The organism is Vibrio sp. 970 (assembly GCF_033339075.1).
In genome coordinates, this window is record NZ_JAWOTW010000010.1 from 1 (window position 1) to 57,671 (window position 57,671).

Sequence of the window (57,671 nt, forward strand, 5' to 3'; positions counted from 1 at the left end):
CTACAATCAAAAATTGCAACGCAGTTATCGAGTATTTTAACAAGCTAGAATGACCAGTTATTTACTACGATTGGTATAACCTATACTCAATCTCACTAAAGCAACCAACCCCATGTGAAACTCCACAAACAAAAGGCTGAGGAGCAGATCTTTACCCTACAAACAATGTACTAGCTATTTTGATTTTGTTAGTTCGTATGGCCTTAATATGAATGTTCAATATAAATAGGAAAACACTTGAGGACTTACTAGAAAAAGTGGGCTCGCAAAATTACCAAACGGACTCAATTAGTGATGTTTGCATAAAAACACGTACAAGAAATATAAATGATAGATACAAAAAATCCCGCAGGGGATGCGGGATTTTTACTAGTGACTAAATTGGTTTAAAGGTGACTAGCCTTGAATACCAACGATTAACCATGGCGCATTAGGCGCAGTCAAGTCACGCTCTAGGTGCCAGATATCTTCGATTTCTTCTTCAACACCTTCTACTGTGTCACGGTAACGACCGCTAAACTGCAGACTAAGCTGTGCTTTATTTGCATCGTAATCAGCACGGACGATCTCCGCATCAACGTACATTACGTCAGTATGCTGCTCACCGTCGAGCTTCGCGCGCTCTGCTTTTAGGTCTTCAAACAAGCTTGGAGAAACATATTCTTCAATAGTTTCTAGCTGGTTGTGATTCCACGCACCTTGCAGGATTCGATAGTGTTCACGAGAACCATTAATGAACGCTGCTTGGTCAAAACCCGGTGGGTAGTTATGTGGTACGTCTGTTTGAGCGCCAAAACCACCAAAGCCACCATTATTTGTGTTTGGTTGTTGCTCAAAGTTTTGCATGTTTGGTTGCTCAAACTTAGATGCGTTGCCACCAAATGCAGGCTGTTGACGATGCTGGTTCATACTGCCCTGCTTCGCACCTAGCATACCGCGCATTAGTTTAAAGATGACAAAGGCAATCAAACCAATAATTAGGATATCCATAAACTGGATACCTTCAAAAGCACCGCCAAAGAATGCAGCAAGTAGACCACCAGCAAGAAGTCCGCCTAGCAGCCCCCCCATAAGGCCTTTCTTACTTGAAGACTTTGTCGTCTGATCTTTGCCGACCGTATTGGTGTTTTGTTGCTGTTGTTTCGGTGCTGGTGCAGTTTTGTAGCTCTTACCGAAAGACTTACTGCCACCAAACTTCTTCGCTTCCGCGATAGGCGTTACAGCAACAGTAAACATCAATAAAGCAACAATAGAAAATAAACGTTTCATCGTTATCCTTAAAGTTAGCTATCTAAGATAGTGCCCCATTTTCAAGACGAAACAATCGTTGTTTCAAACAGTAGCACGCCAAAGATGATTTTTAAGTCATCATACTCTGTATACCGATTGATGAAAATAGCTTATAGAAGCTGACATGTATCAGAATATTGCCAAAAATGCAGACTGCTCACACTGCTTACAATTCAGCTGAAGGCGCTTGATCAATGTAAAAAAAGTATGGAATAAGTTCACTAATACTCCAGATTGTTTTACTTGAATTAGAATCAGTGACACAGCTCAGAATCCTACACCTTGAGGGCACTTGGACACATTGCCTTGTTGACGGTTAATAGGTAGCTGACTATCATATTGAACGATGTTCAATAAAGTAGTTTGAGAGTATGGCGCGCAGAAACGATCACACCCGAGAAGAGTTAGTGAATTTGACCTTAACAACGGTCAAAAACTTTTTAGATGAGAATTCTTACCACGAACTCAGTCTTCGTAAAATCGCTAACATGATTGGTTACGTGCCAAGCACATTGGTAAATGTTTTTGGTAATTATAATTTGTTGTTGCTTCATGTTGTCGCTCAAACTTTAGATGAGTTATCTCAAGAAGCACGCAAAGCGACTAATGACAGCAAAGACTCCCATCAAGCGCTTTTTGAACTCGCTTATTGCTACCACGATTTTGCTCAAAAACACCCATACCGTTGGCAGTTAGTGTTCGAACACAACATGAATGGAGCAGAACTTCCGGAATGGCATGCCAAACGTATCGATGGTATGACGGGAATGCTAGAGTCACTATTGGCTCAAATCGCACCACATCGTACTGAATCCGAAGTGATTCAAGCGAGTCGAGTCCTTTGGTCTGGCGTACATGGCATTACTTTACTCAGTGTTGATGATAAGTTTTTCTCTAGTGAACCGATTGATGGCAAAGAATTGATCAGTAATCTTCTTTCTAACTACCTCACGAACTGGTAACAAAGGATTATCCATGTCATCCGACAGACAGCCGTCCTTACTTACGCAGAGAAAGTTCCTGCCCTATTTCATTACTCAGTTTTTTGGCGCTTTCAACGACAATATTTTTAAAAACGTTTTGCTGTTGTTTGTCGCATTCGCTGGCTCCAGTGCACTACCTATTTCGAGCAATTTGTTCATCAACCTTGCGGCAGGCTTGTTCATTCTACCGTTCTTTCTGTTCTCTGCTTCCGCTGGCGTATTAGCCGACAAATATGAAAAGTCATGGTTTATTCGTAAGGTCAAACTATTTGAAATAGCCATCATGCTCTTGGGTGCCATCGGATTCATAACCGAAAGTTATGGTGTGCTTTTATTGCTACTGTTTTTAATGGGCACACAGTCAGCATTTTTTGGCCCAGTTAAATATGCCCTTTTGCCTCAAAAGTTAAATGCTAAAGAGTTAGTGCCCGGCAACGCTCTTGTTGAAGCTGGTACCTTTATCGCCATCCTTATTGGCACCTTAGGCGCTGGGATTATAGCCTCTGCAGACAACGCAAAATACCTCGCCGCATTTTGTGTCGTGATCTTCGCATTGTTAGGCTACTTGTCGAGCCGCTCAATCCCCTTTGCTGCAGCCAGCGCACCCAATCTCTCTTTTCGTTGGCAACCATACAAGCAAACCAAACACACGCTCTCTATCGCCAAATCCGATCGAGTTGTTTTTCAATGCATAATGGCAATAAGCTGGTTTTGGTTTTTAGGCGCCGCATATCTAACACAATTCCCGAATTTCACTAAGATTTACCTAAATGGCACCGAGAGTGCGGTGTCTTTCTTGCTCGCTCTATTTTCCATTGGTATCGCGCTAGGGTCGCTACTTTGCAATTGGATCTCAAACCATCGTATAGAAGTCGGTGTTGTGCCAATTGGTGCCTTTGGCATTACGGTATTTGGGTACCTAATGGCCACTTCCATTCCCAATGATCTACCTACTTTCCATAACTTTGTAGACTTCTTTAGATATGAGCCTTTTTGGCCATTATTTTTCTACCTATTGATGATTGGTGCTTCGGGCGGTTTGTTTATCGTGCCTCTTTACGCATTAATGCAGCATCGAGCAAAGGAAACCGAACGTGCTCAAGTCATCGCAGGGCTCAACATCTTTAACTCTCTGTTTATGGTCGGCAGCGCTGTCTTAGGTATTGTGTGCCTAAGTGTAATCAAGATGACAATTCCTCAACTGTTTGCATTGTTAGCCATTTTAAATTTCTTAGTCGCCGCTTACATCTTTTTGCAAATTCCTATTTTTGTAGTTCGCTTTGTCATGTGGATGCTTACGCACACCATCTATCGAGTTAAGCATAAGAATCTACACAACCTACCCGAGCATGGTGGGGCATTGATTGTATGTAATCATGTAAGCTACATGGATGCATTGCTACTTAGTGCCGTATGCCCAAGGTTGATTCGTTTTGTGATGGAGGAAGATTACGCCAACCTACCTCCATTAAGGCGCTTTTTACGTCGAACTGGGGTAATTCCAATTTCAGCGAGTAACAGAAGCTCTATCAGACGTGCATTTAACGATGTGGAAGCTGCGCTAAGCGAAGGTCATATCGTCTGTATTTTCCCTGAAGGAAGATTAACTTCAGATGGTGAAATGAATGAATTCATGCGCGGTATTGATATAATCCTACGTCGTAGTCCAGTACCTGTCATACCTGTTGCACTTAAAGGCTTATGGGGAAGCTATTTCAGCCGCGCAAAAGGTCGCGCATGCTGTGGCTTACCGACTCGATTTTGGTCAAAGCTAGAAATAGAGGCAGGACAACCGGTGCCACCAAACGAGGCAACGGCAAAAACAATGTTCGATAAAGTGCATCAACTTAGAGGCGACTGGCGATAAATACACTTGAACACATGTTTAGGATAACTGAACATGTGTTCAAATCATTAAGACAAACTGACCACACCCAGTGCGATATACTCTCCCTTTCATTCACAACAGCGAATAAAAACCTTGAATAGAAACTACCTCCTGTTTGGATTGGCGTTACTTTTTTGTCTAACCCCTCTTGCCTCCTCTCCCATTGCTCTAGTTATCGGTTTTCTACTCGCAAGTTTTGGTTTTGTGCCTTCCGAGCTGCCCATCGCTTCTTTTACTAAAAAGCTGCTGTCTTACTCGATTATTGGCTTAGGCTTTGGCATCAACTTCGAGCAAGCGCTTACAGTCACATCGGATGGTATCGGCCTGATCATCGCCACTATTACAGGCACACTGATCATGGGCACTCTCATTGCCAGGGTGCTTAAATTGGAGCGAGTAACCGCTTACTTAATCTCATCAGGTACTGCAATTTGTGGTGGTAGCGCAATTGCTGCTGTGGCACCGGCGATTAAAGCGAAAGACGAGCAGATTGGATTAGCACTGGCAACGGTATTTGTCCTGAACTCCATTGCACTCTTTGTGTTTCCTGTGATTGGACATGCTTTAGGGCTAGATCAACACACGTTTGGCACATGGGCTGCAATTGCCATTCATGACACATCTTCTGTTGTCGGGGCTGCCTCGGCCTATGGGGAAGAAGCGCTAACTACGGCAACAACATTGAAACTCGCGCGCGCTTTATGGATCATTCCTGTTGCTTTGATCAGTGCCGTCATCTTTTCAAGAGGCCAAAAAGAGTATGGAAAGAAAAAACTAGCTATCCCTTATTTCATTTTTTGGTACTGTGCAGCTATCGCGTTTAGCGACTTCTTTCCTCAATTTGAAATGGTCTATCACGGCATTTTCATTGGAGCAAAGCAAGCGTTGGTTGTATGTCTGTTCTTGATAGGTTGTAGCATTTCAATTTCAAAACTAAAGTCTGCTGGAGCTAAGCCACTGTTGTTTGGTGTGACTCTGTGGGTGTTAATTTCGACCACTTCTCTAAGTTGGTTACTGTTTTAGATATTGGTGGTCTGCTTATCGCGTTGAGGGGACGGTATTTCCCGTTTGCTATTTTTGTATATAACGACCAACGCAATAGCGATCAAAAATGCCGTTAGCTCTGCAAGAGAGCGGGCTAGCCCTTCACTACTTATCGCGATACCAATTTGTAGTGCTACTGCCGCAATTAAAACTAGCTTTGCCATCCTGAACCTTATGCATTTTCTCTCCACGAAGAAGCATAATTATGATTCAGAGTTATAAGGATACGAAATTCTCTTTATGACTAATACATAGCAAAATTGACTAATGCTGAAGTGATGACAGTAGCCACTCTTTCACGGCCTTACGTGAAATTTTGATCCCACCTTCTAGTAGAGTTAGTGGCATTACATGGTATTCCACTGGCCATTTAAACTTCTCTAACTTTGATTGCAAGTGCTGGTCATACTCCGACTTGCTGCGCAATCCATTGGTCTGAATCACAGCTACTGGTCTATGACCAAACTCCGCGTCTTCGACTGGAACCACTATACTCTGCACTACACCATCAATTTGGTTCAAAGCGGCTTCAATCTCTTCACAATGGATATTCTCACCACCAGAGATAAACTGATTGTCGGCACGGCCGATTATCTTTAATTCATCACCTTGCCACTCGCCAAGATCTTTGCTGTCAAACCAGCCTTTCTCATCCAGAAATGGGGTAACATGTCCTTGATGGAAATACCCTGCCGCTAATGTCTTACCGCCAACAAAAATGCGTTGGTCAACTAATTTTATCTTACGGTGCTTCAATACATGTCCAGCATTACTGGTGCTGTCAATTCTCTTTGCGGTAACGGTAGAGGCCGCCTCCGTCATCCCATAACCTAACCATGTCTCAATGCCTTTCCCTGTTGCTCGTAGTGCCAACTCGTGATCAATGTGGCTGCCGCCCAGTAGCACATGTGTCAATGACAAATGTGCATCATCATCCAATAACCGTTTGAGCTGAGTCGCAACCAAAGAAGCGTGTGATACGCCCTGAACATCATCAACAAGTTTCCCTGAACCGACTTTTAGTGTTGCTCCGACATATAGCCAACGATAGACAATCGCTAATCCAGAGACGTGATACAGCGGAAGCGATAATAGCCAAGCATCTTGCTGAGTGAAAATGAACTCCTGCAACAAGCCCTCTGCAGACGCAAGATGCTGTCGATGTGTATGAACCACAGCTTTAGGCTCCCCTGTAGAGCCAGAAGTAAATACTACTGAAGCGAGCCGGTCATGATGATAGCTATCTTCAGTCAACGAATCACTCTCTTGCTGTGATACTACAGGCGGTGAAAGCAATGTTGCCTTGAGTTTTTGTATATCATGTTCAGAAAAGGTCGAAGCGCACTCCTGAGAAAACCAGATAAACCGAGTTTGATCAGGCCTGTAAAGTGTAGCAAGCTTACCCTGCAACTTATCTAGTGGTTGTTCCATGGTCAGCGCAGCGAGCGCACCTAACTGTTTGGAGGCAAGATAAAACAACAGTGTTTCTACTTGGTTCTTGCCAACCAAAGTCAGCACATCCCCCCGAGTTACACCCAAGTCATTCAAATAGTGAGTGTATTGGTCAATACGCTTCGAGAGTTGTTGCCAGTTTAATACTTCTGTTGATGTCTTGAGTGCAATAGAAAAAGGGCTCGTTTGAGCCCAATATTTCCATGGCGCCTTCGCAATATTGTCTACGCAGAATGCCACACAATCTCCTGGTCTTTTAGAGGAAGAACGGGAAGTTCACACTTAGGCCAGCCCTGCTCTAGCTGAGCTTTGAATAAGCCAATCGTATCCAAGCCTGGAACTTCATCAGGCAGCTGCCATTGGGCAAAGCGCGCTAATTGAGTTAAACCGAGACTGGATTCAATGCTCGAGCTAATCACTGCTTTCATCCCCAGTGACTTCGCTTTCTCTATCAGTGTAATACAAAAATCCACCGAACCAATGAGTGTGGGTTTGATGATGATCGTTTTCACACCAGTTAGATCTTCAAGACGGAAATCTTCACGACGAACCGCATCTTGCAATGTTTCATCCCAAGCGATAGCAATACCAGTATTAATCGCAAAAGAGAGACTATCGCCAGGAGAGCGGCACGGCTCTTCTAGAAACGTGATTCGTTGACGCAGAGACGGGGCAATGTACTTAGCGAATTGCTGCGCTTTTTCTGGTGTCCAAGCGCGATTGGCATCAAGACGAAGCGTCAGCTGTGGAATCGATTCAAGGAACAAGTTCACTAGCATGCCGTCACGAATAGGTTCGTACAAACCCACTTTTACTTTCGCGACTTTTTCGCCTTCCATTTCGTTCAGTTTCGGGATCAGATCATCCGGATCACCGTTACACAGAGGGGCGACTTGGTACTTACCTTGTGCAGGTAAACCGCCTTCAAGTTCCAGCTCAGCCATAGACAGACCAAATGCAACCGATGGGTACATGTGGTTGTAATCTAAAGGCAAGTTTGCCACCCAGCGCTCTGCTTGTGCTTGCAGCTGAATGCCCGCTTCTTCAGTGCTTTCTAGGCTGAAGCCAACCAAAGGGGCAACTTCACCGCGACCAACCTTGTCACCGTCCGTTAATTCAAGGATATAACCTTTACGTTCCGTCAGCTTGTTATCACGTAGTATTACACCACTGTCCATTGGTAGACAGTAACGGTAAATCTTCGCTTTACGCATAATTCGAATCCTATGTAATGCCGTATATTCTGAGCTTTTTAACGAGAGAAATCGCTAGTCTCCCAGAGGGCGAGACGCTCAGGACGAAAAACGAAACAGAGGAGCACAAAGGCTCCTCTTCTATACGGATTATGGGTTACGAGGGAACTTGTCGAAGTCTGGGCGACGTTTCTCGTTGAATGCGTTACGACCTTCTTGGCCTTCATCTGTCATGTAGAACATCATCGTTGCGTTACCCGCTAGCTCTTGCAGACCCGCTTGACCATCACAATCTGCGTTTAATGCAGCTTTCAGGCAGCGCAATGCCATTGGGCTGTGCTGTAGTACTTCACGACACCAACGAACGGTTTCTTTCTCTAGATCCGCTAGTGGTACAACTGTGTTTACTAGGCCCATGTCTACCGCTTCTTGAGCATTGTAGAAACGACATAGGAACCAAATTTCGCGAGCTTTCTTTTGGCCTACGATACGAGCCATATAAGATGCGCCCCAACCGCCGTCAAATGAACCCACTTTAGGGCCTGTTTGACCAAATTGAGCGTTGTCAGCTGCAATTGTTAGATCACACATCATATGCAGTACATGACCACCGCCAACAGCCCAACCAGCTACCGATGCGATCACTGGTTTTGGACAAGTACGAATATCGCGTTGGAAGTCCAATACGTTTAGGTGGTGTGTACCTTGGTCGTCTTTATAGCCGCCGTAGTCGCCACGGATCTTCTGGTCGCCACCAGAACAGAATGCGTCTTCACCTAGACCTGTCAGAATGATCACGCCAACACCAGAGTCGTAACGCGCATCTGCCAACGCATCAATCATCTCTTTTACCGTTTGAGGACGAAACGCGTTACGCACTTGAGGACGCGCAATGGTGATTTTCGCGATACCATCTTCAGACTTATGGTAATGAATGTCCTCGTATTTCTCGCCGCAATCTTTCCATTGAACCGGAGCGTAAAGTTCTTCTTCAGAAATGCCTACTGTTTTAGCCATGGTGATTCCCATTGTTCTCGTTACTCTCACCAAAGTGAGACTGAATTATTTGCTTGGTATGTATCGCAAACTGTTTGGGCTGCTCTTGATGGACGTTATGACCAGCGCCTTCAACTTGTCGATACGCCAACCCGCTACGTTGTGCCAGTTGGCTAAATTTTTGGTCTTTCTCACCGCACAAGTAATACACTGGTATGTTCTGCTTTTGCAGTGAGGGCAACAAATATGCCTGTTTGGCTAACGATGTCGCCATCAACATATTCGCCACCGCTGAGCCAAGATTATCACTTCGCTTCGCAATGAATGTTTGTCTTTGCTCATGGTTTAGTGAAGAAAACACCGCTTGTTGGTACCAATCGTTCAAAACACGTTCAAGTGGTTCAGTTTTGAAACGCATTGCCCAGCGAGCATCATTCTCTAATCTCACCTGTTTCTCTGACTCAGTTTGAAGCCCGAAGTTTCCCCCTTCAACAATCGCGCCCGCAATATTGAGATCTGGAAAGCATTGATGGGCAATACCATGCATCGTAATGCGGCCGCCCATAGAGTAACCAATCAAAATAAGTGGTTGTTGTGAGGGAAATAATAAAGATAGTGTGGAATTGAGTAATTTGCAGCAATCATTCAGATCGCAGCAAGAAATAGATTGGCTATGCCCATGACCAGGGAGGTCAACCGTAACACGTTCATACTCGGGTAACGCGTTAATACACGATTGCCAATCTTCACCGCTACCAAGTAAACCATGCAAAAACACCAGAGTAGGCAAAGTAATACTTTGGTGCTTTTCTAATACAGGGAAACGTTCAAAGTAAAGCATTCAGACTCTTATTAAATGCCTTGAGTGTCTCAGCAGCTTGATTAGGTGGGGTTTGAACCTCGACCAGCAACGTTCCTTGGCGGTGACATAAATGCTCTTTTACAGATGATTGGAATTGCTCCAGTGTAGAAACATGCAAATACGCCAAACCAAACTGCTTTGCCGCGTGTTCAAACTGATAACCATGAGGCATTTGATAATATGTCGTCCTGCGCTCTGGTGGTACTGGCAACATATCAAAAATCGCACCGCCGTCATTATTAGTAACAACAAGTACCGCCGGCAGTTTATTGTGAGAAAATAGCGCCAGAGAATTGAGATCATAAAGTGCTGCTGTGTCACCGATATACATTAGTAACGGATTACCTCTTGCCCGTTGCACGCCTGATGCCGCAGCAAACAAACCGTCAATCCCTGATGCGCCTCGATTAGTGAAAACCTCTACACCATCCAATTTTCCGTACATATCAACAAGCCGAACAAACAAGCTATTACCCAAGAAAACATCTACGTTCTTTGTGCGCTCGTTGATGTCTGCTGCCAACGCAATTTCGTCAATGGCAGACGCTGAATCAGATAGGAAGGCTTCTTCGATACGTTGATGAACTCGCTTAACGTCATTCGCTAACCTATCAGCCCACCCAGCAAATATTGACTTCTCAAAACTAATGCGAGAAACCCACGTTTTAGGAGGCTCAACCCAGTGCATTTGCGCCAGATGACTTTGGTTATTCCGGTCCATACAAGGTGAGACATACCAATACTGAACGTCTTTACTTTGTTGATTTTTCGATACTTGTTTATCAATCCATTGGTTCAAACGTTTGGAGATGATTCGGCTACCAAATTGGATAATAAGTTCACAAGATTCAAGCTCGTTTGCGAACTCGGGAAGTTGAAGCCATACATCGTAATACGCCCAATCCGAACTGAGACCACTTTGCGGGTCTGCAAGTACCGGCCATCCCATCTTTTGTGCAAATGCCTGCGCCGACTTCGCTTGTTCAAGCGGTAAGCTGCCAATCACAACCAAGCCTTTTTTGTCCGAAAAAGGCGGGATGTTCGCCTGTGACAAATGGCTAAAACGCTGAGTATAAGTGCCGCTTCCTTTTCGCCATCCGGCGACCGAATCTAAGTAGGTTTGATAATCCGATTTTGCGCCGTTGGAATACAAAGGCTCTGGAAATGCACAATTAATATGAACAGCGCTACCCTGCAATTGCTGAGTAAACATCACTTCGTCAACAGAGGTCAGCAACCAGTTAAGCGACGTTGCTAAATTTGGGCTTGGTAAATTCAAACTGGCCGAAACATGATGTGAAAAAATACCCAATTGATTTATCGCTTGGTTTGCACCACAGCCGACAAGTTCTACTGGACGATCTGCTGTCAGCAGCACCAGTTTTTCACCAGTAAGTTTGGCTTCGGCAACCGACGGTAATAGGTTCGCCACTGCCGTACCAGAGGTAACGATAATTGCCACTGGCTCCTGAGTAGCTTTCGCTAAACCAAGAGCCATAAAGCCCAGTCCACGCTCATCAAAATGAGTATGAATGGAAAAGTCGGACTGTTCTGCCGCTTCTAAAGTTAAAGGAGTAGAACGAGATCCGGGAGCGATACAAACATGCTTAACGCCAAATCGCTGAAGCTCAATCAATATGGTTTCTGACCAAACTCGATTGAGCACCGCTTGGTCATGACTCATGATGCGACTCCCAATGGCGGATGATCAGAAATCAGCGTAAGTAACGTCGACATTTTCTTATCAAGTTCTGCCCACTCATGTTCTGCCACAGAACCAGGCACAATACCTGCACCCGCAAACAGTTGTACTTGATCACCGAGCACAAGCGCGCTTCTGATTGCGACACAAAACTCTGCTCGTTCATGGCTTATATAACCCATTGACCCCGCGTACCAGCCGCGTGCAAAGGGCTCATTATCAAGAATAAACTGCATGGACTCTTGTCGGGGTAAGCCAGCAACCGCCGCTGTTGGCTGAAGCGCCGATAACAACTGAACACCATTTATCCCCGCTCTTAGACTAGCGTGAATATTTCGCTTAAGGTGCTGCACTTTTCGTAGTCTGACCAAACTCGGTTCAGCTTCCACTTCAACCATTTCAGAATGCGGTAATAGACGATCAATGATATCGTCCACCACATACTGGTTTTCGTTGAGGTTCTTTTGGTCTTGGGATAACCAATTCGCCAACTCCATATCTTGAGTGGCATTGTCTCCCCGACCAATCGTACCTGCTAACGCTTCGGTATGTAGCTCATGCCCTACGCGAGAATACAAACGTTCTGGCGTAGACCCCATAAAACTGTGCTTACTGTCTAAGCTCAGCATGAAATGGAAGCTATGATGGTTATTTAAGTAACTTGCTTTAAGTAGCTGTGCAGCACTTAATGTGTTATCAAGCTGCACGGTAGAGCGACGCGCTAAAACCACTTTCTTAAAATCATCATTCTCTATACCAGTCAGAACCTTATGAACTAACTCATTCCATTGAGGCTGACTTGGCGTATGAACAATAGAGCGGATGTGAGACGAAATTGGAGCTAAGGTTGCGACCTCACAAACCAGTTTATTCAACCCAGCTAGAGTTCGCGCTTTGTCTTCTGAAATATTAACTGCGAGAGACCACTGTTGGTCAAAACGAATTAACTCAATTTGAGGCAAAAAGAAAAAAGAAGGCATACAGCGGCGATTCTTCTCATGCTGCCCATCAAAAGAGCGCCCGCCCCAAACTCTTTGCCCTTCACCTAGAATGGTATAAGCAGGACCTGGCTCAACAAAAGCGTGCAATTGCCCTAGTGCAACGACCTCTTCACGTGTATCGCGGGACTGCCAATAAAACTTAGGGAAAAGTGGTTGTGCATCAAGCCAATCAATAAATGAGAAATTGGGTTTCTCGCTAAGGGGCTCGACCAGACGTGTTTGATTGCCTTCCGATTGCTGAACTCGCTCGATAATTCTCTTTACGGCTTGATGGAACTGTGACAAATCAACCTCGTTGTATGTGAGGATAAATGGTAACTGACGGCTACTCTAAGTTTAGACCCAAAGCAAATCAAGGTCGTATGCGATCTTTTGCAAAATCCTGTGATAGCAAGCGAGCAAAACTTAACCAGCAGACAGATTATTTACAGATATATATTCTAATAAAAAACAAATTATTGTATTTTAATAAAGAAATTAACGAATTTTTAGGAATTAAACAATGCAAAATATCGGGATGTCGTCAAAACTCGACAATGTCTGCTACGACATTAGGGGTCCTGTACTCAAACATGCTAAGCGCATGGAGGAAGAAGGGCATAAAATCCTAAAGCTAAACATTGGTAACCCTGCCCCATTTGGTTTTGACGCCCCTGATGAGATTTTAGTCGACGTGATTCGTAATCTGCCGACTTCTCAAGGCTATTGTGATTCCAAAGGTATTTACTCTGCTCGTAAAGCAGTGGTCCAACACTATCAGCGTAAAGGTATACGCTCGCTAGATGTCGAAGATGTGTATGTAGGTAACGGCGTGTCTGAGTTGATCGTAATGGCCATGCAAGCGCTATTAAACAATGGCGACGAAATGCTGATCCCAGCACCAGACTATCCGTTATGGACAGCTTCAGTTGCACTATCTGGTGGTAAGCCGGTTCATTATCTATGTGATGAAGAGGCTGACTGGTACCCAGACCTTGAAGACATCAAAAAGAAAATCACACCAAAGACACGTGGCATTGTTCTGATCAACCCGAACAACCCGACAGGTGCGGTATACAGCCGTGACTTCCTACTTGAAGTCATTGAGATAGCACGCCAGCACAAACTGATCATTTTCGCAGATGAGATCTACGACAAAGTGTTGTACGACGGTGCAACACATACCTCAGTCGCCACACTCACTGAAGACGTGCTAGTCATGACATTCAATGGCCTTTCAAAAGCCTACCGTGTTTGTGGTTTCCGTGGTGGCTGGATGTTCCTAACGGGGCCTAAACATCTGGCTCAAGGGTACGTGAATGGCTTGGAGCTGCTTTCATCGATGCGTTTATGTGCAAACGTACCAATGCAACATGCCATTCAAACCGCGTTAGGTGGGTACCAGAGTATCAATGAACTGATTTTACCTGGCGGACGCTTATTAGAGCAGCGCAACCGAGCGTATGAACTGATCAATCAAATTCCTGGTGTTTCTTGTGTCAAACCTAAGGGTGCGATGTACCTCTTCCCGAAAATCGACACTAAAATGTACAACATCAAGAACGATCAGCAGATGGTTTTAGATTTCTTAAAACAAGAGAAGGTCTTACTGGTGCAAGGTTCTGGTTTTAACTGGCCAAAACCAGACCACTTCCGCATCGTGACACTACCGCACGTTGAAGATCTAGAAATCGCCATTGGACGTTTTGAAAGATTCCTATCAACCTACAGCCAGTAATGAATCACTGGTAGTAATTAGTGCTGATCTCTCATATGCTTAGAGGAACTCCTAGTGAGTTCCTTTTTTACACCAGAAACGGAGAAAGCCATGAAAGAAAGCCATTTTTTCGCCCACCTGGCTCGAATGAAGCTGATCCAACGCTGGCCTTTAATGCGGTCCGTCTCACCAGAAAACGTTTCAGAGCATAGCTTACAAGTTGCTTTTGTCGCTCATGCCCTTGCCCTCATTAAAAACAAAAAGTTCGGCGGCAACCTTAATCCAGAACGCATCGCTATTCTTGCCATGTACCATGACTCCAGCGAAGTATTAACGGGTGATCTTCCAACTCCAGTGAAGTATTACAATCCTGAAATTGCCAAAGAATATAAGAAGATAGAATCGGCAGCGGAACAAAAATTACTCTCCATGTTACCGGAAGAGTTCCAAGATGATTTTGCCCCCTATCTTCTTTCTCACTCTGCACACGAAGAGGACGCAAAAATCGTTAAGCAAGCCGATTCCATCTGTGCCTATTTAAAATGTCTTGAAGAACTAAGCGCCGGTAACCATGAGTTCGCTCTGGCAAAAAAACGCTTAGACGTCACTTTGCAAGAACGCAAAACGCCTGAAATGGATTACTTTCTCAATACCTTTGCCCCAAGTTTCGAATTATCGTTAGATGAAATCAGTTAGCTTACGGAGATAATCGTGTCGTTTGAATTACACCCGCAATGGCAAGAGCGCCATGATGATGAGCATAAAATCCGTCGAGACGACCATCGGAGCCCGTACCAACGAGACCGAGCACGCATTCTTCACTCGGCTGCATTTCGACGCCTACAAGCAAAAACCCAAGTACACGGCAATAGCTTGGAAGACTTTCACCGCAGTCGGTTAACACACTCCTTAGAAGCGTCGCAACTCGGGACCGGTATCGTCGCCCAGTTAAAGAAAAAACAACCAGAGTTCCGTGAACTATTACCATCAGACAGCTTAATTGATTCATTATGTTTGGCTCACGACATCGGGCATCCTCCATACGGTCATGGGGGAGAAGTCGCTCTAAACTACGTAATGCGCGAACATGGCGGCTTCGAGGGGAACGCCCAAACCTTTCGTATCGTCACTAAGTTAGAGCCTTATACCGAGCATTTCGGAATGAATTTATCACGCCGCACGCTGTTTGGTTTGATTAAGTACCCTGCCCTCATTAGTCAAACACGCTCCGTCAAGTTGCCTCAACCAGCCGAGCATCAACGTAAACTAAAAGCAAAAGATTGGAGCCCAGCTAAAGGCATTTATGATTGTGATAAAGACTTATTTGATTGGGTAATTGCACCGCTTTCTGACAACGACAAGGCATTGCTTAGTCTGATGCGTTCAACGCCAGAATCGGAGTTTGAGCACAGTAAAACGCGTTTTAAATCAATCGACTGCTCAATCATGGAGCTAGCAGATGATATCGCCTACGGTGTTCATGATTTAGAAGATGCAATCGTACTTGGTATGGTGACACGTCAGCAATGGCAAGAAGGCGCAGCAAGTCAATTAGCGGACTGTGGCGACCCGTGGTTTGAAGCTCATATCGATTCCATCGGACAGATGCTATTTAGCGGTAAGCACCATGAGCGGAAAGATGCTATCGGTGGTATGGTTAACGCGCTACTGACCAGCATTTCAATCAAAACGGTGGATGAGCCGTTTAATAACCCGTTACTGTCTTGGAATGCGTGTTTAGAACCACAGATGGCACGTGCACTTGACGTACTCAAGCACTTTGTCAGCACCTTCGTTATCCAAGTCCCGCAGGTCCAGATCGTTGAGTATAAGGGTCAGCAAATTATTATGGATATTTTTGAAGCGTTAACAGCAGACCCAGAGCGATTACTACCCGTTCATACAAGAGATCTGTGGTGTCAGGCGAAGAGCGAGAGCAATAAAATGAGGGTCATCGCCGATTATATTTCTGCAATGACCGATGGTCACGCGCAAAAGCTACACCGCCAACTTTTCTCTTCCATCGTTCTTTAGTAACACTCAACCTTTCAAGTAATTCTTTTCAAAAACGCCCGGAGGCATCTGGGCGATTTGGAATTCGATCATCTTTTCAAACGCACGCATCAGCGGTGTAAAGTCTCGCTCGGGTTCAAGCAAGCGAAGCGAATGATAACCAGCCTCGACTGTCGATAAGCTATTCTCAGAGGGCGCCTTACGAATGGTGTAGTGCCCTTGTAGTTGCTTAGGCAACTGCACGGTTGGGAGTGGATGTAAGTTGCTTGAGAGTTGCCACATTTTGTACGCTTTTTTCCACGTACCATCGAGCAAAATCAAACGTATTTTCTTAGATACACTATGACTCGCTTGAGTGATTTCAGAAATGCATCGTGACTCTTCTGATGGGTAAAGAACAAAATGTTGATATGACTCATCCGCTAATAAGTGATTTAAGGCATCATCACAAGAAAAGTCCTCTCCTATCAAACAAATACAGTTATCTAAACTCAAATTGAGAATCCGTGCCGTACCAAGCGGACGATGTTCTTCACTCGTGTGCTGAAGAATGATAAGTTCTACCTCGCTTGCCAGCGGTACAATCCATTGGCAAATACACGCTTTTTGCGATTTTCCACAACGAGAACAATAACGAGACATAGAGTGAACCTTTATACCTTGCTGAGTATTATCAGCGTGATCTGTTTGATACTTCAATTTGAACCAATGGCAAGCCTAACCGAGTGGCACAGCTACAATATACGCCATGGTGAATGGTGGCGAATCGTAACAGGAAATCTCACACATACCAACTTTGCGCACTTAGGAATGAACCTCGCCGGATTGTGGATCATTACTTTTATTTTTCGCCCAAGCACTCGTAACTTCCTTATCGTTTTTTCAATCTTATGTGCATGTGTTGGTGCGCTGAATTTGTTTACCAACATGTCGGTATACGTGGGTTTATCCGGCGTATTACACGGATTGTTTGGATTTTGGGCGCTCAGAGAAGTCTTTGAAAGCAGAAGAAGCAGTGTGTTGTTAGTTGGAGGACTAATCGCCAAAGTAGCATGGGAGCAGGTCTATGGCCCATCCAGCAGTACTGCTGAGCTTATCGGTGCAAACGTTGCTATTGATGCTCATATGTTTGGCGCACTCGGTGGGTTAGTAATGGCTTTACTGGAAAAAGGCCTTCGCCGTCGTTTATTCGGATAAAAAATCCCGAACCACGAAAGAGGGGCTGGTTCGGGAAAGCAGTAATAGGGAAACAGATATTGTTCTGAATTCAGACTCAATATCTGCAATACATCAAGCTACAGTAAAATGCGGTCTTCGTTTTTCTTAACTGTCGCTTCACCTATGCCTTTTACGCTCTTCAAATCTGCTGCCGTTTTAAAAGGGCCATGTTCCTCGCGGTAGTCCACTATACTCTGCGCTTTCTTCTCACCTATACCTTTCAACATGGTCGCAATTTCTTCAGCAGTGGCCGTGTTGATATTTACAGTAATTTCAATTCCTTCATATTTGTCAGTGGCTGAATCCGCAGCCATGCTAAAAGGTGCAAAAACAAATAAGCACAATGTCAAAATCCATTTCATATTGAACATACAATCTCCAAAATAGTAGGCTAAAAACAGTCGTCGAGAGCGAGTCACTATCAAGTTTGCAATGGAAAGCAATATGGTTATGCATTTAACAAACTGAGATGACCCGAAATTCACAACGGCCGCTATCACTTAAACGCGCACTAATTTAAGTAATGCCTATTGATGATTGAAGTTCATAAAGACAAAAATAAAACGGACCGCTTATGCGGTCCGTTTTATTCAACATACAAATTACACTAATTGTGCTTAGTTGCTCACAACAAAGTACTCAATGTCAGTATTTGCACGCAGTACGGCTAGTACAGATGATAAATCTTGCTGAGAAGATGCACGCTGCATTTGCATCGCAACTTGATCTTCTAACTCACTATCTAGCTCTGCGTTTACAGCATCAAGCTCGATGATAATGATGTTACCTTCAAGATCTTTAGACTGACCGTATACTGGTTTACCATCGACTGGTTTTGCCATCGCGAATACCGTTGTTGCTAACGGAGAACGACGATCTACTGTCTCTTGTTCACCAAAGGCAAGATTGTTTTCAGCAAGCACGTTCGTCTTACCTTCTTTCAATGCCGCAACGACTTGTGTTCCAAGTTCCATCGCTTCTTGCTCACCTTTAACACGAGATAGCTCTGCAACAACCTGATCTTTCACTTCTTCTAATGGAAGAACTGTCTCGTCACGCGCATCTTCAACACGAACAACGATAATATGCTCAGGCGCAACTTCGATAGCTTCAGAGTTTAGGCCATCTTCTTTAACTTCAGGACTTAGGATAGCTTGCATTACCGCAGGGCTACGAAGCACTTCAGGTGCATCAACCTGAGAAATAAAGTCCGTTGTCTTCACTTCTTGGTTAACCGCTTGAGAAGCATCATACAATGAGTCTGGGTATTCAAACGCTACGCGCTCAAGCTCATTTTGCAACTCGTAGAATTGATCGATCGCTTGTTGGTCAACCATCTCTTGTTTGATTTCAGCAGCGACTTCTTCAAATGGCTTCGCCACAGAATCTTTTAGCTCTTCAAGCTTGATAATGTGATAGCCAAAGTCCGACTTTACTAGACCCGACGTATCGCCAGGATTCTTCAGTGCGAATGCCGCTTCTTCAAAAGCAGGGTCCATCACATCACGCTCAATCCAACCTAGGTCACCACCGTTTTCAGCGCTGCCAAAATCGTCAGATTTCTCTTGAGCAAGCGTCGCAAAATCTGCACCCGCGTTTAGCTCACCTAGGATAGCTTGCGCTTTTGCTTCATCGTCCCCTTCTACAAGAATGTGAGCGACACGGCGTTGCTCTTCTGAAGAGTATTTGTTTAAGTGCTCGTCGTAGTACTTTTTCACCTCAGCATCAGAAACATTAACTTGTTCCTTTAGCGCTTCAGCTGACAGTTCGATGTAAGAGACTTTAACCTGCTCTGGGCGTGTAAAGTTGTCTGGGTTTGCTTTGTAGTACTCTTGAATTTCTTCGTCGGTCAATTCAATATTTTTCGCAAACTCCGCTAAGTCGATCTGAATCGTGCGAATATCACGAGTTTGAGTGAACAGCTTGCCTTCTGCTTGTACTTCACCCGGCAGAATAAATTCACTGTTTTGTAGCGCATTCAGCAGTTGCTCACGAACCAATTCACGACGCATGTACTCAGCAAAAGAGTCTGGCGAAAAGCCTGCACGACGCAAAGAGGCTTGATAGATCTCTTGATCAAACTGACCATTAGATTGGAACTGAGGCATGTCTAGAATCATGCTACGCACTTGAGTGTCGCTGATTCGCAGACCCAAAGCTTCAGCTTGTTGGTCAAGCAACACGTCATTGATCATTCGATCTAAAACGGATTTGCGGAAAGATTCAACATATGCAGGGTCAGCCAGCATTTGAGAGAAGTAGTCACCCAACTGAGCTTGCATACGGTTACGCTCATTTTGGTATGCCATCTCGAACTCACCACGAGGAATCTCAGTGTTACCGACTTTCGCTGCAGAGTTGTTGCTACCACCAACGATGTAGCTACCTACACCTGCAAATACGAAAGACAGGATGATAAGTCCAAGGATAATTTTGACCGCGATGCTATTCACGCCTTCGCGTAGTCGATCCATCATAATTTAACTGCTCTCCACAATTGAAGCCTACTGCTTCTATCTAATAGAAATAATGGCGCAATAATATCAGAAAAAGAAATGCGCATCAGTATGATGCGCATAATTTAAGAAAGTTCGGCTCGAAGTTTGTAAATTTTTGTTCGAAACTTATTGTTTGAGCAAAAGTTAAGCAAATGGCCGGTTACAGAAAAAACGCCGTGATTAGTTACAAGCGTCTTTCAGTGCTTTACCAGCTTTGAAAGCTGGTACTTTTGCTTCTGCGATTTGGATTTCTTCACCAGTTTTTGGGTTACGACCAGTACGTGCAGCACGAGTGCGAACGCTGAATGTACCAAAGCCAACTAGAGCGACTTGATCACCAGATTGAAGAGTTCCGCTTACTGCTTCGATGAATGCATCTAGAGCACGACCCGCTGACGCTTTAGAAATATCTGCATTTTCTGCGATTTGTTCTACTAACTGAGTTTTATTCACTGTAATTTCCCCTTTGTGTCATCTGTGATTATTTTTGTGATGACTTTCGTTCCATTGTTAAGAAAATATGCTCCACCCCTTATTCATCAAGGGCTGGCAGCTATCGAAACTAACTTAGCGCCCAAAAAAAACGCTGACAAGCCTTTTTGGGCTTATCAGCGTAAACTTTTACTTATTTTTGCTACACATCACTATTTTTGAGACTCAAACTCAACGCCCGTCGGGTCTCGCTCTAGTGCGACTTTCAGTACTTCATCAATCCACTGTACAGGGATAACTTTCAGATCAGCGATAACATTATCAGGAATCTCTTCCAAATCACGCTCGTTATCTTTTGGAATTAGCACTGTCTTAATGCCACCACGGTGTGCCGCAAGTAACTTCTCTTTTAGGCCGCCGATAGGTAGAACCTCACCACGCAGTGTGATTTCACCCGTCATCGCTACTTCTGCTTTCACAGGGTTGCCTGTCAGAGAAGAAACCAATGCCGTACACATTGCTGTACCCGCACTTGGGCCATCTTTTGGTGTCGCGCCTTCCGGTACGTGTACGTGAATATCTTTCTTCTCGTAGAAGTCAGTATTGATACCTAGCTTTTCTGCACGAGAGCGAACCACTGTCATTGCTGCTTGGATAGACTCTTGCATCACATCACCAAGAGAACCCGTTTGTGTCAGCTTACCTTTACCTGGCATTGATTGAGTTTCAATCGTTAATAGATCGCCACCCACCTCTGTCCAAGCTAGACCAGTTACTTGACCAATTCGGTTACTTTCATCCGCTTTACCGTAATCGAAACGTTGAACACCTAAGTACTCTTTTAGGTTGTCCATCGTTACCGTTACTGACTTGATGTCCTTATCCAGCAAGATATTCTTCACTGCTTTACGGCAGATCTTAGAAATCTCACGCTCTAAGTTACGGACACCCGCTTCACGCGTGTAGTAACGAATGATGCCAATAATCGCAGAATCTTCAATGACGATCTCATCCGCTTTCAAGCCATTACGCTTCACTTGTTTATCAACAAGGTGACGTTTTGCAATGTTCAGCTTCTCGTCTTCGGTGTAACCAGATAAACGAATAACTTCCATACGGTCTAACAATGGGCCCGGGATGTTCATCGAGTTCGATGTCGCAACAAACATAACGTCAGAGAGATCGTAATCCACTTCTAGGTAGTGATCGTTGAACGAGTTATTCTGTTCAGGATCAAGCACTTCTAGTAGAGCCGATGCCGGATCACCACGCATATCTGAAGACATTTTGTCGATTTCGTCCAATAAGAACAGCGGGTTCTTCACACCAACCTTCGACATCTTCTGGATCAATTTGCCTGGTAATGAGCCGATGTAAGTACGACGGTGACCACGAATTTCCGCTTCATCACGCACACCACCCAACGCCATACGAACATACTTACGGCCTGTAGCTGAAGCAATTGAACGACCAAGAGACGTTTTACCTACACCAGGAGGACCAACAAGACAAAGGATAGGACCTTTTAGCTTGTTGATACGGTTTTGAACAGCCAGGTATTCAAGGATACGTTCTTTGACGCGTTCTAGACCGTAGTGATCTTCATTAAGAACCTCTTCTGCTTTCGCTAAGTTTTTCTTAACTTTTGAGCGCTTAGCCCAAGGAACGCTGACCATCCAATCGATGTAGCTACGAACCACTGTTGCTTCAGCAGACATTGGAGACATCATCTTAAGCTTTTGCAGCTCTTGCTCTGTCTTTTCACGTGCCTCTTGAGGCATTTTTGATTCGTCAATCTTCTTCTGTAGCGTTTCGAACTCGTCTGGTGCGTCTTCCATCTCACCAAGTTCTTTCTGAATCGCTTTCATTTGCTCATTCAGATAGTACTCACGCTGAGATTTTTCCATTTGCTTTTTAACGCGACCACGAATTCGTTTTTCAACTTGCAGCAAGTCGATCTCTGATTCCATCTGGCCCATCAGGAATTCCAGACGCTCAGTGACGTCAACAATTTCAAGTACTTGCTGCTTATCTACCAACTTTAACGGCATATGAGCCGCAATGGTATCCGCTAAGCGTGCGGCTTCGTCGATACCATTAAGTGACGTTAGCACTTCTGGTGGAATCTTCTTGTTTAGCTTAATGAACCCTTCAAACTGATTAATCGCGCTGCGAACAATCACTTCTTGCTCACGCTCATCCAATTCTGGCGTAACAACAAATTCAGCTTCCGCTAGGAAGAAGTCACTCTCTTTAAAGTGATTAATTTTTGCTCGCTGCTGGCCTTCGACCAATACTTTTACTGTGCCATCCGGAAGCTTCAAGAGCTGGAGAATGGTGGCTACCGTACCTACGTCAAATAGGTCGTCAACCGTAGGCTCGTCAGTATCCGCTTGCTTTTGTGCCACAAGAAGAACTTGTTTGTTGGTTTCCATCGCCGTTTCTAGACAGCTAATCGATTTCTCACGACCAACAAACAATGGAATAACCATGTGTGGGTAGACCACTACGTCACGTAGAGGTAGTACCGGGATCTCGATACGCTCGGAACGTTCCAAGTTCATATAATTCTCTCTTCCGCTTTCACGTTTAACGTATTACTTAAGGCAGTATATGGGGGCTAATTGTTTGGATTCAATAAGAGAAATAAAAAAAGGAGGTAATTACTTACCTCCTTTTTCATTATGGCTGAATTTACTCTGCTCCAGCTGCCTGATTGTCTGCGTTACTGTAAATAAGCAGTGGCTCTGACTCGCCATTAATGACGGACTCATCAATCACGACTTTACTAACGTCTGTTGCAGATGGTAATTCGTACATGGTTTCAAGTAGCACGCCTTCAAGAATCGAGCGTAAGCCACGAGCACCTGTTTTACGCTCCATTGCTTTTTTCGCGATAGCGCGCAGCGCATCTTCACGGAATTCAAGTTCAGCGTTTTCTAGCTCAAACAATGCTGCATATTGCTTGGTCAGTGCGTTCTTCGGTTCACATAGGATCTGAATCAACGCTTCTTCATCAAGCTCAGTCAGTGTTGTTGTTACAGGTAGACGACCAATGAATTCTGGAATGAGGCCATACTTCACTAAGTCTTCAGGTTCAACTTGAGTAAATAGCTCACCTACCGTCTTCGATTCATTCTTCGAACGAACTTCAGCACCAAAGCCAATACCTGTACCTGTTGCAACACGCTGCTCAATCACTTTGTCTAAGCCAGCAAAAGCACCACCACAGATGAACAGGATCTTAGATGTGTCCACTTGTAGGAATTCTTGCTGAGGATGCTTACGACCACCTTGAGGTGGAACCGATGCAACCGTACCTTCGATAAGTTTTAGTAGCGCCTGCTGAACACCTTCACCAGATACGTCACGCGTAATAGATGGGTTTTCAGCTTTGCGTGAAATCTTATCAATTTCATCAATGTAAACGATGCCGCGTTCCGCTTTAGCTACATCGTAATCACATTTTTGCAGAAGCTTTTGGATGATGTTTTCAACGTCTTCACCTACGTAACCGGCTTCGGTTAGTGTCGTCGCGTCTGCCATTGTAAATGGCACATCCAAGAATCGAGCTAATGTCTCCGCAAGTAGTGTTTTACCGCTACCTGTAGGACCAATTAGAAGGATGTTACTCTTACCAAGCTCCACACCTTCGCTCGTTGTATCACCATTGCGTAAACGCTTGTAGTGGTTATATACCGCAACTGCGAGCACTTTTTTCGCGTAATCTTGCCCGATCACATAGTCATCAAGGTGTTCACGGATCTGTTTTGGCGTTGGTAACGCTTCAGATTCTTTCTTAGGGAGAACATCCTTGATTTCTTCGCGAATAATATCGTTACATAAGTCGACACATTCGTCGCAAATGTACACTGACGGACCTGCGATTAGCTTGCGAACTTCGTGCTGACTTTTGCCGCAGAAAGAACAGTACAGCAATTTACCGCTGCCACTTTCTTTGCTTTTATCTGTCATTCGCTAACCTCTTAGCCTTTACTCTTCATGAATGAGTGTATATCAATTTTTGCCAAAATGCGCTGGCTAATTACTCGCCACGGTGGCTTAACACTGCATCCACGATACCGTATTCCACAGCCTGCTCTGATGACATGAAGTTATCACGATCAGTATCGCGCTCAATGACTTCAAGAGGTTGGCCTGTATGTTCTGCTAACAACTTGTTTAGCTTCTGTTTAATCGTCAGGATTTCCTGAGCATGGATTTGGATATCAGAAGCTTGACCCTGGAAACCACCCAATGGTTGGTGGATCATTACACGAGAGTTAGGCAGTACGTAACGCTTACCTGGCGCACCACCTGCAAGCAGGAAGGCACCCATTGAACATGCTTGACCCATACACACAGTGCTGACATTTGGCTTAATGAACTGCATGGTATCGTAAATAGACATACCAGCTGTTACGCTGCCGCCTGGCGAGTTGATGTATAGGAAAATATCTTTATCTGGATTTTCAGATTCTAGGAAAAGTAGCTGAGCCACGACAAGGTTTGCCATGTGGTCTTCCACTTGACCCGTTAAAAAAATCACGCGCTCTTTCAGCAGACGTGAGTAGATGTCGTAAGAGCGTTCGCCTCGGGAAGTTTGTTCAACCACCATTGGTACTAGCGCGTCCATAATTGGCGACATTGCATTTTTTTCTTGGTAGCTCATATTCTTATGTCCCTAAAATAAATGGCCCGGATGATGACTATCATACGGACCATTGTTAGCAGAATAGTTAACGTTAAGTCAACCTTCTACGCAAGATATTGCTTATTAAGCAGCAGGTTGTTGTTGGTTAAGTAGCTCGTTGAAGCCTACTTCTTTCTCAGAAACCTGTGCTTTAGCGATGATCGCGTCGATTGCTTGCTCTTCTAGAGCTACGTTGCGCATGTTGTTCATCATTTCTTCGTTTTGCTCGTAGTAAGCAATAACTTCTGATGGATCTTCGTATGCAGTAGCCATTTCTTCGATTAGAGCTTTAACTTTCTCGTCGTCCGCTTTTAGCTCTTCAGATTTGATTACTTCACCTAGTAGAAGACCAACAACAACGCGACGTTTAGCTTGTTCTTCGAACAGTTCACGTGGAAGCTGAGCAGCAGCTTCTGGGTTACCACCGAAACGTTGTGCAGCTTGTTGACGTAGAACTTGGATTTCTTGCTCGATAAGCGCTGATGGTACGTTAATGTCGTTTTGCTCAACTAGACCGTCAATCGCTTGCTCTTTGATGCGGTTCTTAACAGCTTGCTTAAGTTCGCGTTCCATGTTCTTACGAACTTCAGCTTTAAGTGCTTCAACACCACCTTCAACAACACCGAACTTAGCAACGAACTCGTCGTTTAGTTCTGGTAGTTCACGAGCTTCAACTTTGTTCACTTTGATTGCGAACTTAGCTGCTTTACCTTTTAGGTTTTCAGCGTGGTAATCTTCTGGGAAAGTCACGTCGATGTCGAATTCCATACCAGCAGTTTTACCTGCGATACCGTCTTCGAAACCAGGGATCATGCGACCAGCACCCATTTCTAGAGGGAAGTTCTCAGCTTTACCGCCTTCGAACTCTTCACCGTCGATAGAACCAACGAAGTCGATGCTTACGCGTTTGCCATCTTCAGCTGCTTCTTCAACTTCAACCCAAGTTGCTTGTTGCTTACGTAGAGTATCGATCATCTCTTCTACGTCTGCATCTTTAACTTCTGTTAGTGGTTTTTCAACAGTGATGCTCTCTAGGCCTTTAAGCTCAACTTCTGGGTAAACTTCAAAAGTTGCAGTGAAAACTAGGTCTGAACCTTCTTTGTTCTCTACAGGAGCGAAAGTTGGAGCGCCAGCTGGGTTGATTTTCTCTTTAACGATAGCTTCGATGAAGTGGCGTTGCATTACTTCACCAAGAACGTCTTGACGTACTGCTTTGCCGTACATCTTAGCAACCATTTTTAGAGGCACTTTACCCTTACGGAAACCATCGAAACGACGGTTTTTAGCGATGTTGCGTAGTTCAGCTGTTACAGCGTCTTCGATGTTTGCAGCTGGAACAGTAATGTTTAGACGGCGCTCTAGGCCCTCTAGCGTTTCAACAGTAACTTGCATTATATATAAACCTCTAAAGTGGCTCGGTTTTCCGAGCGTATGAGCGAAACTCAGAGGAGCTTACGCTTCATCCTTGTGTAGTGTTCTGTCCGAACACCTAATTTAAAATCGAGTATCGATACTGGTTGTCAGTACCGGACTAATCAGTGATATCTTCGATAAAATAACCAAAGGTATCTCCTATTAGCCTCAGGACAGAATTTTTAGACGCGACATTCTAGCGATCTGTCGCAACCCTGTCGAGCCAATAGCCACTATGTGGACATTGTCTGCGCTAAATTCTCGAATGCTGACCCATTTTTTCTTCAAAAATGCGATTCAGACACCGTCTAAGCATCGCCAGCATATCTAGAATGGGGACAATAGCGACTTTTTCAAGAGAATCGACCGGTTTTTTTATCGAAAAGCCTAAAAAGAGATCTTGCTCTTGTTTTACTCCACAGAGTTGAAAACTAAATCCCTAATCCTTCCTACAAACTATTAACATTTTCTTACGTGACCAAAGGAAGTTGTAAGGAGTGTAAGGATGTCGCAAAAAAAACGGATTCTGCTGACATTTTTTGCTTTCTATTTCCTGTCCGCAATTTTCGGTGGCCATTGGGTTTGGCAGACCAGTTATCAATCTCTACTTGATAAACACCAATCACAGTTGGAGCAGTTTTCTGGCCATATAAAAAATAAACTCGATAAGTACGCCCATATACCAAATCTTCTCGCTAAAGATGATCCTCTTTATCAAGCGCTTCTGCACCCCAACAACAGTGCGCAACTGGAAATCACTAATCGGTATTTAGAATCCGTTAATGGCGTGATTGAAGCAGCGGACACCTACTTAATCGATCAATGGGGTACAACGATCGCGGCCAGCAACTGGCGTAAAGAGCGCTCCTTTATCGGGCGAAATTTTGCATTTCGCCCTTATTTCAAACAAGCCATTGTAGGCAAAAGAAGCCAATACTACGCACTGGGCTCAACATCTGGTAAACGTGGCTACTACTATTCTTATCCCATCGTATACGCTGGCGGTGTACTTGGTGTCGTCGTGGTGAAGATGGACCTAAGTAAGATAGAGGACAACTGGCAGCAACCAAACAGTGTTTTTGTCGCCAGCGACCCATACGAAATTGTTTTCATGAGTAGCCGAAGTGAATGGCTGCTCAAAAGCTTACAACCACTGACAAAAAAAGAGAAAAAGCAAGTTTGGGCAAGCCAACAATATCTTGATGCGCCAATTGAAACGCTTGGATTAGTGGGTAGTTTGGACGAGGTGCATTCTGAGCTTAAACAGGGTTACCCATACAATAAAGGAACCTTGGTAGTCTCTTCGCTGCCCCTACCCGAACTCAAACTGACTATTCGTGTGCTGTCTCCTAAACAGTCGATCGTTTGGTTCACCATGGGTTACATCTTTGTACTCACTCTAGCATTCATGGTTTTGTTTTTAATTGGTCAGCTTATCTATCACCGTCAACAGCGTCACTTGCAACTTGAACGAATTCAACAAGAAGCAAATCAAAAGTTGGAATATCAAGTCATGGCACGGACTGCCGAGTTGCAAGCGGAGATCGCACAGCGTATCGATACCGAACAAACTTTACGCGTTACTCAAGACGAATTGGTGCAAGCAGCGAAACTCGCGGTGTTAGGACAAATGTCGGCCAGTATCAGCCATGAACTGAATAATCCACTTGCGGCAATTCGTAGCTTTGCGGAGAACGGCAAGCTGTTTCTAAAAAAAGAAAAATATGAGCGAGTGGAAGATAATCTCACTCGCATTTCTGCTCTCACTGACCGTATGGCAAATATCAGTCAGCAACTTCGCTCTTTCGCCAAAAAAACCAGTGGTGACGAGTTGGCTCAATCTCGACTGTTCCCTGTTATTGCCTCTGTAAAAGAACTGATGAAGCCCGCATTTAAATCAGGGCGCGTCACGTTAGAAACAAATTTGCCAGAGCATGATGTTGAAGTGCAGATCAATATTATTCAACTGGAGCAAGTGTTGGTCAATTTACTGACTAATGCGATAGAAGCACTCAAAGAGCAACAAGACAAACAGGTAGAATTATCTGTAGAACACGATGAGCACACTGATTTGGTTTGGATTCATGTTGATGATAATGGCCCAGGGCTTGGCTCTTTCTCACTTTCTGATTTATGTGAACCGTTTCTAACCACTAAACTGAACGGTTTAGGTTTGGGTCTCTCTATCTCGCAACAAATCTTAGCCAGTATGAATGGAAAATTATGTGCCCATAATCGAGAACAAGGCGGCGCTCGATTCTCATTGTGTTTACCTATCACTTCTTACAACACTGAACCATCAAAAGGATAAGATCATGTGTCAGGTGTTTTTTATTGATGATGAGGCCGATCTCAGAATCGCTATAGAACAGACCTTTGAACTGGCGGATATCGACGCCAAGTTTTTTGTGGATGCAGAATCGGCTTTAATAGCGATGCAGCAAGGAGAAGAAGCTGGCGTCGTGGTCACTGATATCTGTTTGCCGGGCATTTCTGGTATGGATATGCTGACAACTTTGACTCAACGCGATGCAAACTTACCCGTCATCATGATCACTGGACACGGTGATATTTCCATGGCAGTGCAAGCCCTTCATCAAGGCGCTTACGACTTTATTGAGAAACCTTTTGCGCCAGAGCATTTGGTTGAAACGGTTAAGCGGGCGATTGAGAAGCGCAAACTAACCAATGAAAATGAAAAACTGCGCCTGTCACTTAAAGCCAGTAAAACCCTTGGTCCACGAGTTATTGGTGAAACCTCTAGCATCCAAATATTACGAGAGACCATCACCCAAATCGCCGATACCGACGCCGATATTTTATTGTTTGGTGAAACCGGTACAGGGAAAGAGTTAATCGCTCGTTCTTTACATGAGCAAAGCTCTCGCCGGAACCAAAACTTTGTCGCCGTAAATTGTGGAGCGGTTCCAGAGAACTTAATTGAGAGTGAACTCTACGGCCATGAAAAAGGCGCATTCACTGGCGCCGAAAGCCGTCGTATCGGTAAATTTGAGTTTGCACAAGGCGGCACACTTTTCTTGGATGAGATCGAGTCGATGCCTATCCAAGCCCAAATTCGTTTATTGAGGGTATTACAAGAGCGCGTGATTGAGCGTGTCGGTTCCAATGAATTATTGCCTTTAGATATTCGAGTGATTGCCGCAACAAAGGTCGATTTAAAACACGCAGCTGAAGAAGGTACTTTCCGTCAGGATCTCTATTATCGGCTCAATGTCGTGACCTTGGATCTCCCGCCACTACGCGAACGAAAAGAAGATATTCCCGCCCTCTTTCACCACTTTCTGTTGGTAGCAGCTTCACGTTATGGCAAAAGCTCACCTAGCTTGTCACCCCAAGATCTAGCGCAACTGATGAGCCATGACTGGCCTGGCAATGTTCGAGAACTCAGAAATGCTGCAGAGCGTTTTGTGCTATTGGGTAAGTTAATTCAGTTGGGAGAATCGAACCCAGTCGCTAAGTCTTCCTCAAGCCTTGCAGAGCAAGTAGCGGAGTTTGAGAGAGCAGCCATTGAAGGCGCTTTATTAGAAAACAACGGTAGTATTAAACAGACAATGTGCCAATTGAATGTGCCAAGAAAAACCCTTTACGACAAGATGCAGCGCTACCAAATAAATAAAGACCTTTACAAATAAAACACGTTCAGATAACTGGCATTATATTCAACTTGAATCATAATTTTTAACAACAGGTTTATCATGGTTGTTACAGATATGAACGAAAAAGTGAGAATACCGATTGTTACAGATACCGTGCTCGTAGACGGTTGCTATCAAGAAGAGAGAAGATTCGGTGAAGAGCGTCGTAAAAATAAAAAGAGGTGGCGACACTATGAACGTCGAATTAATTCAGACCCGCGCAAAACTTGCTACAAGTCAATAGACGAAGAGGTGTGAATTCTCACACCTCTTTCTACTTTCTGGCTTCCATTACTTGGTAATGATCTCCGGCCCCATCAAAGTAGTAGGCAACCAAGTCGAAACCCATGGTACATATGTGACGATAATTAGGAATAAGAACATCACTCCAACCCAGGGTAATGCTGCCTTCACTACGTTCATCATCGACATTTTGGCAACACCAGCGGTCACAAATAAGTTAAGACCCACGGGCGGCGTTATCATTCCTATCTCCATATTCACCACCATCATTATGCCCAAGTGAATTGGGTCTATGCCTAATGCAATCGCAATTGGGAACACGAGCGGCGCAACAATGATCAACAAGCCTGATGGCTCCATAAACTGACCACCAATCAACAACAAGACGTTCACCACAATCAAGAAAGTGATGGGTCCGAGACCAGCCGAGAGCATCGACTCGGTGATCATTTGCGGGATGCGTTCTTCCGTTAAAACATGCTTCAAAATTAAGGCATTAGCAATGATGAACAGCAGCATGATGGTCAGTTTACCCGCTTCATACAGGGTGTGTTTGGTGTCTTTATGAACAAAGGTTTGGAAGATTTTAACGAGCGCAGGTTTAGTGTTTTTCTTGTCTGCAAATGGCCCCATGTCTTTGTATACAAAGTTAGCAATAAAGAATGAGTACACAGCAGCAACCGCAGCGGCTTCTGTCGGCGTAAAGATACCGCCATAGATACCACCAAGAATGATGACGACCAACAATAAGCCCCAGCTTGCATCCTTGGCGGCATCGAAGGTTTCTTTCCAACCGACAAAAGGTTGTTTTGGAAGGTTCTTGATTCTCGCAGCAATGTAAATCGCGATCATCAACATGACACCCGCCAGCAAACCGGGAATCACACCACCAAGGAACATACGTCCAACTGACACATCCGTTGCGGCTGCATACACCACCATCACAATCGAAGGTGGGATCAAAATCCCTAGCGTACCTGCGTTACAAATTACCCCAGAGGCAAACTCTTTTGAGTAACCGTTTTTGATCATACCTGCGATAACAATACTACCTATGGCAACAACCGTTGCAGGTGAGGAACCTGACAACGCGGCAAACATCATACACGCTACAACCGAAGCCATCGCCAAACCGCCGCGGAACCAGCCTACAATGGCAATGGCGAAACGAATGATCCGCTTTGCTACGCCACCCGTCGACATAAAGCTTGAAGCCAATATAAAAAATGGAATAGCCAATAGCGTGTAGTGGCCCGCGAATGCATTAAACAGCGTTTGAGCAACTGACGCTAAAGAGGCATCCGAATGCATTAAAAGGAAAAGAACACTGGACAGGCCCAGCGAAATAGCAATTGGCACGCCAACCAGCATAAAGCCAATTACCATCAAAAATAGAAATAAGATATCCATGGCTTATTGCTCCTTGTTTTTAGCGTCTTGCGAGGCCTTTGGAGCCATTACGTCTTCAGCGTCGCTCATCTCAGCTTTAAGAGATTCGAGCTCTTCCTCCGCTTCATGTCCTGCAATCAAGCGATCGAGCTTACCAGTAGCGATTTGCCACGTGACTTGAACAAATCTAAACGTTAGTAGCGCCATTCCAAGTGGCAAAGCGAAGTAAGGAATAAAACGTGGCAGCTTTTCATAACGCTCTCCCTCATTTAACCAATCGGCCATGAACTGGAGTATTTCAGGCATCGGAATATCGTCCGTTTCATACCACGCTCGGTCAGTAGCGAACGGATACCAGTAGTTCCAAGCGCCAATTAACAGCAAAATAGAGAAGGCTAAGCAACACATTGCTGCAAAAAGCGCCAGGGCTTTTCGTTTACCTTCCGGAACGATGTTAATAATGACATCGACACCAATATGAAAGTGTTTTTTCACACCATAAGATGCGCCAACCAACACCATCCATGCGAACATGAAAACGGTGAGCTCAAGCGCCCAAAGAATATTGTCGTTAAAGACATAACGAAAGATGACATTGGCAAAGGTCAGCAAGGTCATGGCACCCAAGAAGAAAGCAATCAAAGTCTCTTCAATGGCATCGGTGATTCGTCCAGCCTTGGCAAAAAAAGTCTGTTCCATAATTACATCACGTCGTCTGTAGGGGGGAAAGAGCCCCCTCTGTTTGAGAGGGCTAAATGTGCTAGGTGTTATTATTTTTGGTTAGACGCCAAAGCGGCTTCGATTAGGTCAGAACCAATGTCTTTTTCGAACTTCTTCCATACTGGTTGAAGTGCAGTGATCCATTCTTGACGCTGTTCTGGCGTTAGAGTACGAACCACACCACCTGCTTCGATGATATTGTTCTTATTCGCAAGGTTTACTTTGGTTGACTCAGCATTACGCTGCGCAGTTACCTCTTGAATAATGGTATTTAACTGCTCGCGCTGATCATCTGGTAGGTTTTTCCAGAAGTCGTTTGACGTCACAACTAAGTAATCCAGAATTCCGTGGTTCGTTTCCGTAATGCCATCTTGAACTTCGAAGAATTTTTTGCCGTAAATGTTTGACCAAGTATTTTCTTGACCATCAATAACCTTAGTTTGCAAGCCGCCGTAAACTTCTTTGAACGACATTTTTTGTGGGTTAGCACCTAGCTGCTCAAACTGAGCAACGAGTACATCAGAGGCTTGAACACGGAACTTAAGTCCTTCAGCATCAGTTGGAGAAATGAGCGGCTTGTTGGCTGACATTTGCTTCATGCCGTTATGCCAAAACGCAATACCTTGCAGACCACGACGTTTCATTGAATTTTTCAGCTTTTCACCCGCTTCCGAGTTTTGGAAACGGTCAACCGCGTCGACATCATCGAACAAGAAAGGAAGATCGAAAAGGCGGTACTTCTTGGTGAATTTCTCAAACTTAGAAAGAGAAGGAGCAGCGAGTTGAACATCACCATTCAGTAGCGCTTCCAACACTTTGTCATCATCATAAAGTGTTGAGTTAGGAAACACCTGCATACAGACTTTACCGTTCATCTCTTCGTTGACGCGCTTTTCAAGTAACGAAGCCGCGATGCCTTTAGGGTGTTTGTCCGCGTTCGTTACATGGCTAAACTTGATGACCGTTTCACCCGGGTCACAATTTGCGGCAGCATTAAAACTGGTAACAGCAAGTGCAGAGACAGATAGTAGAGTTAGAGGCTTAAACATTATTATTCTCCTTGTTGAATCACATCCCATCCCGTCCATGAGTAACTAGGTGTTAGGCGATGGGTACGGATGTTCAACAAAGAGCAATTAATGGACCATGTTAAAATTTATATTCATTTCAATAAATTAACAAAGCCCATTAACATGAATCAGAAGTGTAACGAGTGAATTCCACCCAAGAAAAAGATACAAATGGGTGGGAAATGACCCATTTATGAAGAACAGCTTATCTCCATTTTCTTCCCCCATTCCGGTGGCAATTTCGCGTAATCATCAAACTCGGGTTGCTCATCAAATGGGCGTTTTAACAGTTCGGACAATCGGTGTAATTCGCTAAAGTCCCCTTCTTCCGCTTTATCAATCGCCAACTGAGCCAAGTAGTTACGCAAGATGTATTTGGGATTGGCTTGACGCATCTGTTTGCAACGCTGTTCGGTTGAAATCAGGCCCCCTAGTTCATCAACCTCTAGCTCACACCGAGCTAAATACAGCTCAAGCCAAGCTCGCGCTGCTTCTCGGTCGAGAAATAAATCGATTACGGCTTGGGAAGGCGCATTATCAAGGTTTGAAAGTGTTCTGAAGAAGCGAGTGTAGTCCGTTTTGTTCTGGTGAAGAAGCTCAAACATAGCTTCAAACAAACGCCCGTCTTCCGCTATCTTAGTTTTTAAGCCCAACTTCTCACGCATGAGGCGGCTGAACTGCTGGCTTAAATGAACTTCAAATTGACTCAACGACGATTCTAAATCTTCTCGTTCAACGAGTGGCGATAGCGCATGCGCCAGTGCTGACAGGTTCCAAAGCGCAATTCTAGGCTGTTGATCAAATGCGTAACGACCCTGGTAGTCTGAATGATTACAAATGTATCCCGGCTCATAATCATCAAGAAAGCCAAACGGACCATAATCAAAAGTTTGCCCAAGAATTGACATGTTATCGGTATTCATCACACCATGCGCAAAACCAAAAGCTTGCCAATATGCGATCATCTCGGCTGTTTTAGTCACGATGGCGTCAAACATCGCGGCATATGGTTTCTCCGCCGATGCACAATCAGCAAAGTGCCACTCAATCACCTTATCCGCCAACAGCTTCTGCTCCGCTAACTGGTTGGTGTAAAAGAAATGCTCAAAGTGACCGAATCGAACATGGGTTTCAGCCATTCGAAGTAACAAAGCGCCCGATTCCGTTTTTTCTCGATAAACAGGTGTATCACTGACCATCATACCGAGAGCACGTGTCGTGGGAACCCCAAGGCCCGCCATGGCTTCACTGCACAAGTACTCACGGATAGTTGAGCGTAATACCGCTCGCCCATCTCCCATTCGCGAGTAAGGCGTTAGCCCTGCACCTTTGAGGTGAAGATCAAACCAAGTACCATCCTGATGCTCAATTTCTGCCAACAGTAATCCACGTCCATCGCCCAAATCTGGGTTGTAAACGCCAAACTGATGGCCTGCATATTTCATCGCAAGAGGACGAAATTGTTCGAATTCACTTAGCCCAGAAAAAACCGCCAATAACTCATCGTTTTGCTCTTCTGGTAAACCAAACTGCTGTGCAAACTCACCATTCCAAGCGACCCAGCGAGTGTTGTCCAAGGGTTGTGGCTCGACCAACGTATAGAACGCTGACGGTAATTGACTAAAGCGATGGGTGAAATTGACCCGTTGCCAAATGGACATGTAGGGTTCCTTAATAAAAAGAAGTACTGTTGTGAGTATACGTGTGAATGTCCCTGTCATTCAGCCATGAAATGGGCATGGGTATTTTGCGTGAATAACGCGAAGGCGGCAGGAAGGTATCAACCTGCCGCAGACCGTCTCCTAAACGGAGGTAGCATGTAAAAACGATCAAAGGGTTAAGCGGAAAATTCTTCACCCGTTTTTGGTGGCTGTGATGGCGTATCAAAACGAGCGCGTTCGATATCCACTACCGTTTTATAGCTCAACGATAACAATGCCAGCTGGTACGCGCCAAAAATACCATAGGCCACACCGACGAGGCTCAACATAAAGAGATTCGTAAAGTGGCTAAAGATCAGCTGACTGAGCAAGCCCGCACCCAATGGAATTAGTCCCATCAAAATGAATACTTGTTTGTTGTATGGTCTGCTCTGATTCCACGAACGACGCAAACTGCGAGGCTGATGATCCATTGCAGTCGCTGGCAACACAAATGACCATCGCGCCATTACCCAATAGCCGGGAATGCTTGCAATCGTTGTGATAATAGCCATAGCAACAAAGTCGGCTTCACCACTTTCTGCAATGTAGATAAACGACAACACAAAGATCGGGATACCAATAACGAGCATCATCATCAGTCCAAACAGTATCCACCAGCCTATGAAACGGAATTCTCGAGCTGACAAACGACATACATCCAACGCCGAGTGCATGTAATCGCCGGCTAAATAAATTCGATGCACACGCACAGCCGCCATAGCGGCAACAAGTGGGTACAAAATAATTGTGACGAAATAAAATCCTGAGACATTGCCTTCTTGAACGTTCGCTTGATCTTTCCCCGTCATTTCAGGATACATAAAAGCAAAAATTGAGTGCACGATAATCAACGGAATACAAGCAATAACAATTGCGAGTAGATTCCTTCTGACCATCACTGCCGCTTCTCGGCATATTTCCGAAACAGAAAAGCCCTCGGTAGACATATAACATCCTTAGTTCATAAAAATCGGCCCCTAGGGTAACCGCAGAGTAGAAAAATCGCTTTAAAAATAATGAGAAACACATCTCATAAGACAATGAGAACGAAACCAAAATAAATCAGATAAAAAATAAGCCACTCAATATGAGTGGCTTATACCGCAATTCAATACCGTTTTAGACGCGACGTCGCCAGCCTAATGTTGCAAGTAACATCAAAGCCCAATAAGAAACACTGCCGCTACCTTCTGAGTTCTTGAATGTCGTTGTCTTCAAAGAAGCAACAACCGTCACGATAACTTCCCCCGTAGCAGTGGCACCATGACCGTCTGAAACCGTATATTGCAGCTTGATGCCGTCAGTAGGGCTATCCGGTGCTTGAAAACGGATTTTGCCATTCTCTACACTCGCACTTCCCACACCCGTTACGTTCTGTACGCTTTCTACAACCAGTTTATCGCCGTTCACATCCGAATCATTGCTCGCTGCATCAATCAGAATACTTTCACCAACGGCAACGGTCGCCGTATCTACGAGCGTAACTGGCACTGCGTTTTTCATGGTTAAATCGACGGTAGCACTGGACGTTTCATTACTAGGATCAGTCACGGTTAAACGGAATGTCAGAACCTCACCCGCTTTTGCACCTTGAGGCACCGTAAAGCTCGTGCTAACACTGGTTGCATTGCCAAGAGAAACTGAAGTGCCAGCCAACTGCTCCCATTTATAACTCAACACATCACCATCAGCATCCGTACTATTTAACGCAGACAACGTGACTCGCTGCCCAACCGTCATGTCTTTATTATCAATATCAATCACAGCCACTGGCGCTTCGTTGCTGCCAAGCACTTCCACCTGCACATTCACGATTGAAGATGAGTACGCACCATCAACCGACAACAAACGATATTGGAAAGTGTCAAGACCAACGAAGTTAGCTTCAGGTTGGTACTGGTTGCCAGAGATGGTGCCGTGCTCAGGCTTCTGCACAATGTCCACATTGAACTGATACCCTACCGCCATGAAATCATTGTCCATCAGGTTCAGTTTGATTGGCGTATTTTTATTGGTTTGTAACGAATCAGATTTCGCTTCAACCAAGTTGCTCGCATCCACATTTAATAATGCTGCAAACGGAATATAAGAGAACCCGGCTTTTTCTAGACCAAACGTGCCAATCTCACTGTAATCACCAGTCCACATTACAGGTAGGGAGGCTTTTTCAGTTTTTAGCAAGCGGCCGAAATCAAAGTTTGCATCAAATTGACCGCCTTCCAATTCAACAACCAATAAGTGCTGACCCGCACTCAATTGGCTTGATTGAGGGAATAAAATTCGAGATGACTTTTGGAAGTTACCTTGCTGTAAAAGCTCAGCGTTGTTTTGATTCAATATTAATCGATAGCCAATGTTTCCAGAAAATGGGAATCGCCAAACTCGATAAGTCATGTCACTTTGAGCGCTATCTCTTTGCGCGTAAAGTTGAAGACCATCAAGCTCTGTATCACTATTCAAGTCCAGTGACACCGCCAGAGTGTTACTCCCACTCGCGTACACATAACCTTGGTGAAGAGAGTTCAGCCATGCTGATTTATTTGGTTCGTTTGTATGCTCAAGAGAAAAGCTACCGCCGTTGGTGTTGCTGGCAATGTTGGAAATACGAACCCCAGTATCAAACCCTGTGATCGCTCTCAGACCCGGGGTCGATGTATCTGAAATGACATCGCCACCATTAGGGTATAAATCGTCAGCGTCACTCCTACCATCATTTTCTAACTCATTCAGACCATCAGCCTGCATGATTTGAACCTGCATCGCGCCAACATCATTAAAGCGGTTCTGGACATTAACCGACGTCGCCAGGATACCTTCAGCCGCCAATGCTCGGTCGTAACCGCTAAAGGTGCGATTTTCCAAGTAAACACGTGGGCCAAACTCTTTCAAGTACGGGTCGAGATACACCAGCTTGACATCGTCGTTGTTCACAGAAATAGGCGCTGGACTTTCATGAGTTACCGTTGGTACAACAAAACCAGCAGCGTGTTTGCTCCATGCACTCATGTTCACCGGAGTGTCACCAGCGTATGAATCTCCCGGTTTCTGCGCCCATGAACCGCCACCCATCACGCCCCAAGAGCCGATCGAGGCATCACTGTTCCTTGCGTACAAATCCGGTAAGCCAAGCATTAAGTGGCCAAGCTCGTGTACGATCACGCCCAACGTCGCTTGATGATCAACTTGATAGTCAGCGAACACACAATAGTCTGTGATCTTTTTACCATCTAGTGTGACATCATCGTGAGAGAATTTGTGCGGCCAAATCGCAGGACGGTTGAGAACCCCTGTTGAACGATCTCCCCCCGCAAAAATAAACATGACAGAGAGTTCTGACGGTTCTACGGTACCATTTTGATTGCTGTCGTAGACCGAAAGATTAAAGTATGGATCCAGTTTTTGATAAGCCTCGGTGAAAACCGCATTCAACTTGGCGGTGCATGTTTTATCAGTCGAACTAGAGTGACAGTTAGGGTGGCTTTGTGCCACAGTCACATCTATCACACCGTCATTGGCGGTGCCGTAACTCTCAAGTGCAGGAACAACTTTGAATTTACCTTGAGAGTTTTTATCAAAGTAATCCACAACGCTTTGACCATTGGTATTAAATACGCGTTGCTCAAAATCATGCACCATTGCTTGGTCATCAAACGAAACTTGCACAACCAATAGGGGCTGCTGCTTCACCGTTGAACTGCTCATCGCCTGGTAACCTTGCGCCGAACGCAGTAGGTTTTTTCGTGCCATCGGTTCAATGGTTTTTAGAGAAGATAATTGCGGTTTAACTTGTAAATCCGGGCGAAACCTCGCCGACTCAGGTGGCTCACTCGACTGCGTTTTCACCACACCTGTCGAGATCAATATTGGCGTGCCTGACTCGCGCTGAATCTGCGCGAAAAACCAAACGCCGTCTTCCTGAAGTAAGGCATTGCCCTGCTTATCTTCAAACCAGTGGAAATCTGCCGTTCCACGTAGAATTGCCTCACTGGAGCTACCATCACTCAACGCAATAGTATGCCAAACCGGTGATGGCGGAGTAGTTGCCATGCTCTTCCCTGCAAGAAGCGCAGTTAACATAGCCATGGCGAGTGTGTTGAATTTCAAAGTACGACTCCATCTTTTCGATTCGTTCATTAATACCAAGCACAACAAACACAAAGTAACCCTATGGGCATAGAGTAAGACTGAGTGACTATTGACGAAGGCTGGTATCAATTCGCTCAGATAACACGACGTAGTTTGGTGTCACACTACAAAAGCGTCGGATTCCAAAACGCTGTTATGAGCGTAGCTTCTGAGAATATAAATTGAGTGAATGAATAGTATCGAAACGAAAGGAAGAAGAAATGAACTTCTACGAATTTATAGGTAAAACTGGGCAACATTCCACATATTCTATAAATGTACGAGCACTGCTATTAATCAATGCTCGTAATGGTCGCGCGGCCATTGTTTAACGCTATATTAACCTGTAAGAACGGCGTCTTCTGGGTATTTGACCAAGGTAGGTTCAGGACGTGCCAACATGTAGGCAAGCGTGAGCGGCCCAATACGACCAATGATCATCACCACGATCATAATGTATTTACCAGGTTCAGAAAGTTCCGCAGTCAAACCGGCGGTGAGCCCCACTGTGGCAAATGCGGAAATGGTTTCAAACATAACTTTATCAAAGCTGGCCTTCTCGGTAAGCATCAATAAAAACATTGCGCTTGTCAGGATGGCTCCGCTCACAACGATAATTGCCAATGATTTAGTCACAGTTTGCCAATTTATGGTTCGCTTAAACATAACCACATGTTTCTTTTGGCGTAAAAAGGTCCACGTAGCCATAAACGCAACAGCAAATGTGGAAACTTTAATACCGCCCCCCGTTGAGGTGGAACCCGCTCCAATTAACATCAGAACAATCATGACCAGTAAGGCCGGCTGGGTAAACAACGCCAAGTCAACACTATTAAACCCTGCCGTTCGCGCACTCGCAGATTGAAAGAATGCCGCCAACCATTGCCCTGTTGCAGGTAAAGACGCCATTGTGTTTGGGTTGCTTCGCTCAAGTAACCAAAACATCATCGTTCCGACTAAGAGCAATATCGGTGTCGCAATCAGCATGATTTTGGTGTGAAGATGCAAAAAGTGGAAACCTTTGCGCCAGTTTAGCCAGATGTCACCCACAACAGTAAAACCAAGCCCGCCAAAAATGAATAGCCCCGCCAGTGTAAAGATAACCAACGGATCATTCACAAAGCTCATCATACTGTCAGAAAACAGCGCGAACCCAGCGTTGTTAAATGCAGAAATTGCATGAAACAAGGCGTAAAACATACCAGTCTGCCAGCCCATTTCAGGGACCCAGCGGATAGAGAGAAAAATAAACCCGATCGTTTCTGCAACAAGCGCGAAAACAACAATCCGCTTTACTAGTCGGTTTAGATTGACTTGCCGATCTTGCCCTAATGCTTCTTTCGCCAGCGCTTGTTGACGCAAACTCAAACGCACGCCGAACATATAGAGTAAGACCGCCGACAACGTCATCTGCCCCAACCCACCGATTTGCATTAAAAACATCAGCAAGATTTTACCCGCAAGCGTAAAGTGTTGCCCAGTATCGACTACACCAAGCCCTGTCACACTAATAGCGGACGTTGCGGTAAACAAAGCATCCGTTATCGACAGGCCCGTAACAGAAAAAACTGGCAAGGTTAGCAATACCGCAGAAGGCAGTAAAACACCGAGAAAACTGAGCAATATAATTCGCGGTTCGTTGCCTTTCGCTTTCTCTTGTTTACCATCTGGTGCGTAAAAAACACCTTTCTGATGAAAATACGTCATAGCGATTTTAATTTATTTGCGAGCGCATCTTGAGGGCCGACCACAATAATTAGGTCACCAATTTCTAGTGTGGTATTAAGGTCAGGTGCCTTGGTAATTTCTGGGCCCCGTTTAAACCCTAGCACTTGCACGCCATCGACTTTGCACAGAGCCAAATCACTTAGTGTCTTACCCATCCAACGAGAGCCAATCACAAACTCCGTCATAGCTAAGCCACTGCCTAATGGGTGGAACTCAAGAACCCGTTTATCGAGCATTTTACGCGCGACACGTATCCCCATGTCACGCTCAGGCATGATAATGTGGTCTGCGCCAATTTTTTGCAGAACACGAGCTTGGAAGCGGTCGTTGGCTTTAACCCATACTGACTTTACTCCCGCCTCTTTAGCAATCAATGTCGCAAGAATACTGGCATTGACATCCGCTCCGATGGCAATCATCACCATGTCGTAATCATCAAGTTTGAGCTCAGCAACCGTCTCTTCGTGAGTACAGTTAGCCACAACCGCCTGACTAACAAAACTGGCGGCTTCTTTAACTCTGTCTTCGTTGATGTCAACGGCTAAAACTTGAGCGCCTGAATCTTGTAACTCTTTACACACTGCCAAACCAAATCGGCCAAGACCAATAACGGCGAATTGCTTATCACCTGTTTTCATTTGTGCCCCATCTTATTATGCATTCATTAGCAAGCAAAAAAGTTTGCGCCCATTCCTTACCTTGTGCAAACCTGCGGACAGATAATTGACAAAAGCTTAACGCACCTTGATTCACTTTACGTGTTAAGCGTATGACACTGATTAACTTTTTTCCTCATTACCGAATAGAAACCGTCGCGATGGCTACATAATTGGATGCCTTAAAACGCAAAAAGCCGCAAGAATGCGGCTTTTAGATCATGGGATAAACTGGCTATTTTGATTCGCGCTTATCGTGCGGTTTACGTTTATTCTTAGGCACGTAATTTAAAATTGAAATTGGTACTGGCTTTCTTGGCGCAAAACCTTCAATTTCCACTCGCTCTAGCAAGTGCCCTAAACGACTTTCAATCATGCAGAGGTTCTTAAAGTCGTCTTTTGAAACCAGTGATATCGCCTCACCTTTCGCGCCAGCACGACCTGTACGACCAATACGATGTACATACTCATCCGCTGGGTAAGGTAAATCGTAGTTGATGACAACTGGCAGATTATCAATATCAATACCGCGCGCAGCAACGCCGGTTGCGACTAAGTACTGGATTTCACCCGCTTTAAACTTTTCTATTAATTCCTGGCGAACACGCTGATTACGGCCACTGTGGAATGCTTCTGCCACAATGCCACGTTTCTCAAGTTGGCTTACCAGTTTGGCTGCGCCGTGTTTAGTTTCAATAAATACCAGTACTTGCGACCAGTCATTTTCTTTAAGCAAGTGACTTAACAGCGACGACTTCATGTCTTTATCGACGGTCGTGATCCACTGTTTAATATTTGATTTTGAGGCACTGTGCTTTGCAATCGTGATCTCTTCAGGATCAATAATCGCATTTTTCGCCAAGTCACGAACAGGGTTAGATAACGTCGCTGAGAACAGCAAACTTTGCACATGTTCTGGCATACAGTCGACGATTTTGTCGATCGCATCGATGAATCCCATATCCAACATTTTGTCGGCTTCATCAAGCACTAGCATTTCCACTTCATCAAAGTGAATCGCGCGTTGACCGTACAGATCAATCAAGCGCCCAGGCGTGCTTACCACAATATCGACCCCCTCGATCAAGGCTTGTTTTTGTGGTGCATAATCCACACCACCAAACATCGCCATTGAGCGTAATGGTAAGTTTTTACCATAAGCTTCAATACTTTGATGAACCTGAAGCGCAAGTTCGCGTGTTGGCGTTAGGATAATCGCACGAGCGCGTTTTTTACGTTGCGTTTCGCCTCGACTAAGCTTTTCTAAGATTGGCAGAACAAAACTGGCCGTTTTACCTGTGCCCGTTTGCGCTGCTGCAATTAAATTGCGGCCACGCAATACGATTGGAATGGCTTTTTGTTGGATAGAAGTGGGTTTTTCATAACCTAGCGCTTTTACTGCATCAGCAATCGATGCGCTTAAACCAAGCTTAGAAAATGGCATAGAAAGGTCTCAACAGAGGAAATGGGCGCGTAGTGTATCAGAATCCCCGTGAAGTAACAGAAGGATTCATGCGCGAAAAACTAGGAACATGACACAATCTTAGCCCATGAAATTGGGCTGCAAACCTTTTTCTAGTTTTTTCCTCACTTTGTAGGAAACATCATTAAGCGTGATTTTCCCCGTGTTGTGGCGGTCGATACCTGCATTCTGTCGATAGGCAATTGAGCCTTGTCTGAACAAAACGAAAGACGGCGGTTTGCCAATCGCAGCAGGGTAGAGAATGGCCATGTAAGCATCTTCTAGGCTATTAATTTTATTTCGATAGGGCCAATAGTACGCTTTCACATAGTCAAGTTGTTCAAGCGCGCTCATTCTCGCAAGAGTCTTTGTGTTCACTCCTAATGACTCTGCGGTAGAGGGCATAAATTGAATTAACCCTGTAGCCCCGCTTCCGGAACCATTTTTGATGCTTGGACTGAAAGTTTCAGCAGTTTCAAATGCCATGCACGCCATAAGATGATTAGGATTGATCTTTAGCTCTTTACTAATACGGATGACTTTAGATTTGAACTCTGGAGAAACTTTACCTCCCCACGCTACCGCGTTCTCGGGATCTGCAATCGAAGAGACCGTTGATGCGTCATGTTCTTCGACAATTTTAGAAAGTAGAGGAAGCGTTTGGCGTAGTCGATGGCTCGAACTCACCAAGCGAATTGATTTGGTAAGAAACTTGTCTTTTTTTTGATGTAGTTTTTGGAACTTTACTAACTTATACAGTTGCTTATAAACCGTTTTCACAACGAAGCCGGATGTAGGGAACACTCCCAGAATGTAATCCATTTCCTACAAATTTAATATAAATATCAGCAACAGGAACTCTAGACGTGATCAATGTCACCATAAAAATTCTCAAATTCGATACACACCGATGTAAGTGGTCAATGTGTCTCCAACACGCTAGAAGTAAAAGTAAAGAGGCATTAAAAAGGTCTTACCAATTTTTTGGTAAGACCTAGGTTTACTGATTCTCGGATAAGCGAATGTATATTCTTACAGTTCAGCTTCCCGAACCAGTTCTGCAAGCGTCGACAAACGCTGCTCACTTTGTTTTACGTAAGGATTATTCGTATCCCAAGCATATCCAGCCAAAATCGCACTAATCATCTGTTTAATACGTGGGTTCGGGTTTTGATAGAAAATCACATCTTGCAACGTGCCGTTGTACCAGCCTTCCACATAAGTGCGGAATGTGTTCACTCCCACCATTAAGCGTTGCGAGTACTCTTCTTGCCAATCAACCTTTTCACCATTCAGCTGACGAACCACGCAGTCCGCTGCAAACTCGGCCGATTTCATGGCGATAGTGACACCCGATGAAAATACAGGATCAAGAAACTCACCTGCATTACCAAGCAACGCGTAGTGCTCTGTCGCTAAACGTTTGACGTTAGCAGAATAGCCACCCAACTCGCCTGCTGGATTCGGGTAATTCGCATTTCGCAACAAAGAAGCCAAACCCGGCTCTTCATTGGCTAACTGCTGCAACGCTGCAATCTTATCTTCTGGGTATTGTTCGAAAAATTCTGGCTCACCCACCACACCAAACGAACAAGTACCATTAGAGAATGGGATTAGCCAGTACCATACGTCGTGATTTTCAGGATGAACTGAAATTAAAATTTTGTTGCGATCGTATTCCGGCTCTTGGGGAGAGATATGATCTTCGATATGGGTAAAGATCGCTTTTCTAGGCGGAAGACAAGAAGGTTCTTCTAGCTCCAACAAGCGTGGCAAAACACGCCCAAAGCCACTTGCATCCAGCACAAAATCTGCTTCGATTTGATAAGCCTTCTTATTTGAGTCGAGCACTTCTAATCGAGACTTTTTCCCTTCAAACACTAGGTTGAGCAGCTCATGCTGATAACGAATCTCTACGCCTTGCTCTTCAGCGCTATCTGCCAATACTTTATCAAAGTTGGCACGTTGAACCTGAAACGTCGTGCCCGGTCCTGGTGTGTATTTGTTTGTAAAGTCGAACTGGGTGTATACGCCATTACGACGAAATGCAGCACCATCTTTATACTGGAAACCAAACTGCTTTACTGCATGAGTCATTCCTGCTTGTTCAACAACTTCCATACATGCAGGGAGTAGGCTTTCTCCTATGGAAAAACGTGGAAAAGTCGCTTTTTCTAAGACAACAACATCTATGCCACGCGATTTTAATAAGGCAGAAACGGTTGAACCTGATGGCCCCGCTCCTACGACAACAACTTGCTTGAGCTCTATTTTCATTCTGAATTTAGTTTGCTTGTAGTTTTAATAAGGTATGACCAAGGCCAATATTGTCGGTTCTTTCAACGACAGATAAACCTGCCGCTTCGACAATTTCTAAGAAATCATCACTGCGATAAAAGCGACTATTACCGTTAGCTAAACAGGTAAAATAAAGAGAAGTGGCATTAAGGCTATAGGAAGCTCCCGCGTATTTTTGAGCATCCCAAAACAGCTCCAATACGTAAATAGTATCTCCCTTCGTTAACTGGGCTTTAACTTTTTTAAGGATATTGAGGATCTCAATTGGGGAAAAGCAATCCAAGAACTGGCTCATCCACCATACGTCAGCATGCTCAGGCAATGTTTGTGCTTTATCAAGCATGTTTGCAGGGTATGGACGTACACGCTCGACGAACTGGTTTTCTGAAACATTCTTCATCGCTACTTCTAATTGCTGCGGTAAATCAACAATCGTCACTTGAACGTCAGGGTCATGTTTACAACACTGAATCGCCCATTTTCCCGTATTTCCGCCAATATCCACAAGATGCTTTGGCTTCCTTGCAAATACCTCTTTAAGCAGAAGTGGGAACGAGCGATCCGAATAGAAATGATCGAACTTAAACCAGCTCTGTTTGGCTTGTTCTGGTAACGTCGATAGACCTTGATAAATGGTCTCCCAATTGCCCAACTCTTTCAAACCTGACGGTTTACCTTCTTGAATTGCTTCCGTCAAATGCATCATCGCGGCGTAACAAACATCTGCCGTAAAATCCATGTTTGCATTCGTCATACCATCATGAAGAAGGTAAAAACCAAGGTTTGCAAGCGAATAGTTAGGTCGTTCCCATAAAACAATATGCGCACTAATCGCCATATCCAACAGTACTTTAACACCATATTCTGATACTCCCGTTTTCTCGGCAATATCTGTGGCACTCATGCCTTGAGCGCCAGCGCTGTCTAAAGCGGCTAAAATACCTAAATCTCGAAGCGTTTTGGCGGTCTGGAACACGATTGGTGCAAAAGATAACTTCTGAGCTTCTGTCTTCGCTTCAAAAGCATTAAAAGGGTCATTATTTTGATTTAACACGGAAAAACCTAACTGCAATTAATAGTTTTATTGTTGAGATTGATTGCCCAACAATGCAATAGCTCGCTGAATATCAACATTCAAGTTGTTTACCCAACGATTGTAATTGCGGTGGATTTTGCCATCACTTGCTTTGAGATTTACTGAGTTGAGATAAATAATTGAGTAATATTTATTATTGTATGGGATTTTTACTTCTGCAGAGTGTTTACGAACGTGGATTTTTGCAATAAGAACACCAGGGCTTACTTCTTCGATCGTCCAGCCTCGGTTAGTTGCTGATTGCACTATGGCCATTTTTACTTGTTTATTTTGAAGATCATAAGCAACTGGAGTATCCTCCACATTCATTACAGGTTGTACTCGTCCACAACCAACAAGAAGCAAAGTTAATAATAACGAGACATACAGCTTAAAACGCGACATGATAATTTCCTTTTTATTGTGAATTTGGGTCAACCCCAATTTGTATCGAGCTGTAAAATAAACAATTTAACCCAATATGCCAAACTCGAAGATCAACATTTCGTTCAATATTGATGCGTGGACAGCGAATTCATTCGGTTTATCCGAATCCAATGAATGGAAACAATGGGCAACAGAGATAAAATGGCCAGAAGATGGCAAAATCAATGTTGCAAATATTCCTGCGATGATGCGCAGAAGAATGAGCCCACTCAGTAAACTGGCGGTACAAACTGCAATCGAAATGCTTAATCAACATCAAGTTGATTACCTTGTATTTTCAAGCCGTCATGGTGAACTGCATCGCAGCGTCGCACTAGTTGAAGATATAATTAATGGAGAAGAGGCGTCTCCGATGGCTTTTTCTCAATCGGTGCACAATACCGCCGCAGGGCTTGCCACTATCGCAACTAAACAACCCATTCCCCTAACTTCTATCGCTGCGGCAGAAAACACATTCCAAAGCGCAATATTAGAAGCATGGCTGTTTTTGTCCGACAATCCTGACAAAAAAGTACTGCTTGTTGATTTTGATGAGCCTATGCCTGACTCTTATTTAGAATATGAAAACCAACAATACCAAGGGTTTGGACTTGGCTTAATACTTTCTCATGGAGACAAGTTCGCGATACAAAGCTCCATAAACGCAGAACGTTCCGGTCATCCTCTTCCTCAAGGTTTAGTATTTTTGCAACAATACTTGTTAGATAAAAGCCAGTGGACTATTTTCGCTCCGCAACAAGCTTGGGAATGGCACAAAAAATGACTCGCTTAAATCAGTATTGGCGTGTGCTAGCAACAGGCTTTTGTTTTTCAGTATTTGGGTTAGGTGGTTTAGTACTGAGTTTCATTGTTATTCCGACCATTCGTATTTTTGTTTCAGACCAAACGGAACGCGAATATAAAGTTCAGGGTGCGATTCGATATTCATTCAACACATTTTGTAAATTGATGAAGCTAAGTGGCGCAATCGATTATCAAATTATTGGTGCCGATATTCTTCAACAAGATCGTAATTGTTTAATTGTTGCCAACCACCCTAGTTTAATCGATTACGTTCTCATTGCTTCACAATTAAATCGCTGCGACTGTTTAGTAAAATCGGCAATATGGTCGAATCCTTTTATGAAGCACATCGTAAAAGCAGCCGGATATATTCCCAATGAAGCACCGGATGATTTATTAGCACTTTGTGATGAACGATTTAACAAAGGCAACGTGTTGCTTATATTTCCTGAAGGAACAAGAACAACACCAGGTGTAGAGCCGAAATTACAACGCGGTGCAGCACAAATTGCGGTAAGAACAGAACGAGATTTAAGAGTTGTCCATATTACGGTAACGCCAAGTTTCCTCACAAAAGAGAAAAAATGGTATCAAGTACCGGCAACAAAGCCCTTTTTCAGGGTTGAAGTTAAGGATAAAGTTGAGATTACCCCCTTTATAAAGCAAACTACGTCGCCGACAATAGCGGCGCGACGCTTACAACAGCACCTAGCTGAAAACATTTTTCCAGAAAACTTTTATTAATAAGCAGGTCCCAGTGGAACAGTTACACAACGACATTAAGCAACTTATTATTGATGCTTTAAACCTTGAAGATTTAACCGTAGATGATATTGAAACGGATGCACCACTTTTTGGTGATGGACTTGGCTTAGATTCTATCGACGCGCTTGAGCTTGGACTCGCAATAAAAAAACAATACAACATCGTTATTGATGCCGACGACTCAAATACGCGCGAACACTTTGCGTCTGTAGCAAATCTAGCGAAATACGTTTCTTCTCAAACTAATGAATAAGTTGTAGGTATATTCATGACTGATGTAAATAAAGATCAAGTATTTGAACAAGTTAAAGATGCGCTTGTTGAGCTGTTCGAAATTGACGCAGCCGACATTCAATCAGATGCGCACTTATACCAAGATCTCGATCTTGATAGCATTGACGCCGTTGATTTGGTCGTACACCTACAGAATGTCACTGGCAAAAAAATCAAGCCAGCAGAGTTTAGTGCAGTAAGAACCGTTGACGATGTGGTTAACGCTGTTACTGAGTTATTGAAGGAAAGTTAATGCGCCAATTGCTGACTGGTCTGTCTGCAATTGTACTGCTTGCCTACCCCTTCGCCGTCTATTTCGGTATAGATAAATTTGGCTTGAACTTAGTTGGGGGCTTGTTAATTGCTGCGTTACTTTTGCGTGTTTTCGTCGCAAATAAGACCCCACTAAAAGAGTTTAAATTCTTGGCGCTCGCTACGGGCGCTGTTGGCATTGTTCTAATTACACTTGGCATGGTGTTTAAACAACACGGGTGGCTTCAGTTTTACCCTGTCGTTGTCAATTTATGTATGCTGTGTGTATTTGGACTGAGCTTAAAACAGCCGCAATCGATCATAGAGAGGCTTGCTCGCTTGCAAGAACCCGACCTTCCGGCTAGTGGCGTGGCTTACACTCGCAAAGTGACGGTGGTTTGGTGCGCCTTTTTTACGCTCAACGCTGCCGTTGCACTCTATACCTGTTTCCTACCAGTAAAAATATGGACGCTTTATAACGGCCTTATCAGCTACTTACTTGCTGGTGGCTTGTTCGCTGGAGAATGGATCGTGCGTCAATTTGTTCGAAAGGAACACTAATCGTATGAATACAACGTATTCGAGCTTTACCTCCCTTGCGACCTTGTTCATCGCAGAGAGGTCTGAGCAATCCCCAGTCTCTTACGATCGCGACACGGTTATCACGTGGGGTGATTTCCAGCAGCACGTCGCAACACTTGCTCAGCAGTTAGAAACCCAACCAACGCAAAACATTGCGTTGTGTTTTGGCAACAGCTACCTGTTTGCCGTTGGCTTTTTTGCTTGTTGTTATACAGGAAAATCCATTGTATTACCTGGTAATTACCAACTAGAAGCACTCAAAGAGCTCAGTGAGCACTACGATTTGTTGCTGCATGATGCCGATGTCTCGGTTCCAGAATTGGTGAGCTCGCTTTTGATCGAAGCTCAATCATTGCTAGAAACCACCGTGATTAACGAGTCAGAGGCCAAACAACCTTATTTTTGGCGTGAATTAAACCTGGCGGAAATACCGGTAACGCTATTCACTTCGGGTTCAAGCGGCACACCAAAAGCCATTGCAAAAACGCTGAAACAGCTCGACATCGAAGTTTCTATTCTAGATAACCTATGGGGCGACACGGTTGCCAGCACACGCGTTGAAAGCACCGTTTCTCATCAACACATTTACGGCTTGCTGTTCCGCGTATTGTGGCCTTTGTGCTCTGCACGTCCATTTTCAGCACACAACCTTGAGTTCCCAGAGCAAATTGTCCATCACGCTGATGCTAACACCACGCTAGTAAGCAGCCCTGCGTTACTAAAACGACTCAGTGAAGAGCACAATCCGGTTGCGATTCGGTGTGTATTTTCTTCTGGTGGCCCCTTGCCAAACCAAGCGGCGCAGCACAGCCAGCAGTTGTTTGGGTCACTTCCTATTGAAGTTTTTGGCAGCACAGAAACCGGCGGCATCGCTTACCGTCAGCAGCACGTAGCCAGCACTCCTTGGACGTTATTCCCTGGTGTTGAAGCCGAGCTTAACCATGAGAATTGTTTAAAGCTCCGCTCGCCACACATTGATGAAAACACTTGGTACCAAACTGCGGATGAATGCTATTTCCATGATAGTATTTCTTTTGAATTGCGTGGACGCACTGACCGAATCGTCAAAGTCGAAGAAAAGCGTATTTCCCTTGTCGAAGTGGAAAAACGTTTAGAGCAATTGCCGTGGGTTCAAGAAAGCGTGGTGATCCCAATGGAAGAATCTGGTCGCCTCACGTTAGTCTCGATCATCGTACTTAACGATAAAGGCAGCGATGTGCTTAATGAACTTGGTAAAGGCAAATTTTGGCTTGAGCTTCGCAAGGCACTGCGCAATTGGCTAGAACCGATCGCTATCCCGAGAAAATTCCGAGTGGTCGACGAAATTCCATTGAACAGCCAAGGCAAACGCCAAGTTGCTGAAATTGAAAAACTATTCCAATAAAGCTAGTAACATGGATAAAAGAAAACCAACCATTCAGAATATTGAAGTGAGTGACCACACCGCGGAGCTTTCGCTGCGTGTGGATGCTGACATCTTAGATTTCCAAGGTCATTTCAGTCACTTTCCTCTTTTACCCGGCGTCACTCAAATTGACTGGGCGTTGTTCTACGCCGTTCAATATTTGAACACTCCCAAGGTATTTAAAGGAATGGAAGTCATCAAATTTCAAGAGCCGATTCTGCCAAACGCCGACGTTTGTCTCTCACTCTCTTGGGACAATGAGCGCGAGAAATTGACCTTTAAGTACACATCGAAAAACGGTGAAACCTTGGTGACTCACTCTTCAGGCAAAATGAAACTGGGTGAGTCACGTGAGTGATTACCGTCCCTGCTTTTTAATTCCTTGCTACAACCACGGCAGCACAATTGCAGACGTGGTTGCGTCGTTATCCTCTTTCGATTTGCCAGTGCTTGTCGTGGACGACGGCAGCAATGAAGACACCAAACAAGCGCTTTCAGCGTTGAGTGAGCAAGGGCTGATAAAACTGATTAGTTTGAGCGAAAACCAAGGTAAAGGTGGCGCTGTGATGGCTGGCCTACATCAAGCTCACCAACTTGGTTTTACGCACGCCATTCAAATCGACGCAGATGGTCAACACGACCTAGAAGCACTACCAAAATTGCTCAGCGCCAGCGAAACAAAACCAGATAACCTGATTTCTGGCCAACCGATATACGACGCGAGCGTACCTAAAGCCCGTCTGTATGGTCGCTACGCTACGCACATTTGGGTGTGGATAGAAACCTTGTCACTGTCTATCAAAGACAGCATGTGCGGTTTTCGCGCCTACCCAGTGGCGAAAACGGTCGCCGTGTTGAACAAGTACAACATCGGCAAACGCATGGATTTTGATATCGAGATTCTGGTGCGAATGTACTGGGAAGGCGTCGATATTGATTTTGTTCCAACGCGCGTGATCTACCCTGAAGGTGGCATTTCCCACTTCGACGCATTGTGGGATAACGTCAAGATAAGCTGGATGCACACTCGCCTATTTTTTGGCATGTTGCCGCGTATACCCTCGCTACTCGCCAGAAAGCGCCGTCACACAGACGACAGCAATGCCCACTGGTCGAAACGAAAAGAACAAGGCACGATTTTAGGCATCAAAACCTTGCTCGCGGTTTACCGCTTGTTCGGTAGAAAAGCGTTCGACCTGATTTTAAAGCTAGTCATGCGCTACTACCACTTCACGGGTAAATCTGCCCGTGAAGCGTCTGAGGTTTACCTGAACAACTTACAGCACTACGCAGCGCAGCAGAACATCGCACTGCCAAAGCAGTTGGACAGCTATCATCATCTGCTTTCCTTTGGGCGAACCATGCTCGACAAACTGGCTGCCTGGCAAGGTGACTTTAACGTCGATAACCTAACCATTCACGGCCAGCATCATTTCGAAGAGATGGCGCAGAAAAAACAAGGCGTGCTCATTTTAGGCTCGCACCTTGGCAATATCGAACTCTGCCGCGCGCTTGGTCGTCGACACTCTCATGTCAAAATCAACGCCTTGGTATTTACCCAACACGCTGAACAATTTAATGCGGTAATGAAGGCGGTAAACCCAAACTCGGAACTGAATTTGATTCAAGTCAGCTCAATGGGACCAGACACCGCGATTCTGCTTCAACAAAAAATCGAGCAAGGCGAATGGGTGGTGATCGTTGGCGATCGCACTTCTACCAGCAAAGAAAATCGTGTCGTTTGGGCAGATTTTCTTGGTAAACCAGCGCCATTTCCGCAAGGCCCATTCATGCTGGCCTCGGTATTAAAAGCGCCGGTTTATCTACTCTTCGGCCTACGCGACGATGAAGCAAACACTCCGCATTTTAATGTGTACTTTGAACACTTTAGTGACCAAATCACGCTACCGCGCAAGGAACGTCAGCAGGCACTAGAACACGTTGTTCAACAGTACGCACAAAGATTAGAACACCACACACTGCAAGCGCCGTTACAGTGGTACAACTTTTTTAACTTCTGGACTTTAAGTAATCAGCCACATGACAAACAACAATAATCACAACATCACTTTTGGTGCCCAATCTTTAACCATCGAAGATGTCGTTGCCATTGCTCAAGGTGCAAAGGCACACATGAACACCTCGCCAGAATTTACCGCGAAAATTGATCGTGGCGTGGCGTTTCTGGAACGATTACTGAAGGAAGAAGGCGTTATTTACGGCGTGACCACGGGTTACGGCGATTCATGCACTGTGGCGATTCCACCTGCTCTTGTGGATGAACTTCCGTTGCACCTTACGCGCTTCCATGGCTGTGGCTTAGGTCAAATCCTTTCTCATGAGCAAGCTCGTGCGGTGTTGGCGACACGTTTATGTTCATTGTCGCAAGGCGTATCTGGCGTGTCTCACGGTCTGTTGAACCAAATCGTTACGCTTATCAATCACGATATTGCGCCGCGTATTCCACAAGAAGGCTCTGTGGGCGCAAGTGGCGATTTAACGCCTCTGTCTTACCTAGCAGCGACCTTAATTGGCGAGCGTGAAGTGCTTTACAAAGGCGATGTGCGACCAACACAAGAAGTGTTTGCAGAGCTGGGCATTGAGCCAATTCGCCTAAAACCAAAAGAAGGTTTGGCGTTAATGAACGGTACATCCGTGATGACTGCCCTCGCCTGTCTTGCCTACAAACGCGCAGAATACCTAACGCAGCTGTGCACCAAGATTACCGCGATGGTCTCTGTGGGTATGCAAGGTAATGACTTCCACTTTGATGAAGCGTTGTTTGCGGTAAAACCTCATCCTGGTCAACAGCAAGTTGCGGCTTGGCTGCGTGATGATCTCAATGCTGAACGTCCGCCACGCAATAGCGACCGACTGCAAGATCGCTACTCGCTGCGTTGCGCACCACACGTAATTGGCATGGTGCAAGACTCACTGCCTTGGCTACGTCAATTGATTGAGAATGAACTAAATAGTGCCAACGACAATCCAATTATCGATGGCGACAACGAGCGCGTTCTGCACGGCGGTCACTTCTACGGTGGTCATATCGCAATGGCGATGGATACGTTGAAAGTGAACATTGCCAACTTAGCTGATTTGCTGGATCGTCAGATGGCGCAATTGATGGATTACAAGTTCAATAACGGTCTGCCGTTTAACTTAACCGGTGCAGAAGGCGAACGTAAACCGATCAACCACGGCTTTAAGGCGGTTCAGATTGGCATCTCAGCTTGGACGGCAGAAGCGTTGAAAAACACCATGCCAGCGAGCGTTTTTTCTCGCTCAACCGAATGTCACAACCAAGACAAAGTGAGCATGGGCACCATCGCGGCTCGTGATTGCTTACGCGTACTTGAGTTAACAGAGCAAGTTGCTGCGGCTTCACTCCTAGCAAGCGTTCAAGCGGTTGAGATTCGTCGCCGTCATAACGAATTGGACGAACACCACATGAGTCAGAGTTTGCGAGTAATTCGTGACGCCGTACTGAGCGAGTTTGAGTTTGTGATTGAAGATCGCCCGTTAGAACAAGATTTGCGTCATTTCATTGAACGCATTCAGCAACGTCATTGGCCACTCTACGTGGAGGTATAATGCAAGAGCAGGTTCTCTACCCATTAGAAGCGGAGGTGACTATGGTCACCTCATTCCAAGATGCTGACCCGATGGGCGTGATTTATCACGGCAACTTCTTTCGATATTTTGAAGAAGCGCGTCGTGTGCTGATGGAAAAGATCCAATACAGCTATCGCGATATGCAAGACTCTGGGTACATGTGGCCGATCATCGACACGCGCGTTAAATACGTGAAGGCGATTCCGTTTAATCACACCATTCGCATTACCGCGCAACTCACTGAGTGGGAAAACCGCTTACGTGTGGATTACGTGATTTACGACGCCGAAACGAATCAACGTATGTGCAAAGCGCATACAACGCAAGTCGCCGTATCCATTGAAAAGCAAGAGATGTGCTTTGTTTCTCCAGCAATCTTTTTAGATAAAGTAGAGCAATGGCACAACCATGGGAGTCTGGACTAATGCAAAAGTGGTTACTCTCTTTTTTGCTGATATTTTCTGTTTCAGCACTGGCCACACCGACAGCAAACGTAACGGATTTGGCATCGCTTCAACAGCAGTTGTCTCAGCATGAAATCGTGCGCGGAGATTTTACGCAGCAGCGTCATCTGGAAATGTTCAGTCAACCTCTAACCTCTAAAGGCCAGTTCACACTGAGCAAAACACATGGCTTGTTGTGGCAACAAACAGAACCTTTCGCAGTCAATTTGGTATTGACGGAAAACAAACTTCGTCAGACTTTTGCCGACCAAGCACCGAAAACGATCTCTGCTGAAGAAAACCCAATGGCGTTCTACTTTAGTCATGTGTTTTTATCCGTGTTCCACGGGGATACTTCTGCACTGCAAGAACAATTCACACTCGATTTTTCAGTTGAGAACAATCAGTGGCAGCTCGTTTTAGTGCCAAAACAGTCGCCATTAAATGCGGTGTTTAAAGCCATCACCCTTTCCGGTAAAACGCATATTGATCGCCTAACCCTGCAAGAACTGCGCGGCGATAAGACTGAAATCACGTTTACGAACCAGACCTCTCTACCTCAGGAACTCACGGATGCCGAAGACGCTCAATTCCGTTTCTAAACTCAGTCTTGGCACTCATACCTTTGCTCTGGTTTGGCTCAATCTCGTTGTTTTAGCGGGCGCGTTGCTACTCAAACAATGGGTTTGGAGTGCAGAATCTCCGATTGAGACCAACATTTTAAAACTGTTGCCGAAGAACCAACAAAACCCAGTGGCTGAGCAAGCCTTTGAGTCGGTCTCGGCAAGTATGAGCGACAAAGTCATTTTCGTGATCACAGCGCCGGACAAAAATGCCCTTTTTTCAGCAGCTGCTGAATTTGATAAGGGGTTACGCCAAAGTAATCATTTTCGCGATGTGGTGGGAAAAATCTCACCTCAAGAGCAGCAAGCTTGGGCGAGTTACTACTTTAAGCACCGCTTCCAATTACTGACGCCTGAACAACGAGAGCGTTTAAGCCAAAATCCAGAACAGCAAGTGCAGCACGTGATTCAGTCGCTGTACAACCCGTTTTCTGGAGTGACCGGGCAAGAGTTACAAAATGACCCTTTCTTGCTATTTCGTGATTATTTAAGCCAAGTTACCCAGCAATCGTCCTCTTTCCGATTGGATAACGGCTATCTATCCGTCGAAAAAGACGGTGCTCAATACTTGCTTATTACTGCCGAGCTAAAAGACTCGCCTTATAGCCTAACTGGGCAGCTTGCAGTCCCTGATATTCAAGCACTAGAACAAAACGTCGCGCAGAAATATGGCGCTGAAGTCGCACATACTGGCGTTCTATTTTACGCCGACTTTGGTACGCAAAGTGCAAAATCGGAGATCAGTACCATCGGTGTGTTCTCTCTGCTCGGTATCATTGCATTGTTCGTATTGGTCTTTCGTAGTGTGGTTCCACTGTCTCTCGCACTGCTTTCCATCACCATTGGTTTGCTCGTTGCGTTGTCCGTTACGACGTGGATTTTTGGAAAAGTCCATCTATTCAGCTTAGTGTTTGGCGCAAGTTTAATCGGTGTGTCTATCGACTACGCATTCCACTACCTAACGGAACGTCTTGCGGCGGGAAATGAATGGGATAGCGAGCAAGGGTTAAAGCATATTTTCATAGCTATCACACTTGGTTTAATCACCAGTTTGATCGGCTATTTGGGCATGTTAGTGGCACCGTTTCCTGGTTTGCAGCAGCTTGCGCTGTTTTCATCCATTGGTCTGATTGCCGCTTACATCACCGTGGTGGCTTGGTATCCGATACTGGCTCGTAACCCATCGCGATCCATTTCGAACTTACCAGGACAATCATTGTTGGCGAAATGGTTAACGCTTTGGAATCACCCTCGAATTAAAGTCGGATTACCGATGTTATGTGTGGTTGCGAGTGGCTTTTTCTTGCTGCAATTGAACTACGATGACGACATCCGTCTACTGCAAACGATGCCGAACGATCTCAAGCAGCAAGAAACCTTGATTACGACGCTCAGTGGCATGCAATCTTCGCAGCAAATGTTGGTCGTTACCGCCGACGATGACGAAAACCTAATGAAAAAGCTGGAGTCTTTGACGCCAACTTTAGAAGCGTGGAAAGCGGACAGCACCATCGAAAGCTACCAGAGCCTGAGCCGCTACTTGAGCTCAGTGGAACGTCAGCAACAAGACTATCAATTGATTCGCGATCTTTACGCGACACAATCCAGCCCACTTACTTCCGGGCTGGGCTTAAGTAAAAAGCCCAAAATGGACGCCGACTTTATCCCTGTTACGGTTGAACAGTACTTGCAAAACCCGGTATCAGCGCCTGTACGTTTTCTTCATTTGGGTAAAATTAAAGAAAAATCGGCAACGGTTGTGGTGTTAAACCAATTGCAAGACTCCGCTGTTGTTAAGGCATTTGCCAAATCACAGTCTGATGTTGTTTACCTAAACAAAGCTGAAGAAATATCCACCCTATTTGGTGAATACCGAATCAAAATCATGGAGCTATTGGCAGCCGCCAGTGCTGTGATCTTTCTGGTATTAATCAAGCGGTACGGTCTGCAACACAGTTGCCGAGTTTTACTGCCATCATTGATT

The 57,671-nt window shown here is 44.9% G+C and carries 51 protein-coding genes and 1 pseudogene (1 of these 52 running past the window's edge); 22 read left to right on the plus strand and 30 right to left on the minus strand.

Annotated features, from left to right (window positions below):
• Window positions 1–396: 396 nt before the first annotated feature.
• Entirely contained in the window at window positions 397–1,269 is an 873-nt protein-coding gene (locus R7Q11_RS15310) for a Tim44 domain-containing protein (protein WP_005384268.1), read from the minus strand.
• Window positions 1,270–1,661: 392 nt separating this feature from the next.
• On the opposite strand from R7Q11_RS15310, the gene R7Q11_RS15315 reads away from it, so the two are divergent.
• From R7Q11_RS15315 to R7Q11_RS15325, 3 genes are all read left to right on the plus strand, one after another.
• Window positions 1,662–2,252, plus strand: coding sequence for a TetR/AcrR family transcriptional regulator (locus R7Q11_RS15315; RefSeq protein WP_005382308.1), 591 nt, complete (start codon window positions 1,662–1,664; stop codon window positions 2,250–2,252).
• 13 nt (window positions 2,253–2,265) lie between these two features.
• Window positions 2,266–4,140: an MFS transporter gene (locus tag R7Q11_RS15320; protein WP_005382310.1), complete on the plus strand. Its 1,875-nt coding sequence runs from the start codon at window positions 2,266–2,268 to the stop codon at window positions 4,138–4,140.
• A gap of 114 nt (window positions 4,141–4,254) precedes the next feature.
• Complete coding sequence (locus R7Q11_RS15325; protein WP_017819997.1) at window positions 4,255–5,184, plus strand: YeiH family protein; 930 nt, start codon at window positions 4,255–4,257, stop codon at window positions 5,182–5,184.
• Here the strand turns inward: R7Q11_RS15325 and R7Q11_RS15330 are convergent.
• The 7 genes from R7Q11_RS15330 to R7Q11_RS15360 all read right to left on the minus strand — a co-directional run bounded on the left by R7Q11_RS15330 (window position 5,181) and on the right by R7Q11_RS15360 (window position 12,696).
• Window positions 5,181–5,369 carry a hypothetical protein gene (locus R7Q11_RS15330; protein ID WP_017634658.1) on the minus strand — a complete coding sequence of 63 codons (189 nt, stop codon included), beginning with the start codon at window positions 5,367–5,369 and terminating at the stop codon, window positions 5,181–5,183. The two genes, R7Q11_RS15325 and R7Q11_RS15330, sit on opposite strands and share 4 nt — an antisense overlap.
• Before the next feature lie 100 nt (window positions 5,370–5,469).
• Window positions 5,470–6,897 (minus strand): o-succinylbenzoate--CoA ligase, encoded by a 1,428-nt coding sequence (gene menE / locus R7Q11_RS15335; protein ID WP_225466556.1) that lies wholly within the window; start codon window positions 6,895–6,897, stop codon window positions 5,470–5,472.
• Window positions 6,882–7,871 carry an o-succinylbenzoate synthase gene (gene menC, locus R7Q11_RS15340; protein ID WP_225466557.1) on the minus strand — a complete coding sequence of 330 codons (990 nt, stop codon included), beginning with the start codon at window positions 7,869–7,871 and terminating at the stop codon, window positions 6,882–6,884. The genes menE and menC overlap by 16 nt, the downstream gene beginning before the upstream one ends.
• Before the next feature lie 129 nt (window positions 7,872–8,000).
• Window positions 8,001–8,867: a 1,4-dihydroxy-2-naphthoyl-CoA synthase gene (menB, locus tag R7Q11_RS15345; RefSeq protein WP_005382318.1), complete on the minus strand. Its 867-nt coding sequence runs from the start codon at window positions 8,865–8,867 to the stop codon at window positions 8,001–8,003.
• Window positions 8,860–9,687 carry a 2-succinyl-6-hydroxy-2,4-cyclohexadiene-1-carboxylate synthase gene (menH, locus tag R7Q11_RS15350; RefSeq protein WP_130546590.1) on the minus strand — a complete coding sequence of 276 codons (828 nt, stop codon included), beginning with the start codon at window positions 9,685–9,687 and terminating at the stop codon, window positions 8,860–8,862. Before menH ends, menB begins: the two co-directional genes overlap by 8 nt.
• The gene (gene menD / locus R7Q11_RS15355; protein ID WP_225466558.1) at window positions 9,674–11,392 is read right to left on the minus strand and encodes a 2-succinyl-5-enolpyruvyl-6-hydroxy-3-cyclohexene-1-carboxylic-acid synthase; all 1,719 of its coding nucleotides are present in this window, start codon (window positions 11,390–11,392) and stop codon (window positions 9,674–9,676) included. Before menD ends, menH begins: the two co-directional genes overlap by 14 nt.
• Window positions 11,389–12,696: an isochorismate synthase MenF gene (locus R7Q11_RS15360; RefSeq protein ID WP_042524025.1), complete on the minus strand. Its 1,308-nt coding sequence runs from the start codon at window positions 12,694–12,696 to the stop codon at window positions 11,389–11,391. The genes menD and R7Q11_RS15360 overlap by 4 nt, the downstream gene beginning before the upstream one ends.
• A gap of 217 nt (window positions 12,697–12,913) precedes the next feature.
• On the opposite strand from R7Q11_RS15360, the gene R7Q11_RS15365 reads away from it, so the two are divergent.
• From R7Q11_RS15365 to R7Q11_RS15375, 3 genes are all read left to right on the plus strand, one after another.
• Window positions 12,914–14,128: a pyridoxal phosphate-dependent aminotransferase gene (locus tag R7Q11_RS15365; protein ID WP_005384283.1), complete on the plus strand. Its 1,215-nt coding sequence runs from the start codon at window positions 12,914–12,916 to the stop codon at window positions 14,126–14,128.
• 90 nt (window positions 14,129–14,218) lie between these two features.
• Window positions 14,219–14,803, plus strand: a complete 585-nt coding sequence (gene yfbR, locus R7Q11_RS15370; protein WP_062730721.1) for a 5'-deoxynucleotidase — start codon at window positions 14,219–14,221, stop codon at window positions 14,801–14,803.
• A gap of 15 nt (window positions 14,804–14,818) precedes the next feature.
• On the plus strand, window positions 14,819–16,141 hold the full coding sequence (locus R7Q11_RS15375) for an anti-phage deoxyguanosine triphosphatase (protein WP_085569942.1): 1,323 nt from the start codon (window positions 14,819–14,821) through the stop codon (window positions 16,139–16,141).
• Between the two features lie 6 nt (window positions 16,142–16,147).
• Here R7Q11_RS15375 and R7Q11_RS15380 read toward each other — a convergent pair whose 3' ends face one another.
• Window positions 16,148–16,762, minus strand: a complete 615-nt coding sequence (locus R7Q11_RS15380) for a tRNA-uridine aminocarboxypropyltransferase (RefSeq protein ID WP_025766956.1) — start codon at window positions 16,760–16,762, stop codon at window positions 16,148–16,150.
• Between the two features lie 3 nt (window positions 16,763–16,765).
• Here R7Q11_RS15380 and rrtA point away from each other — a divergent pair, with 3 nt between their 5' ends.
• Window positions 16,766–17,317: a rhombosortase gene (gene rrtA, locus R7Q11_RS15385; RefSeq protein WP_005382331.1), complete on the plus strand. Its 552-nt coding sequence runs from the start codon at window positions 16,766–16,768 to the stop codon at window positions 17,315–17,317.
• Between the two features lie 98 nt (window positions 17,318–17,415).
• Here the strand turns inward: rrtA and R7Q11_RS15390 are convergent, their stop codons facing one another.
• The 8 genes and pseudogenes from R7Q11_RS15390 to R7Q11_RS15425 all read right to left on the minus strand — a co-directional run bounded on the left by R7Q11_RS15390 (window position 17,416) and on the right by R7Q11_RS15425 (window position 26,840).
• Complete coding sequence (locus tag R7Q11_RS15390) at window positions 17,416–17,700, minus strand: ComEA family DNA-binding protein (protein ID WP_031777211.1); 285 nt, start codon at window positions 17,698–17,700, stop codon at window positions 17,416–17,418.
• A 255-nt stretch (window positions 17,701–17,955) separates the two neighbouring features.
• On the minus strand, window positions 17,956–19,815 hold the full coding sequence (ppiD, locus tag R7Q11_RS15395) for a peptidylprolyl isomerase (RefSeq protein ID WP_053307495.1): 1,860 nt from the start codon (window positions 19,813–19,815) through the stop codon (window positions 17,956–17,958).
• Between the two features lie 201 nt (window positions 19,816–20,016).
• On the minus strand, window positions 20,017–20,289 hold the full coding sequence (locus R7Q11_RS15400; protein WP_005382341.1) for an HU family DNA-binding protein: 273 nt from the start codon (window positions 20,287–20,289) through the stop codon (window positions 20,017–20,019).
• 191 nt (window positions 20,290–20,480) lie between these two features.
• Window positions 20,481–22,832: an endopeptidase La gene (gene lon, locus R7Q11_RS15405; RefSeq protein ID WP_005384300.1), complete on the minus strand. Its 2,352-nt coding sequence runs from the start codon at window positions 22,830–22,832 to the stop codon at window positions 20,481–20,483.
• 130 nt (window positions 22,833–22,962) lie between these two features.
• Complete coding sequence (clpX, locus tag R7Q11_RS15410) at window positions 22,963–24,243, minus strand: ATP-dependent protease ATP-binding subunit ClpX (RefSeq protein ID WP_005382345.1); 1,281 nt, start codon at window positions 24,241–24,243, stop codon at window positions 22,963–22,965.
• A gap of 70 nt (window positions 24,244–24,313) precedes the next feature.
• Window positions 24,314–24,940, minus strand: a complete 627-nt coding sequence (gene clpP, locus R7Q11_RS15415) for an ATP-dependent Clp endopeptidase proteolytic subunit ClpP (RefSeq protein WP_005382347.1) — start codon at window positions 24,938–24,940, stop codon at window positions 24,314–24,316.
• A gap of 105 nt (window positions 24,941–25,045) precedes the next feature.
• Window positions 25,046–26,353 (minus strand): trigger factor, encoded by a 1,308-nt coding sequence (gene tig, locus R7Q11_RS15420; protein ID WP_005382251.1) that lies wholly within the window; start codon window positions 26,351–26,353, stop codon window positions 25,046–25,048.
• Between the two features lie 274 nt (window positions 26,354–26,627).
• Window positions 26,628–26,840 (minus strand): annotated as a pseudogene (locus tag R7Q11_RS15425) (hypothetical protein).
• Between the two features lie 39 nt (window positions 26,841–26,879).
• On the opposite strand from R7Q11_RS15425, the gene R7Q11_RS15430 reads away from it, so the two are divergent.
• The 3 genes from R7Q11_RS15430 to R7Q11_RS15440 all read left to right on the plus strand — a co-directional run bounded on the left by R7Q11_RS15430 (window position 26,880) and on the right by R7Q11_RS15440 (window position 30,288).
• Window positions 26,880–28,685, plus strand: coding sequence for an ATP-binding protein (locus R7Q11_RS15430; protein WP_213915102.1), 1,806 nt, complete (start codon window positions 26,880–26,882; stop codon window positions 28,683–28,685).
• 4 nt (window positions 28,686–28,689) lie between these two features.
• Window positions 28,690–30,027: a sigma-54-dependent transcriptional regulator gene (locus R7Q11_RS15435; protein ID WP_005382254.1), complete on the plus strand. Its 1,338-nt coding sequence runs from the start codon at window positions 28,690–28,692 to the stop codon at window positions 30,025–30,027.
• A 78-nt stretch (window positions 30,028–30,105) separates the two neighbouring features.
• Window positions 30,106–30,288 (plus strand): hypothetical protein, encoded by a 183-nt coding sequence (locus R7Q11_RS15440; RefSeq protein ID WP_021034161.1) that lies wholly within the window; start codon window positions 30,106–30,108, stop codon window positions 30,286–30,288.
• A 33-nt stretch (window positions 30,289–30,321) separates the two neighbouring features.
• Here the strand turns inward: R7Q11_RS15440 and R7Q11_RS15445 are convergent, their stop codons facing one another.
• The 13 genes from R7Q11_RS15445 to R7Q11_RS15505 all read right to left on the minus strand — a co-directional run bounded on the left by R7Q11_RS15445 (window position 30,322) and on the right by R7Q11_RS15505 (window position 46,904).
• Entirely contained in the window at window positions 30,322–31,683 is a 1,362-nt protein-coding gene (locus R7Q11_RS15445; protein ID WP_005382255.1) for a TRAP transporter large permease, read from the minus strand.
• A 3-nt stretch (window positions 31,684–31,686) separates the two neighbouring features.
• On the minus strand, window positions 31,687–32,361 hold the full coding sequence (locus R7Q11_RS15450) for a TRAP transporter small permease (RefSeq protein WP_005384308.1): 675 nt from the start codon (window positions 32,359–32,361) through the stop codon (window positions 31,687–31,689).
• 71 nt (window positions 32,362–32,432) lie between these two features.
• Window positions 32,433–33,431, minus strand: coding sequence for a TRAP transporter substrate-binding protein (locus tag R7Q11_RS15455; RefSeq protein ID WP_206958159.1), 999 nt, complete (start codon window positions 33,429–33,431; stop codon window positions 32,433–32,435).
• A 212-nt stretch (window positions 33,432–33,643) separates the two neighbouring features.
• On the minus strand, window positions 33,644–35,113 hold the full coding sequence (locus R7Q11_RS15460) for a protein adenylyltransferase SelO (protein WP_053350463.1): 1,470 nt from the start codon (window positions 35,111–35,113) through the stop codon (window positions 33,644–33,646).
• 176 nt (window positions 35,114–35,289) lie between these two features.
• The gene (locus R7Q11_RS15465; protein ID WP_225466559.1) at window positions 35,290–36,102 is read right to left on the minus strand and encodes a sugar transporter; all 813 of its coding nucleotides are present in this window, start codon (window positions 36,100–36,102) and stop codon (window positions 35,290–35,292) included.
• 172 nt (window positions 36,103–36,274) lie between these two features.
• On the minus strand, window positions 36,275–39,259 hold the full coding sequence (locus tag R7Q11_RS15470) for a M6 family metalloprotease domain-containing protein (RefSeq protein WP_196363363.1): 2,985 nt from the start codon (window positions 39,257–39,259) through the stop codon (window positions 36,275–36,277).
• A gap of 360 nt (window positions 39,260–39,619) precedes the next feature.
• On the minus strand, window positions 39,620–40,987 hold the full coding sequence (locus R7Q11_RS15475; protein WP_005388288.1) for a TrkH family potassium uptake protein: 1,368 nt from the start codon (window positions 40,985–40,987) through the stop codon (window positions 39,620–39,622).
• Window positions 40,984–41,646, minus strand: a complete 663-nt coding sequence (locus R7Q11_RS15480) for a potassium channel family protein (RefSeq protein WP_005388291.1) — start codon at window positions 41,644–41,646, stop codon at window positions 40,984–40,986. Before R7Q11_RS15480 ends, R7Q11_RS15475 begins: the two co-directional genes overlap by 4 nt.
• A 253-nt stretch (window positions 41,647–41,899) precedes the next feature.
• Window positions 41,900–43,108 (minus strand): DEAD/DEAH box helicase, encoded by a 1,209-nt coding sequence (locus R7Q11_RS15485; protein ID WP_005382264.1) that lies wholly within the window; start codon window positions 43,106–43,108, stop codon window positions 41,900–41,902.
• Between the two features lie 99 nt (window positions 43,109–43,207).
• Window positions 43,208–43,948: a transglycosylase SLT domain-containing protein gene (locus R7Q11_RS15490; protein WP_081008346.1), complete on the minus strand. Its 741-nt coding sequence runs from the start codon at window positions 43,946–43,948 to the stop codon at window positions 43,208–43,210.
• Between the two features lie 210 nt (window positions 43,949–44,158).
• Window positions 44,159–45,403 carry an NAD(P)/FAD-dependent oxidoreductase gene (locus R7Q11_RS15495; RefSeq protein WP_225466560.1) on the minus strand — a complete coding sequence of 415 codons (1,245 nt, stop codon included), beginning with the start codon at window positions 45,401–45,403 and terminating at the stop codon, window positions 44,159–44,161.
• A 7-nt stretch (window positions 45,404–45,410) separates the two neighbouring features.
• Window positions 45,411–46,478, minus strand: coding sequence for a class I SAM-dependent methyltransferase (locus R7Q11_RS15500; protein ID WP_017634791.1), 1,068 nt, complete (start codon window positions 46,476–46,478; stop codon window positions 45,411–45,413).
• A 27-nt stretch (window positions 46,479–46,505) separates the two neighbouring features.
• Window positions 46,506–46,904, minus strand: a complete 399-nt coding sequence (locus R7Q11_RS15505) for a hypothetical protein (RefSeq protein ID WP_005382272.1) — start codon at window positions 46,902–46,904, stop codon at window positions 46,506–46,508.
• A 76-nt stretch (window positions 46,905–46,980) separates the two neighbouring features.
• Between R7Q11_RS15505 and R7Q11_RS15510 the strand changes: the two genes are divergently transcribed.
• The 12 genes in view from R7Q11_RS15510 to R7Q11_RS15565 are tightly spaced (at most 15 nt apart) and all read left to right on the plus strand, a layout consistent with a single transcriptional unit that may run on beyond the window.
• Complete coding sequence (locus tag R7Q11_RS15510) at window positions 46,981–47,709, plus strand: beta-ketoacyl synthase chain length factor (protein WP_017819930.1); 729 nt, start codon at window positions 46,981–46,983, stop codon at window positions 47,707–47,709.
• Window positions 47,706–48,473 carry a lysophospholipid acyltransferase family protein gene (locus tag R7Q11_RS15515; RefSeq protein ID WP_005388305.1) on the plus strand — a complete coding sequence of 256 codons (768 nt, stop codon included), beginning with the start codon at window positions 47,706–47,708 and terminating at the stop codon, window positions 48,471–48,473. The genes R7Q11_RS15510 and R7Q11_RS15515 overlap by 4 nt, the downstream gene beginning before the upstream one ends.
• Before the next feature lie 13 nt (window positions 48,474–48,486).
• Entirely contained in the window at window positions 48,487–48,747 is a 261-nt protein-coding gene (locus R7Q11_RS15520) for a phosphopantetheine-binding protein (protein WP_005382278.1), read from the plus strand.
• A gap of 15 nt (window positions 48,748–48,762) precedes the next feature.
• Window positions 48,763–49,020, plus strand: coding sequence for an acyl carrier protein (locus R7Q11_RS15525; RefSeq protein WP_005382279.1), 258 nt, complete (start codon window positions 48,763–48,765; stop codon window positions 49,018–49,020).
• Window positions 49,020–49,580 (plus strand): hypothetical protein, encoded by a 561-nt coding sequence (locus tag R7Q11_RS15530; protein ID WP_005382280.1) that lies wholly within the window; start codon window positions 49,020–49,022, stop codon window positions 49,578–49,580. Before R7Q11_RS15525 ends, R7Q11_RS15530 begins: the two co-directional genes overlap by 1 nt.
• A 4-nt stretch (window positions 49,581–49,584) precedes the next feature.
• Window positions 49,585–50,985, plus strand: a complete 1,401-nt coding sequence (locus tag R7Q11_RS15535; RefSeq protein ID WP_225466561.1) for an AMP-binding protein — start codon at window positions 49,585–49,587, stop codon at window positions 50,983–50,985.
• Between the two features lie 10 nt (window positions 50,986–50,995).
• Entirely contained in the window at window positions 50,996–51,364 is a 369-nt protein-coding gene (locus R7Q11_RS15540) for a hypothetical protein (protein ID WP_021449611.1), read from the plus strand.
• Complete coding sequence (locus tag R7Q11_RS15545; protein ID WP_165935336.1) at window positions 51,357–53,063, plus strand: glycosyltransferase family 2 protein; 1,707 nt, start codon at window positions 51,357–51,359, stop codon at window positions 53,061–53,063. Before R7Q11_RS15540 ends, R7Q11_RS15545 begins: the two co-directional genes overlap by 8 nt.
• Window positions 53,047–54,600: a histidine ammonia-lyase gene (gene hutH / locus R7Q11_RS15550; protein ID WP_064376293.1), complete on the plus strand. Its 1,554-nt coding sequence runs from the start codon at window positions 53,047–53,049 to the stop codon at window positions 54,598–54,600. Before R7Q11_RS15545 ends, hutH begins: the two co-directional genes overlap by 17 nt.
• The gene (locus tag R7Q11_RS15555) at window positions 54,600–55,046 is read left to right on the plus strand and encodes an acyl-CoA thioesterase (protein ID WP_042523992.1); all 447 of its coding nucleotides are present in this window, start codon (window positions 54,600–54,602) and stop codon (window positions 55,044–55,046) included. The genes hutH and R7Q11_RS15555 overlap by 1 nt, the downstream gene beginning before the upstream one ends.
• Window positions 55,046–55,666 carry a LolA family protein gene (locus R7Q11_RS15560; protein ID WP_225466578.1) on the plus strand — a complete coding sequence of 207 codons (621 nt, stop codon included), beginning with the start codon at window positions 55,046–55,048 and terminating at the stop codon, window positions 55,664–55,666. The genes R7Q11_RS15555 and R7Q11_RS15560 overlap by 1 nt, the downstream gene beginning before the upstream one ends.
• Window positions 55,638–57,671, plus strand: the 5' portion of a protein-coding gene (locus tag R7Q11_RS15565; protein ID WP_225466562.1) for an MMPL family transporter. Its footprint extends 309 nt past the window's final position; 2,034 of the gene's 2,343 nt are visible here — the first part of the coding sequence; the start codon lies at window positions 55,638–55,640; its stop codon lies beyond the right edge, outside the window. Before R7Q11_RS15560 ends, R7Q11_RS15565 begins: the two co-directional genes overlap by 29 nt.

Bases quoted from the DNA above. Each gene is read 5' to 3' on its own strand.
- R7Q11_RS15310 (WP_005384268.1), bottom strand. From the start codon at position 1,269: ATGAAACGTTTATTTTCTATTGTTGCTTTATTGATGTTTACTGTTGCT.
- R7Q11_RS15315 (WP_005382308.1), top strand. From the start codon at position 1,662: ATGGCGCGCAGAAACGATCACACCCGAGAAGAGTTAGTGAATTTGACC.
- R7Q11_RS15320 (WP_005382310.1), top strand. From the start codon at position 2,266: ATGTCATCCGACAGACAGCCGTCCTTACTTACGCAGAGAAAGTTCCTG.
- R7Q11_RS15330 (WP_017634658.1), bottom strand. From the start codon at position 5,369: ATGGCAAAGCTAGTTTTAATTGCGGCAGTAGCACTACAAATTGGTATC.
- menC (WP_225466557.1), bottom strand. From the start codon at position 7,871: ATGCGTAAAGCGAAGATTTACCGTTACTGTCTACCAATGGACAGTGGT.
- menB (WP_005382318.1), bottom strand. From the start codon at position 8,867: ATGGCTAAAACAGTAGGCATTTCTGAAGAAGAACTTTACGCTCCGGTT.
- menH (WP_130546590.1), bottom strand. From the start codon at position 9,687: ATGCTTTACTTTGAACGTTTCCCTGTATTAGAAAAGCACCAAAGTATT.
- menD (WP_225466558.1), bottom strand. From the start codon at position 11,392: ATGAGTCATGACCAAGCGGTGCTCAATCGAGTTTGGTCAGAAACCATA.
- R7Q11_RS15365 (WP_005384283.1), top strand. From the start codon at position 12,914: ATGCAAAATATCGGGATGTCGTCAAAACTCGACAATGTCTGCTACGAC.
- yfbR (WP_062730721.1), top strand. From the start codon at position 14,219: ATGAAAGAAAGCCATTTTTTCGCCCACCTGGCTCGAATGAAGCTGATC.
- R7Q11_RS15380 (WP_025766956.1), bottom strand. From the start codon at position 16,762: ATGTCTCGTTATTGTTCTCGTTGTGGAAAATCGCAAAAAGCGTGTATT.
- R7Q11_RS15390 (WP_031777211.1), bottom strand. From the start codon at position 17,700: ATGAAATGGATTTTGACATTGTGCTTATTTGTTTTTGCACCTTTTAGC.
- ppiD (WP_053307495.1), bottom strand. From the start codon at position 19,815: ATGATGGATCGACTACGCGAAGGCGTGAATAGCATCGCGGTCAAAATT.
- lon (WP_005384300.1), bottom strand. From the start codon at position 22,832: ATGAACTTGGAACGTTCCGAGCGTATCGAGATCCCGGTACTACCTCTA.
- clpX (WP_005382345.1), bottom strand. From the start codon at position 24,243: ATGACAGATAAAAGCAAAGAAAGTGGCAGCGGTAAATTGCTGTACTGT.
- clpP (WP_005382347.1), bottom strand. From the start codon at position 24,940: ATGAGCTACCAAGAAAAAAATGCAATGTCGCCAATTATGGACGCGCTA.
- tig (WP_005382251.1), bottom strand. From the start codon at position 26,353: ATGCAAGTTACTGTTGAAACGCTAGAGGGCCTAGAGCGCCGTCTAAAC.
- R7Q11_RS15430 (WP_213915102.1), top strand. From the start codon at position 26,880: ATGTCGCAAAAAAAACGGATTCTGCTGACATTTTTTGCTTTCTATTTC.
- R7Q11_RS15435 (WP_005382254.1), top strand. From the start codon at position 28,690: ATGTGTCAGGTGTTTTTTATTGATGATGAGGCCGATCTCAGAATCGCT.
- R7Q11_RS15440 (WP_021034161.1), top strand. From the start codon at position 30,106: ATGAACGAAAAAGTGAGAATACCGATTGTTACAGATACCGTGCTCGTA.
- R7Q11_RS15445 (WP_005382255.1), bottom strand. From the start codon at position 31,683: ATGGATATCTTATTTCTATTTTTGATGGTAATTGGCTTTATGCTGGTT.
- R7Q11_RS15450 (WP_005384308.1), bottom strand. From the start codon at position 32,361: ATGGAACAGACTTTTTTTGCCAAGGCTGGACGAATCACCGATGCCATT.
- R7Q11_RS15455 (WP_206958159.1), bottom strand. From the start codon at position 33,431: ATGTTTAAGCCTCTAACTCTACTATCTGTCTCTGCACTTGCTGTTACC.
- R7Q11_RS15460 (WP_053350463.1), bottom strand. From the start codon at position 35,113: ATGTCCATTTGGCAACGGGTCAATTTCACCCATCGCTTTAGTCAATTA.
- R7Q11_RS15465 (WP_225466559.1), bottom strand. From the start codon at position 36,102: ATGTCTACCGAGGGCTTTTCTGTTTCGGAAATATGCCGAGAAGCGGCA.
- R7Q11_RS15475 (WP_005388288.1), bottom strand. From the start codon at position 40,987: ATGACGTATTTTCATCAGAAAGGTGTTTTTTACGCACCAGATGGTAAA.
- R7Q11_RS15480 (WP_005388291.1), bottom strand. From the start codon at position 41,646: ATGAAAACAGGTGATAAGCAATTCGCCGTTATTGGTCTTGGCCGATTT.
- R7Q11_RS15485 (WP_005382264.1), bottom strand. From the start codon at position 43,108: ATGCCATTTTCTAAGCTTGGTTTAAGCGCATCGATTGCTGATGCAGTA.
- R7Q11_RS15490 (WP_081008346.1), bottom strand. From the start codon at position 43,948: ATGGATTACATTCTGGGAGTGTTCCCTACATCCGGCTTCGTTGTGAAA.
- R7Q11_RS15495 (WP_225466560.1), bottom strand. From the start codon at position 45,403: ATGAAAATAGAGCTCAAGCAAGTTGTTGTCGTAGGAGCGGGGCCATCA.
- R7Q11_RS15505 (WP_005382272.1), bottom strand. From the start codon at position 46,904: ATGTCGCGTTTTAAGCTGTATGTCTCGTTATTATTAACTTTGCTTCTT.
- R7Q11_RS15510 (WP_017819930.1), top strand. From the start codon at position 46,981: ATGCCAAACTCGAAGATCAACATTTCGTTCAATATTGATGCGTGGACA.
- R7Q11_RS15515 (WP_005388305.1), top strand. From the start codon at position 47,706: ATGACTCGCTTAAATCAGTATTGGCGTGTGCTAGCAACAGGCTTTTGT.
- R7Q11_RS15525 (WP_005382279.1), top strand. From the start codon at position 48,763: ATGACTGATGTAAATAAAGATCAAGTATTTGAACAAGTTAAAGATGCG.
- R7Q11_RS15530 (WP_005382280.1), top strand. From the start codon at position 49,020: ATGCGCCAATTGCTGACTGGTCTGTCTGCAATTGTACTGCTTGCCTAC.
- R7Q11_RS15535 (WP_225466561.1), top strand. From the start codon at position 49,585: ATGAATACAACGTATTCGAGCTTTACCTCCCTTGCGACCTTGTTCATC.
- R7Q11_RS15540 (WP_021449611.1), top strand. From the start codon at position 50,996: ATGGATAAAAGAAAACCAACCATTCAGAATATTGAAGTGAGTGACCAC.
- hutH (WP_064376293.1), top strand. From the start codon at position 53,047: ATGACAAACAACAATAATCACAACATCACTTTTGGTGCCCAATCTTTA.
- R7Q11_RS15555 (WP_042523992.1), top strand. From the start codon at position 54,600: ATGCAAGAGCAGGTTCTCTACCCATTAGAAGCGGAGGTGACTATGGTC.
- R7Q11_RS15560 (WP_225466578.1), top strand. From the start codon at position 55,046: ATGCAAAAGTGGTTACTCTCTTTTTTGCTGATATTTTCTGTTTCAGCA.